The sequence below is a fragment of the Streptomyces sp. NPDC012510 genome, from assembly GCF_042955065.1.
Taxonomy (GTDB): domain Bacteria; phylum Actinomycetota; class Actinomycetes; order Streptomycetales; family Streptomycetaceae; genus Streptomyces.
The window spans coordinates 107032-160523 of the sequence record NZ_JBIBEN010000021.1; the positions used below are offsets into that span (position 1 = coordinate 107032).

Below are 53492 nucleotides of genomic sequence, written 5' to 3' on the forward strand. Positions count from 1 at the left end.
TGTGGCTTGGGGCTCCGCAGGCTTGCTCAGAGGTATTCGGGTGCGTCGATGCCGAGCAGGGACAGGCCGCCGGCCAGCACCGTCCCGGCGGCTTCGGCAAGCGCCAGCCGGGCCCGGTGGGCGGCCGAGGGTTTCTCGTCGCCGCGCGGCAGCACCGTGTGCTGGAAAGCGAGCAGGGCGTCGGCGACGACGACCAGGTGCCGGGCGAGACGATCGGGGGCGCGGTGGGTGGCCGCTCGGGCGAGGGTTGAGGGGTATTCGGTGAGCGCGGTGATCAGGGGTGTCGTGACGTCGGGGGTGGTGACGGCTGCGACGCGGGGGGCCGAGGTGCCGGCGGCCGGCCGGAAGTTCCGGGCGTCAGGGATGTCCAAGTTGCCCGGGGTACTGGTGAAGCCGAGGGCCGCCGCGTTGCGGGTGAGCGCGCGGGCTCGGGCGTGGGCGTACCGGACCCGGAAGAGCGGGTTCCCGGCGCGCTGCACGAGGAGGTCCGCGGTGATCCGGGGGCGGTCGTGGGCGGCCGGATGCAGAAGGGCCCAGCGGAGGGCGTCGGGGCCCAGGGGGGTGGGGTCTTCGGGGGCGGGGACGGGGCGGAGGTCGATGAGGGCGCTGGAGGTGCCAGCGTCAGCGACGGCGTCGGCGTGGGCGTCGGCGTGGGCGTCGGCGTGGGCGTCGGCTGGTAGGCCAGGATCGCCGGATCCATCAGGGCGTCCCGGATCGATAGAGGTGCTGCCGGGCTCGCTGGGCCGGTCAGGCTTGTCGGGGGCAGCGGGCGTACCGGGCCTGAAGTGGTCGTTTGGCCGACGGGGGGTGTCGGTGCCGGCCATGAGCGTTTCATCGAGGTCGGCGAGGACGTCCAGCTTGCCGTGCGTCTTCGGCCGAACGTGGTCCACCTCGACGCGGCCACCCTGGCTGGCGACGATCCGTACGAGCGCGTCGGCGACGACCTCCGCACGGATGTCGTACGGAATCCTCAGCCGGACGACCTGCCCGGCGAGGGCATCGCTGTGCCCGTAAGGAAGGAGGTCCGAACCTCCGCCGCCCCGACTGCCCCGACTGCCCCGGCCTTGGCGACCTCCGTGGCCCTCCTGGGCTTCCACGGGTTCCTCAGGTTCCTCCACTGCCTGGATTCGGCGCACGAGGGCGGTGACGGCGGCCCGGTCGAGGTGGATGTTGAGGAACCCGGGCCCGCTGATCTCTACGGCCGCGACGCCTTCGGTCCGACCGAGGTGGGGCCGCAGGATCTCGGCGACCTGCAGGGGCGGCTGGCCCGCGGGGCGGGCGAGCTGCAACGCGATGTTCGTAGCGTAGTCCCCGCTGCCTCCGGGACCCGGCGGAGTGACCACGGCACGTGCGGGCACCGCCACGCTGAGCTGTCCCTCGTCCACAGCACGACGCACCGCGCGCAGCACGGTGCGGGAGAGCTCGACGGGGGTCACGGGACAAGCGTATGGGAGGAGGGGGGTGGGTATGCGAACCGGTTTACCGCGAGGTCCGGGATGTGGACGGCGAGGAAACCGGGCCTGGGCATTCGCCGAGGCTCGGGTGGGCCGACTCCAGATCGGTAAGAGGGGGCCAAGCGGACAACAGCCCGGCGAGGGCCGGGCGCTCCCCAGAGCCTGGCTGAGCGATACCAGAACAGTGCGCTTCGGTCGAGGACTCACTCAGCCCCGGCCTGGGCCCCGGGTTTGGGTCAGGGTTCGGGTCCAGGTCTGGCTCCGGGTTTCAGGTCTGGGTCTGGATCGAGCCGGCCCCGTTGAAGCCCCGAGCCCGAAAACCCCAAGCCCGCAGCTCTGGGCGATGCCTCAGCTCGGTCGGGCCGGGTCAGCCCCCTGTGCGGCCGGCACGCTCAGGACGCTCACCGTGCTCGACATGCTCACCTCCACCACCGTTCCCACCGGCGGAGGCGCTAGCAGGGGCAGAGGCAGATACCCCGGCACTGGAACCGGCCCCGGCATTGACATTGGACCCGGAACTGGAACTGGCACCGGCACCGGCACCGGCACCGGCACCGGCATTGCTATCGGTACTGGTACCGAACGCCGCGGCCTCATCGATCCCGCTCCGTCCACGCTCCACCAACCGCCTTACAAGTGCGACGAGTTCGGCCGGCTCGAAGGGCTTCGCCAGGAATGCGTCGACGCCTACACCAAGCCCGATTTCGACCTCGTACTGGGAACAGGCACTGATGATGGCGAGCGGAAGGTGTCGTGTGCGGGGATCATCCCGGAGTCGGGCGGCCGTACGAAGCCCGTCCAGCCGAGGCATCACGACGTCGAGGGTGATGAGGTCGGGCCGCACCTGATGCACCACGTCCAGGCACTCGGCACCATCGGCCGCGGTCACCACCTCGAAGCCCTCCAGCTCGAGATTGACCCTGATCAGCTGCCGGATGACCTTGTTGTCGTCCACAACAAGCACCCGACCGGACGCGCCTGGCACAACTCGAGAGTAGGTCCGAGCCCCCCGCCGCGTCCGGGTTTTCCCCACTTCCGCCCCCTGCGGGCGGTCTCCCCCGCCACAACCCCACTCCTGACCCCTCAAAACCCGTTCATGATCTCCCGCAGAGAGCTGGTAGGGTTCTACCCGTCGCCGCCACACAAGGCGACACGCCCCCGTAGCTCAGGGGATAGAGCAACGGCCTCCGGAGCCGTGTGCGCAGGTTCGAATCCTGCCGGGGGCACTCCAGTCAGACCAGCGTGATCAGGCCGCTGACCTGCTGAAGTGCCAGACTTCAGAGCCGGACTCAGTCTCACTGAGTCCGGCTCTTTGTCGTTGTTACGCACTGGTTGCGATAGACCTGCGATAGAGACCCGGCGAAGGGCACGCTGAAACCGCCCCCGCAGTCTGCCCACCCCGCTAGCCTGACGCTCCCCGTCGGGAGGTAGGTCACCGTGGTCATCTTCGTCTATGTAGACAACTCCAACGTATGGATCGAGGGACAGAGGCTTAGCGCTGTCAAGAAGGGCATGGCTACCGACGTCGCTGATGCCATGAGTCGGAAGATCTGCGACATGACGTGGGCTTACGACTTCGGTCGGCTTTACGAGCTGGCATGCCCTTCGAACCACCAGGTGGGCAGATCCATCCTCTTTGGGTCCCGACCTCCAGCGAACGACTCGCTATGGGAGCGTGCCCGCCAGGACGGGTTTGAGGTCAAGGTCTATGACCGGAACGCCTCAAACAAGGAGAAGGAGGTCGACGTGAGCCTGTCAACAACCCTCATGGAGGACTCCTACGAGTACATGCGCGCCGAACGAAATGACATGGCTGTACTCCTCACCGGGGACCGCGATTACGTCCCTACGGTCCTCTCGCTCCAACGCCGCGGACTCAAGGTTCGCGTGGTCTTCTGGGAGCATGCGGTTGCCCGCGCACTGAAAGAAGCAGCAGACGAGTTCATTGCTCTCGATCCTGCTCTCGACTACATCGGCCACTTCAACGGCCTGACCCCACAACCGTGACCAGGAGTTGACCCTCTTCCGATTCAGCGGTGCCCACCAGAGCAACCGGTGGCACCGCCGAATCGGTAGATCAGCTACCCAGACTCGCCATCTGGCCAGTCGAGTTCTGCTTCAATCTTCCTGTTCATGGCCTCTTCCTGGCCGTAGATGCACCCCTCGTAGACGCGGTGGATCACCTCGGGTGAGTTGCCGACCCGACGGGCGACCTCAGCCACGGGCACGCCGGCGTTCAGCCACGTCGTAATGCACGTGTGCCGCAGGTCGTACGGCCTCCCCCCGAGGATGGACGCCTGAAGGTCCGGCGAGAGTGCGTACTCCCGAGCGTCCCGCCACACGCGCCAATAGGTGCTGCTGCCCACGAGTCCGCCCCGCTCGTTCGTGAAGAGCCGCCCATCCTTGGCCGTGCCGAACTCCTTCAAATGGGCGCGGAGCATGGCCACGAGTGGCGGGGGGATCGGGACCGGCCGGTCTTCCTTGGCCTCCCTCGACTTCAGACCGCGCTTGTCGTGGCGTTCTCCGCTGTCTGTCCACTGCTTTCCCGACACGGGGTGTGTGTCGTGAAGTGTCAAAACGCCCCATCCCTTCTCGGGGAGGAAGCAATCAGCTTTACTGAGGCCCACAGCCTCACTCGGGCGGAGCCCCGCGAAGTACATGACCGCGTAGAAGCCCACCAGGCGCCGACCCTTCTTACGGTCCCATGTCCCGACGTATGAGACCGAGGCGAGAAGTTGAGCAGCCTGCGTCTTGTTCACGAGAACACGGGGGTCCACGCGATCCGATGAACCACTCTTCACTTTCTTGATTGCGGTGAGCGGATTCCCTGTCAGAAGCTTGCGTTCGATGGCGTATTCAACCGCGGTGTTGAGCGCGCGCCGACGGCGACGGGAGGTCTCCCCCGCTGCGGGGGTGCCGTCCAGCTTGAAGGAGATCCGATACTGAACATCGCGAAGAATCTTCGGGTCTTCCAGCGAGGAGACGAGAAGCGATTTCTTTGATATCCACCGGTAGGCGTCCTCAAGTTCCTCCGGCGGGTCAAGTTCGGCGTTCTTGGGAATGACCGCCCACCGGAAGGCGAGACGTAGCTCTTCCGGTGACGGCATTTTCTGTTCCTGCTCCACCAGAGCCAGCGTCACCGCAGCGAGCCCGTCGGCGATGCCCTCACGGGTCTTGGCCGCGGCGGTTGGCCAGCGCATCGCCATGTACTCGCGACAGAACGCGAACCAGGACAGCTCCTCACGGGCTTGCTCCGCGCTGGCCTCGGCTCGTACCTCGGATTCAGGCAGACCGTCCCTGATGCGGAATGCCTCGCCACGGCGCATTGCCTGCCACAGTTCAGATCTACGGCTCTCTGCGAGCGCCACCGTGGCGAAGGTGGCACTACTTACCTTCCCTCCGACTTTCCAACGGAGTTGATAGGGGCGGGTATTGCTCTGCGCCTTGGACACCTTCCACAGGCGGACATCGAGTGAAAACCCCTCCGGGGCCGAGCGGTTGTTCTGCTCGGCCCCACTGTCGGTGTCGTTCGTCACGCGCTCTCCTCCAGCGTCTGGAGCCACCGACTTAGTTCGGACCGCCGGATTCGCACCGCGCCGTTCGGGAGCTTGATGGACTTCGGGCCCTTCTTGTACTGCCGCCAGCGGTAGAACGTCGCTCGTGGTACGCCTATCTCTTCGATCACTTCGGGGATGGTGAGCATCTCGTCGCGGGGCTTGGCCACGACTCCTCCTTGGGCGAGAGGGCAAGGGAAGGTGGTGGGACCAGCCGAGAGCCACCACAGAAACCACGAAATACACAGAATCCCTGAATTGCGGGTCCGACCTGCGGCGATGCCACCCGGTGCGGTTTGCCACAGAAATCACGGAAAGCTCCACAGAATTAAGCGGCCGGACCGGTGCGGCCGGTGCCCGGTTATTTCTGTGGCTTCTCGGTTCGTTTCTGTGGCAGCGCACCGCGGACCCCTGACAGGGCCGTCTGTACTGGTCAGGGGCTTGCCTGGGGGATTTCTGTGATTCTGTGGTTTCTGTGGCGGGGGTCAGGCGGTCGGGTCGGGCAGGCGGGGGTGGACCAGGTAGCGGGGGGAGGGCGGCCGGCCGCGTCCTCCGGTGCGCTGGGCGGCTTGGGCACGCACGTAGCCGTGGTCTTCCAATAGGGCCAACACGGGGTCCAAGTCGTTGGCGGTGCGGAACTCGGAGCGGGAGAGCTTGACCATCAGGTCCCGCTTGCTGACCTCACGCCACCCATGGGTGCGCAGGGCTTCCAGCACGGTGCGGGCCCGCTCGGCGATCCGGTCGGCGCCCATCGAGTCGAACGCGGCGAGGCTGTGACTGATGAAGTACTCAGCCAGCGCGATCGCGTCGCACATGGTCGCTTCCGCCACGGGCACCGTGTGCCCCTTGGTGAGGTGTTCGGCGAGGTGGAGCAGGGCGGCCATGCGGGCGGTGGCGCCGACCAGCTTGCCGCCCCAGTCTCCGATCTGGCCCATGATGCCGCCGCGGGCTTCCAGCATGGGTTCCACTCGTGCCTGAAAGGCAGTGAGGGTGGCAACTGCTTCGGGGGTGAGCTGGATGACGGCGGGGTCGGTCCACTCGGCGAGGAAGAGTGTCAGGTCCAGGATGTGGCGCCGGTAGGTCTCCATCACCTGCTCGGGGATGGGGTCGGGTTCAATCTTGCGGCGGCCGACCAGAGACTCAGGCACCGAGTAGAGGAACCTGCCTAGCAGGCCGCGGCCCTTGAACCCGTCTTGGCGTCCGATGTCGTCCAAGACCTGCGGCTGGACGCACAACCCCATGGTGAGGGCGGGATGTTCGATGTATTCCTCGCGGGTCTGCCGGTCGACCTTGAGGCGGTCGCCAGCGTGGCCTTTGAGGAAGACGCCCATGTTCGGCTTGCCGGAGTAGCGTCCGGCGATGATGTCGAAGATGTCGCCCTCGGCGGACATGACGGCGATCCGTCCGCCCTGCTCCGCCATCCGTGAGGTGACCGTCTCGGCTGTGGTGTCGTCGGCGAGCAACTGCGGTTTGACCGGCACGGTGACGCTGTCCGCAGTCTGCGCCAGCGCGATCGCGGTGGCCACCATCTCGTCCCGCTCGTCCACGCTCGCGGATGCCGCCTTGGCGGTGGCCTTGTCGGCTGCCTCCTTGGCGAGGCGTGCGGTCATCTCGGCTTCCACGATGGCCGGTTGGATCAGCGTGCGCAGTTGCTGTTCCGCCTCATACAGCGGGTCCGTGAGCAGGCCGAACACGGCGGACTTCCGGTTGGCGGGCGGCAGGGAGACGACGACGTAGAGGTTGGTGGGCTCGCGCCAGTGCCCGCGCACCTGCACCACCGACCGGCCGCCGGCCGCCGTGGCGAGCACGGACAGGGCGATGCATCCGGCGAGGTCGACGGGGGTCTGTGTCTCCTCGGCGACGGCGGCCACGAACTCCCGCAGCCAGCCCGGCAGCGAGCCAATGGGGAAGGCGGTGAGCTTGCGGGGTCCGGCGAGGGGTACGGGCTCCTCCCACACGGGCGCGGGGGGCTCTTCCAGAGTGGGCAGTCCGGCCCACAGGTCGGTGCTGTCCACAGGGTGTGTGGTCATGAGGCTGCCCTCCCTTCGAGGGGGTTCAACAGCGGGCGTCGGCCGTCGTCCCTGTGCGGGTCAGGACCAACGGCAGTGCGGACGCCTTCGGCGACGCTCATTCGGTCGCCTACGGCCGCCCGTGATAGGCGCTGTACGGCGTTCTGCAGCTCTTTGTGGGGAGTTCGGGGCTTAATGGTCACGCCGCGCCCCTCTCGGCCGCCTGGAGACCGTTGGCGACCGCGCGGTGGGCGTAGTCCTCGGGCACTCCGACAAAGACGGCCGCAGCGACGATCTGCGAGCCGATGGCGTCCAGTCCGCACGGTCCGGGGCACTGTGCGTGCTGCGCTCCCAGGAACCGGGCGACTCCGAACGCCTGTGAGGCGGCCCCGGATTCGGTGCGGGCGCGCACCATGGCGAGACCTCGTTCGAGGCCGGTGCGGATGTACTGCTCGGTGTGGCGGCAGCCGGTGGCCACCGTCCGTTCCCACGTGGCGCGCTCGGGGAGGGAAGAGACCACCTCCCCCGGGGCGGGGGTGGTCTCTTCCTTCACGACCAGGGCGAGGACGGCAGGCGGCAGAGTGGCCATGGTGCCGGTGCCTGGTCCGAGCCAACGGGCGTAGGACATGAGCGACTTGATGTCCACGCCCGACCGGACCGCGTTGTGCGACGGCATGACGCCCCGGTAGATCCAGTGCTCGCCGCGCGTCGTCGCCACCGTGCGCGTGACCGGCAGCGTCTCGTGTGCCCACGCCACGGCCGCCGCGTTGTCGAGGTCCACCACGGTCAGCCCTGCCCCGCCGGGGTGGTAGCCGACGCATACGGCCTGACGCCATGCCGCCACCCACGCGCGGGAGGTGATGACCTCGGGGTCGGTGGTGGCGGCGGCCCACGCGTGGCAGAAGCCGGGGCAGTGGCAGGGGCCCGCGCTCTTCATGTTCGGCCGCCCGCCACAGGCGTTCTTGGCACACGTCCGGCAGTTCCCGAACGGCACCTTGCCCTCCCGCAGGGGCAGCACTGGCACGCCGGCCGCAGCCAACTCCAACGCGGTGCGCAGGTGGTCACCGTCCTGGGGGTTCGTCGCACGCGGGCGCGGGGTCTTGCGGTCAGGTGTCATGCTGGAGTTCTCCTGTTTCTGTCGAAGGGACGGAGAACCGGGGCGGTCGCGGTCTTTGGCGAGAGGCGACCGCCCCAGCCACGTCTAGGCGATGTCCAGGGCGAGCTGGGCCGGTGCGGGGACCGAGGCTTCGGGCGCGTCGGCGGCGAGCAGGGCGCGGTAGGCGAGTGCGGCTTGGTGGATGACCACGCCGTTGCCGAGGATCTTGAGCTGGTCGGAGCGGGACAGGCCCAGGTCCGTGCCGGTGACCCAGCCGGGAGCGGCGCCCATCATCCATTCCACGAATGCCGGGGACAGCCGGCGGTTGCCCTTGGTTCCGGGTTCGGTCGGCTCGGGTGCGGGACGTCCCAGGACGGCCTCCCAACGCCGGATGGCAGGCCCGTAGTCGGTGCCGTTGGTGGCCACCCACCGCCCGTCCAGGCGCACGGCCTGGCCGGGCCGGTAGTACCGGCCCGACGTGTCGCGCTGGTTGGATCCGCCATGCGGCCCGTCGGAAGCCTTGGGGGTGGGCAGCAGGTTGACCACCACCTCATTCAGCGGGCGGGAGTTGGTCCCGAGCAGGTTGGAGGCGCCGGACTTCCAGTCGCGGGCCGCCGGGGTGGGCAGCAGGGTCACGGCGGTGCGCAGGTTCATGCCGCCCTGCCGCTTGGGGGAGGTTCCGGGGCCGCCGGTGCCGTCGGCGGCGGCCGGGGTGGGCAGCAGCCTCAGGTGTCCGTCGGGGGCAGCAAGAAGACCACTTCGTCCTCCAGCATGGGCCCGTGCCCGCCCGCCTTGCGCTTGTCCGGATGCTGGGGTCCCCCGTTGCGCCCCAACTGTGAGGTGGGGGTCTTCAGCAGCGGGATACGCGACGGCGAACCAGCGGTCGCGCCGGTGGCAAGCTCCGACTTCGGGATCTCCAGCGCGTAGGCACATCCACCGCGCGTCGTACCCGCACGCGGCCAGGTCGGCGGCGACGACGTCGAGTCCCCGGCTGCGGAGGGCGGCGACGTTCTCCAGGAACACGAGGCGGGGTCGTAGATGGCGAATGGCGCGGACGACGGTTTTCCAGAGTCCGGAGCGGTCACCGGCGATCCCTCCCCGAGGTCCGGCGTTGGAGATGTCCTGGCAGGGAAACCCGGCGGTCAGCGCCGCCGGACGCTCCAACGTGGCAGACAGAGCCGCGAAGTCCACGGCCGTGATGTCCCCGAGGTTGCGGGCGTGGGGCAGACGGGCGGCCAACAGCCGGGACGCGGCCGGGTCCTTCTCGCCGACCAGGACCGTGGGCAGGCCGGTGACGGCTTCCACGGCCTGGTCCAGCGCGCCGGAGCCGGTGCACAGGCTGACGTTGCCGCCTTCCAGCGGCGGGACGGGGTGGTGGGTCATGCTGGTGACCTCCAACAGGTCTGTTGCGGACTGGTTGGCCGGGGCGACCGCGTGTCTTTGGCGAGAGGTGCGGTCGCCCCGGGCGTAGTTAGCCGTTGAAGGTGTTGCGTTTGATCACGGCCTTGCGGATGTTGAAGGTGTTGCCGCCGCTGTGGCCGCTCGCGCTGAAGACCTGCACGGCGACCCATCCGCCGAAGATGACGGCGGCGAGGGTGATGAGCTGGGTGATGAGCGCGGTTAACGCGGTGATGAACGCGGTCAGCAGGAACAGCCCGCCGCAGACCGCACCGAAACCGATGCCACCGAGGGCGATGTTCACCGCCGCGCGGGAGGCGGGCGGCTTGGACGCGACGGGTTCGGGCTTGGCGGGTTCGAGGGTGTAGCCGGTGACGACGCGGCCGTCCGGCAGGACCACGCTCGTCACGGCCGGGATCATGCCCGGGTGCACCGGTATGACCGGCGCCGACGGCACCGGGGCGAGCGGAGTGGGCCGGTGGACTGCCATGGCCGCCTCACGGCTGCCGGGCGCGAGGGGCTTGACGGGTTCGTTCACGAGGGAGCCTCCCTATTCAGCCGAGGTCGTTGAGAGCGTCGGCGCCCGCCTGCACGAGGTTGTGGATGGGCTCGTACGCGCCGGTCCCGGCGGCGAAGAACCCGAAGAGGAACAGCACGATGGCCGCGCCCCCGCCGGCGGACTTGGTCTTGACGGCGAAGGCGGACGCGGCGCCGAACAGCAGCACGGCGGAGATGTTGAGGATCACGGCAGGGGAACTCGCTTTCGTGCGAGGTGAATGGGTGGATACGCTCTGCGGACCCCGGGTGCTGGCAAGTTCGGGGCGTTGACCGGCGACCGCGCCCACCTAGCGTCTGCTCGATGCGGGGTCCGTCTCATGACGGGCGGTCGCCGGTCGCCTGTCTCAGGAAGCGCCGGTGCGGTAGATGCGGGCCCAGCGGTTGTAGAGCCAACGGCCGACGCGTATGCGCTTGCCGGTGGCCTTGCAGCGGCGGCAGTCCTTGCCGCGCTTCTGGCGGCCCTTGCGGTCGGTCTTCATGGCGAAGCCCCATCCGTTGCACTTACGGCAGTTGCCGAACGGCGAGGCAGCACACACAGCGACGTAACACAGCGTTACGCCGAGCAGGAGCGTGATAGCGAGCAGGGCAGGGGTCATGACGGGCCCTCCCAGGCGGGTTTCAGGGGTTTCCGCAGGTGGGCCGCTATTCGCTAGCGACCTGATCAGAGCTGGTTTGGCGCGCTAAGCGAGCCGCTAACGCTAGCGGGGTGTGCCGCTAGCGCTAGCGGCCCGCGATGGTCAGCCCGCGTCCCGCTTTCCGTCACGCTCCGCAATCGCGGCCGTAATGTGGGAGCGGTCGACACCGCGCCGGTTGACGACCTTGCCGTCCACCCGGCGGCCCACCTGGATCGTGGACAGACCCTGCGGCTTCAGGGCCGCGGCGAGTGTCTCGGGCTCCCAGCCGTCGTAGACCTCGGGGCGCAGTTCGGCGAGCCGCGCGACGACGGTTTCCGACCACACCTTGGTCTCCTTGACGGGGATCACGGCGAGGATGTCGGCGAGCAGGTCGTACGCGCTCGCCACGGTTTCCGGCTCCTCCCCCAGCGCGTGACCGGACAGGGTGCCCGCGGCTTCGCGCGCCTTGCGGGCCCGGGCGGCGATGCTGTCGGCTCCGGGTCCGTCCACGTACACGGAACCCACGATCCGGGCGTCGGAGCCTTCACCCACGAAGTAGTGGATGCCCTTGTCACCCCAGGCGAACATGGTGGCGCGTACGCCACGCTTGTAGGCGGACGTGCCGAGCACCATGTCGTTCTCCAACTGCCCCATGACCTTCAGGCACCAACGCGCCGAAGCGTTCGCGGAAATCCCGGTCGGGAGCGCCTTGGCGTCCGGTCGCTGTGTGGCGAGCAGCAGCACGATGCCGGTGGCGGGACCGCGCTTGACCAGGTCGGTTGCGATCTCCTCGAACTCGTCCTTGTGCTTGGGGTGCTCGAAGAGCACCTGGCACTCGTCCACCCCGATCACGATGGGGTGCAGGCCAAGGGAGCGCTTGTCGGCGAGTTCGCTGGTCACCTTCGACTCCGGGCAGATGTCCCGCGGAAGCGAGCGGATCACCTTGGTGCGGCGGCGCAGTTCCTCGCGCAGGGCCCGGAAGTCGTTCAGCGCGTACTCGATGGCGTCGTCATCGTCGCCCGCGGCGTGCCGGTGCGAGACGGCGTTGCCGACCGGGTCCAGGTCGCCGGTGCCCTTCATGTCGTAGGTGTGCAGCTCCGCCCGCGGGTCCAGCGCGGCAATGAGCAGGAGCAGGCGGAGCAGGAACGTCTTGCCCATACGCGGGATGGCGCCGATGATGCCCGCGATGTACATCAGGGTGACCTCTACCCAGCGTCCACGCTGGTCGGTGCCGTAGGCGACGGGCTTGAACAGGTTGACGCTGCCGCTGGTCAGCAGCGGCCACTTGGGCTTGCGGGACGTCGACATGTCCTGATCGCCGACCCACAGCACGAGATGACCGGTGTGCTCGTTCGGTACCGCCTCAGGCCACACGCACCCGAGCGGCCGGCGCAGACCGGACGCGAGCCGGTCACGCCGCTCGATGACGTCCGTGACCGTCACGCCGTACGGGAGGTTGCCCTCCGCACGCCACCCAGGACCGTCCCGCGTGATCGGGGCGGTGAACTCGAAGCCGTCGCGGCCCTTGCCCTGCGCCTGGTTGATGGCGGGGATACCGAGCGAGCCGAGCGCCCGCAGCACGATGTCACTCGTGAGCTTGACCGCCTTGGGCAACTCCACCGCGCGGTGGATGACCGGAGCATCCGCCCTGCGGCCGGCGAACCCGAGCGCCATCACGACCGCGCCGACCGAGACGGCCTGAAGCCAGGCAGGGGCGAGCACGTAGATGGCGAGCGCGGAGCCGAGCCCGATGAACATCGCGAGCACGGTCACGAGGGTGCGCAGTCGGACCCGTCCGTCGCGCTGCCGTGACAGCTTCAGGTACTCGGCCGCATCCTCGCGCCGGACCGCAGCGAGTCGGACCGGCTCGCCCTCGCGGTCGGCCATCCACCGCAGCGTGCCTCCCACGAACTTGGCGGCACCGGACGGCGCCTGAAGCGTGAGCCGTGCGGCATAGACCGGCGAGCGCAGCGCGTGATAGCCGACCGAGTGGGCGTAGTGGCGTGCCACCCACGCTGCGGCGGTCTTCAGCTCCGCCACGGACTTCAGCCACGCCGGAACGACCGGACGGCGCTGCGCGGCGAGCAGTCGACCGAGGTAGCCCGGACCGGTCGCCTTGGCGGTCGGCAGGTCGACCATCACGCGTGCGGTCGGGTCGCCCGACTCGGTGCCCGACCGGTCCGGCGCGGAGTCGGCCGACGGGTCGGAGTCGGGTCGGGTAGTCGGGTCGGCCGACTGGTCGCGGGCCGACCGTGCCTTGTCGAGGTCGACTACCTCGCCCCCGGAGTCGGCCGCCATGTCGGCTTCGAGTCGGTTGAAGAGTTCGTTGTCGTCGTCGGGGTGCTTCACTGAAGGTCCCTTCCAAGGGGAGGAAAGGCGGGGTCCGGCCGTCGCTGTAGGAGGTGGGCGGACGGACCCCGCGGGGCGCCGCTACGGTGTGCGGCATGGGGGAATCTCAGGTCAGGACACGGCCGTGCAGGTGGTGTGGCAGGCCGGTGCAACAGCCGCGAAGTCGCTGGCGCAGACGACGTTTTTGCAGCAAGTCACACCGGCGTAGAAACCGGATCCTGGAAGCTGTCCTGAACTTCTTCGACAGCCTGTAGGTCAGGCGGCGCGCTGTTCCTCGGGGTAGGCGCAGGGCACGCACATGCCGAGCGAGGTGGGGATGACGTATCCCGCGTCGGTGCGGCACTGCGGGCAGGTGCGGCGGGCGCACATCGCCTTGGCGAGCGCGGCCCGCTTGCCGGGCGTCATCGGCCGGACGGGCTTGGCGCGGTCGACGCGGTAGAGGTAGGCGACCAGCGGTCCGCGCCGGTAGCGCGGGCGCAGCACCTGAGCCGCGATCGGCTGACCGCCCGGACGTAAGCCGCGGGCGCGCAGTTGGCGGCGCGTGGCAAGCCCGTCGGGGGCGTAGCGCCACGGGTAGGTGGGGATGCCGAACTGGCTGCCGGTCGGGTCGTAGCACTTGCCGTAGGACGGGGACATCAGGCGGCCACCCCGACGATCGGGGCATCCTTGCGGGCGCCAGTTCGGCCGGCACGGCGTCCGGCGACCGTGGCGAACAGCCAGCCGAGCCCGGCGCGACGAGTTCCGGCACGGGCCTGTTTGGCCGCGTACATCGCCTCATCCGCCCGACGCAGCAGCCCGGACAGGTCATCGGCGGGGAAGTCGGCGGCGCGGACCCAGCCGAGCGAGACCGTAGTGCGTACGGCCGGGTCCTGGCCGTCGACCGGCCGGGCGAGCACGGCGAGCAGATCCCCGGCGGTGCCGTGGTCGTCGATGACCACGGCGGCGAACTCGTCGCCCCCGAGCCGTCCGGCGACCCCGGCCGGGCCGACGTGGTGGGCGAGACGGTCGGCGGTCGCCTTCAACAGGGCGTCCCCGGCCGAGTGCCCGTAGGTGTCGTTGATGTGCTTGAACTTGTCGACGTCGGCGAGCACCACGACCGCGCGCGGGTCCCTGAGCAGGGCCGTGGCGCGGTGGGTGAAGCCGTCGCGGGTGCGTAACCCGGTGAGCGGGTCACGCCGGGCGGTGTTGAGGCAGCCTCGCAGCCACCACACATGCACCGCCCAACCAGAGGCCAGAGGCAGCGCGGACAGCAGGACCGTGGCCAGGGTGTTCACGCGGCCACCCCCTCGACGCTGTCGCCGGACGATGTGGCGTCGGGAGTGGTGACGGGGTGCAGCGCGCGCCCGTCAGCCCGCTCGGCGAGCAGGGCGTCACGCACCTGCCGGGCGTGACGGGAGCCGCAGTGCAGTTCCTTGCGCAGCACCTCGGCGTTGATCGCGGCGTCGTTCCAGTCGGCCGTGACCCTGCGTGCTTCGGCGAGCAGTTCGGCGAACGTGCGCTGCACCGTCTTGGTCTTGCTCGTCGGCTGCCGCTTGCGCGACGGCTTCGGCGCCGTGCGCTGCGGCTTCTCGGGTACCTGCTCCGGCTTCGGCTCCGGCTCCGGTTTGCCCGGCACGTCGTCGCCGGCGGGGGCCAACTCGCCCATGCGCAGCATCACGCGGTCGCGCCGTGGTGTCTTCCACCGCCACTTCCAGCCGTACCGCTCGTGCAGGTCCGCACGGGACAGCAGCCGCTCCCGCTCGCAGGCCAGCGCCACACCATAGGAGGTGACCTCCCACAGCGTCATGCGCCGCCACAACGCGAACGTCGACACCGGCGCCAGCAGCCAGCGAGAGAACCTGATCTTCTCCATGCGGCGGCCCGTTGCGGCACCGATCCGGACGGCGTAGATGTGCGCGCCGATCTCGGAAAACACCACCCACAGCAGCGGCATCGTGCCGTGAGCCACCTTCGCCCACACGTCCTGTCCGGCGGCGACGTTGAGCCCGCAGGTCACCAGGGTGAGCACCCAGGGCACGAACCGCACCCACGCCAGCGCCATGTCCATCCGGATCAACAACAAGTTGGCCACGGTGAACACCGGAATGGCCACGTCGATACCGACCGGCAGCATCCACGGCTCACCGAACCCCCAGCGAGCAGCGGCGGCCGACACCGCGTCGAAGGAAGCGATCAGACCGAGCGCGCCGACTCCGGCCGCGGCCAGCGCGCCGACTCCGGCGAGCCCCATCTCCGGCTTCGTCAGCGGCGGCACCGCCGGACGTTCGACGGTCTGTGTCGTCTCAGTGCTGGTCATGCCGCACCCCCGTCCAGCGGCCGGATCTGAGCCGCGGCCATCAGCACCACACGCACCGGGTGCGGGTGGTACTCCGGGGTGGTGTCCTCGCACCATTCCCATGCGGCGTCCTCGGCGAGCGTGAAGCCGAGCGAGGCGAGCGCCGCCGCGCGCTCTTCGAACGTCGGGGCCTGCAGCGACGTCGGCCACGTGAAGACGGGCCAGTCACTGACCAGGCCGGTCATCGCGACGAAGAGCTGCCAGCACGGCCCGGCGGTCGGCTCGGGGGCCGTCGTGCCGCAGCACCGCATCGTGATCTGCGCCCGCAGCACCCGCCCGTTCATCGCGCACCCCCGACCGCGAGCAGGGAAGCCAGGATGAGCAGGGCGCCGCCTGCACAGGTCACGTCGACCGCGCGACGCAGGCAGGTGAACTTGACGACCGCGAGGCGGGACAGACCCGCAATGTCGGCAGCCAGATCACGGGAGACGGCATCGCTGATCTGCTCGGGGGTCAAGGTGGCCCACAGCGGGAAGCCGTGCCGCCCCTTGATGTTCGGCCGCACCGACCGCAGCAGCAGACCGGCCGCCGCGACCAGGACCGCCATGCCGAGCCCGCCCGCCACGTAGGCAGGCACGTTCATCGGCAGGTCACGGGCAACAGTCCAGGCGCCGGCGAACACCGCGCCGACGAACGCCAGCAGCAGACCGGTCTTGGTGTCGGTCCGTGTGATCTCCGCCTTCACCTCCGCATGCGCGGCGGCGAGCAGGGCGTTGGTGTCCGGGCCGCTCATGCCGCCGCTCCCTTCCGGGAGGGCCGACGGCGGCCGGCCGGGCGGATCAGCGGGACGACGTTGAACAGCTCCGGGGCGTGCGCCTCGATCACCTCGGCGGCGATGCGGGCCACGTCGTCCGGCAGACCGGGGTTCTCGGCGAGGATGTCGCGCGCCGCGTCCTGGCGGGCCGCGCGCTCTTCGTCCGTCTCGCCCTCGACCCCGAGCCACAGCTCAACCGGGGTGCCGAGCGCGAGTTCCGCGAAGTCGTCGGCAGAAACGGCCTGTTGACGGCCGATGTACGTACGCATGGCGGTTCTCCTGACATCGAAGGGATGCCGGGGCAGTCGCGGTCTTTGGCGAGAGGCGACCGCCCCGGAGAAGCCCCGGGGCGCGATGGCGGCGGGGTGGAGCTCTGAAAGAGCTGTTCCGGCTCCCCTCAGCTCCGCTCGTACGAGACGAGCGGAGGAGGCAACCGGCCGCAGACAACTGCGGTGGATGAGTGGTCTCGTTCGGGGACGCGGCTGCCGGATCAAGGAACAGCTCGCTAGGGCCCCGTTGTAGGCAGAGACCTGACCTTTCGGTCTGCCATCCGGACTGCCAAGGGATCGCCTGAAACAGACGACTGTCCGGTGCCCTCCCCCCGTCCAACGCGGGGCTCCTGGTCGTGCGCTCGCTCGGTTCGCTGACTCAACCAAGCAAGAGGAACATGTATTACGTGTTCCTCATCTTGCAGAGAGAGGTTCGCTCCGTCAAGCCCTTCGGCGTTTGATGTCTGCGAGCCCCTCGCGCTCGATGTACCTACAGCCTGGCGTCGGCGCCGCCGACGTTCGACTTCGCGGATGTACGGCTCGGGTCGTCCTTGGCTACCGTGAAGTCGTACCAAGTCGTCCCATCAAGGCGGAGGTTGGACGTGGCGAACGAGCGACTGCGCGGCGCGATAGTGGACTTGGGCCTGACGCTCGATGAGGTCGCCCAGCGGCTCGGGGTCGCGGCCAAGACGGTCGAGCGATGGATCAACGAGCCTGAGCGCAAGCCATACCGCCGCTTTCAGTACGCGACAGCTTCGCTTCTGAAGTGCGAAGTGTCGTACCTCTGGCCGGACGAACGCACATCAGCCGAGGTCACCGCGTCCGGCAACGCGGAGTTGGTCAGGCTTTATCCCCACCGGTCCGTCGTGATGCAAACCCTCTGGACGAACCTCTACTCCAAGTCGACCCGTCAGTTTGACCTGTTGGTGTACTCCGGGTTCTGGCTCACGGAAGACGCGACGTTCCACCGGATCGTGAAGGAGAAGTCAGCCGACGGAGTGCCCATCCGCTTCATGCTGGGTGAGCCAACGTCGCCGGCCGTGGCGGTGCGGGGCGAGGACGAAGGGATCGGCGCGGCGATGGCAGGCAAGATCCGGAACGCCCTCATCAACTACGGTCCGCTCTTCGGCCTCCCCGGGGTGGAGTTCCGCCTGCACGGTACGACCCTCTACAACTCGATCTACCGGGCCGATGACGAGATGCTGACGAACGGGCACCTCTACGGCGTCGGCGCCTACATGGCCCCCGTGCTGCACCTGCGGCGCGTGCCCGGCGGTGAACTCTTCGACGCCTACGCTGAGAGCGTTGAGAAGACCTGGGAATCAGCCCGCCCGATCTCTTCACCTGCCGATTGGGAAGGCATTGCCTGATGAGCCGCATCGACTACTTCCGCGACCCGAACGCCCCTCAGGCCAACTCCGTGGTGCCCTCGGTCACCGCGGTCGTCCGAGACGACGCGGGGCTGTTGCTGCTCATCCACAAGACAGACAACGATCTGTGGGCACTGCCCGGTGGTGGCCACGACATCGGCGAGCACATAGGTGACACCGTCGTCCGGGAGGTCGCGGAAGAGACCGGCATTGACGTTGAGGTAGACAGCATCGTGGGGCTCTACACCGACCCTGAACACGTGCTGGCGTACGACGACGGAGAGGTCCGGCAACAGTTCTCCATCTGCTTCCGAGCCCACCCCATCGGCGGTTCCCTGCGTACGAGCAGCGAGTCAAAAGAGGTCCGCTGGGTTGACCCAGCGGACCTTGACGGACTGGACATCCACCCGTCGATGATGCTGCGCATCCGCCACGGTCTCGACGACTCGCGGCGAGAGCCCTACATCGGCTGACTGTCGGCAGAGACCTGCGCCAACCGGTCCTCAACACGCTTCGACGCTGCATGGATCTCGGGGGCCGCGCGCTTAATGAACCGCCCGACGATCGTGTCTGGACCGTACCGCTGCACGATCTCGTCCAGCCGCTCGGCCGGCGTTGTCTGCGTCCCGTCGGGCGTCGTCGTCATGTCGCAGAACAGCAGGGCGTCGACCAGGTCCCGACGCTCTAGCTCGAACTCCCCCTCAAGCTCCTGCCTCAGTCCGCGCTCCTCGGCTTCCAGCAGGGCACAGGAGTGGTGAGCCACGAGACGAACGACCCGCCCGTCTGCCTTTTCCTGGTCTCGGAGGAACCGCGCACCGTCCAGCGGGTGAAAGCCGGTGGTGGCGATGGCCGGCGAGTACCCGATGTCATGCAGCACTGCGGCGGCTTCCAGCAACTCAGCATCGTCGCCCATGACCGGGCCCAAGGAGCGAGCGCGCTTGGCGACCCCCAGCGAATGCTCCCATCGACGCGGGAGCGGATCGGACAGCAGCGATTCGGAGAGCGAGTACGCCCACTCAGTCAGTCCCATGGCGGCCAAGACTACGGCCGGATGGTCGTCGCCGGGAGAGCGCGCACGGTTCGCCCCTTGCCATGAACCGTGGCAAGCAGGCCACTCCCCTCCATCTGGGCAAGGACGCGACGCACGGCGGTGCGGGAGGAGCCGAACCGCTCACAGAGTTTCGCTTCGGAGGGGTAAACGTCGCCCACGGATAGCGAATCTTCCGTGATCACGTCGGTCATTCGTTGAGCGAGGGTGCGACGGTCGCCGCCCTGGACGACACGCCATCCAACACCCGGGGCAGACGCAATCACACCGTCGGCCTCAAGCACCTTGAGAGCACGGCGAACGGTGTTGCGCGAGACGCTGTAAGTGCGCATAAGGGCAGCCTCCGACGGCAACGCATCGCCGCCGTCTCCCCTCTGAATCTGATGACGCAGCGACTCAGAGACCTGCAAGTACGTTCCCCGCGGACTGGCCTGCGGCACACGTCCTCCTCTACACCACTCACTTGCTTGGGTACTCCAGCATCCCACTTGGACGCCCGCTCACGACAGCGGAGCGTCCCCTCAAGGCGGCGCAGGCATCTAGCCTAGAATCCGGCCTCGAAGTGCTTCGCCACGATTGATCCTACTGATTCGATCGTTAATTCCCGACCTCACCCGGCGATAATACTCGGCAGCATCGGCTGCAGGATCGGGAATTCGTGTCACATTTTCCACTTCCTCGTAGAACGCCTGGATCCTACGAGATACCGCATAAGTATCGAGCTTTGCCGATTCAACGATTAGAATCTGATACAACTCGACGAGCAGCGTTAGCAAATCGGACTTCTGCCAGACTCGCGATTTATGCGGAAAGTCACACTCTTCCACGAAGCGGATGACGGAATCAATTCCTGCACTCACCTCGCCTTCGTACTCAAATTCATCATTGAAGCGCTCCAAGAATTCCTCGTGACTGTCATCCCGGTTAAAGTAGCCCGAGATGCACGAAATCACGAGGGTGAGCGCGAACCGCACGTCGTTCATGCGACGACCGTCCAACGAGGAGAAAACCCTGTGTTCGTAGAAGAAATTTTTCTCCGCCACACTTTGGGCGAACCTTTTCAGGGCACCATCGAAGCGAGAGTTGTTCACCTCCATAGCATTCAGTGAATAGTTCGTGGAATTGATCCTATGGAAAATTTCCATGGTCTCTGCCTCGGTGAGAGGACCTAGGTCTCGAACAACCACCTCATACTCCAAGAAAGAGACCTTCTGCGCGTTCTCCAGCTCCTTGTACGGCGCGACACCTCCCTGGCCGGTCCGAATAAGCGGTGAACCAGTGAAATACTCGTAAAGCGTGGTAATCCTTTGCTGCCCATCAACGATTAGTTCAGTGCCATCACCCGTCTCCGGGTCGACCTCTCCCGCCGAAATGAAGATCTCAGGAAATGGCAATCCGTCCAGAACGGTACGCAGAAAAGCAACCTTGTGGGCATTTGACCAGACGAGGCGCCTCTGGAAATGCGGATTAGGGACCAATGTGCCGTCCCTGATGCCCGTCAAGAGCATACGGAGGCGCTTATTTGTGGCCGACGTTTGCATTCTATTCTTTCCCCTTCTCGTCGCCCCGACAGGCCGCTACCGCGCCCATCTGATACTTAGCAAGAAACGACATGTCATGATAGACGGCCGCCGCAATCTTATACGGCCCGTATCGGCGGCTTTGCTGGAGAGACCTAAAGAAGTTCCACCAGGTATCGGTGAATTTAAAGGTCGGACCACCAGGCAGCTTATCCGGACGGATCCAACCCCAGGCTAGATACTTCTCAAAATCTCGCCTACTATGCCAGTAAGCACCGGACTCCATATACTCGTGAGTTTCATGCCAGACTCGCTCGTAAAGGTCGTGGCTGACAATCGCAATATCGATGTCCGATGTGTCGCCGAACAACCTGTACCGCTTTTTTGGAGATATACTAAATCCGAGCTTCGCCGACCCTACGACGAAAATATCCTGGTGCACTTTCAACGAGAATTCAGTTGCAATCTCCTCTTTTAGGGAGTAGTGCACATCATCCTGGATAGCGAAGCAGCTTCCGTGCAAAATATTTGCGTCAACCACTCGTCTGTCGCTGGACTCGGAAGATAGTTTCTCCTTGAATTGCTCAACGCGAAGTAGCGCCTCTTCTTCCCCCACAGGCCCCCTGCCCCTCTCGAAAGAACGCCCGCACCCTCGTACGCTACCGGGTCGGCAAGTTCTTCGTAATGATGATGGCCGAGTCGCCGATCGGTGGTGAGCTCGAGGCAAACCGATGATGTCATGACCATGCTCTACCTTGGGGGCCGCAGCGATCAGAGCAGCCCGCGGTAGACCTTCGGGCTGGTCGGGTTCTCAGCGAACCATCTGCCCGAACCCGCCGTCACAGCTCTGGCACCCGCCTACCTCCAGCCGGCCCAGACCCTCCGCGCATGGTATGCGATAGAAAGCACTCAGATTTAGATCTTCGCCCGATGAATGCCCAGGTCAGAGCCATATGCGGCTCCTCCTTGACATGCTCTCCGGAGCCGTGTGCGCAGGTTCGAATCCTGCCGGGGGCACCTTGTATGAGGTGCCCAAAGACCCCGCCATCAGCGCTTTAGCTGAGAACGGGGTCTTCGCGTATGTGCAGCCGTATGCCGCTCGGAGCGGCCGCATGTCGGGTGCTGTGGACTATGTGTGGACTGGCCGCAGAGCACGAATCCGCAGGTCAGCCCCGGAAAATGCCGAGGCCCCTGGACCTGAGTCCAGGGGCCATCATGCCGCAGGTGTGCGTGAGGAGCGCGTGGATCAGGGCCCGGTGCCGGGCCCGTCCTCCTGGTCGTCGTCCTCGCCGAGGAGTTCGGCGATCCGCCGATTGGCGACGTCCTGTCGACCGTCGAGGCACTTGGCGTACCGGCTCAGGAGCACTTCGACGCTGTTGCCCGCGCGCTCCGCTACCTCGGTGGGGTCCACACCAGCGTTGAGCCAGGAGGAGAGCGCGGCGTGCCGCAGGTCGTACGGTCGAGCGGCCAACGGCGAGGCCACCTGCTCGGGCGTGAGCGCCAGGTGTCGAGCCTCGTCCCAGACGCGCCAGTAGGTGGTGGAGGCGACCACTCCCCCGCGTTCGTTGGCGAACATCCGCCCGTCCTTGGCGGTGCCGAACTCCTTGATGTGAGTGAGGAGTATGCGGACGAGGCGAGGCGGGATCGGGACGATGCGGGTTTCGTTCGCGGGGCGGTTCTTGAGGCCACGGTTGTCGTGAACTTCCCCGGTTCCGGTCCAGCGCTTTCCAACGGTGGGGCGGGTCTTCTCCAGGATCAGCGAACCCCAACCCGCCTCCGGCAAGGTGCAGTCCGGGCGTCGCAGACCCACGGCTTCCGCCGGCCGCAGCCCACCGAAGTACATACAGGCGAAGAGGGCGACGAGGCGGCGTCCACGTGCCCGGCGGTAGCCGCCCACGTACGAGACGGCAGCGAGGAGGTCCCGGGCTTGCTGAGGGTTCACCACAACCCGGCGGTCCACCTCCTTGGTGACCTTGGGCAGCTTCCACTTCACGAGGGTCACGGGGTTCTCAGGCAGCTCCCCCAGTTCGACCGCGTAGGTGAGAGCGTTGAAGAGGACCGCTCGCTTTCGCCGCACCGTCTCGGCAGCCGCCGGATCCCCGGAAAGCCTGAGCTTGAGCGAGTCGAGGACACGGCGGATGTCCGCCGGATTCTTGAGCGTGACCAGCGGCAGCGAGGCTTTGGCCACCCAGCGAAGAGCGTTCGCGATGTCCACCGGGGGCTCGCCCTCGTCCCCGGCCTGGACGACGAAGGCCCAGCCACGCAGAGCACGCCGCAAGATGTCGTCGGCCGGGCGCCCAGGCCGATCAGCCAGGAGTTCAGTCGTGACGAGGGTCATCGTCTCGTTCAGACTGTCGCGGGAGTTCGGAGCGGCGTGCGGCCACTTCATGGCCACGTACGCCCGCGCGAAGTCGTACCAGGTGCGGGACTCTTTGGCAGGCGCCATGGAGTCTGGCAGCCCGGTTTCCGTGTCGAACGCCTCGCCCTTCTGAGCAGCCCGGAGAAGCTGCGCGCGGAAGTTGTCGGCGAGCGCCTTCGTCCGGAAGGTCTCGGAGAACGGCGGGGCATCGCCGACCTTCCATCGCACGTCGTAGGACGGCGTCTTGTACGGCCGCTTACGGATGCTCCACACCTTCACGTCATGCGACTTCACGCCGCCTCCCCGAGTCCGTGAAGCCACGCAGTGAAGTCACTGCGCCAGAAGCGAAGTTCACCGTTCGGAAGCTTGATCGCTTCCGGAGCCTGCCCCAGCTCGCGCCAGCGGTAGAAGGTGCGGCGGGAGACTCCGCCCAGCTCGGCGAGGATCTGCGGGACAGTCATCAGTTCGTCTCGTCGGCGGTCCACGCCGAGTCTCCTTCCGTGTCAGAGGCGTCGTCGGGCCGACGTGAGGTGGCGAACCAGGTCTCTGCAGCGGTCAGGCCGGTCCCAGCGAATCGCCAGTGGGAGAGGACGAGGACGCTGTTCGGGTCAGGCAGTGGGTGACCCGCTTCGGCCGCGCGTTCGCGGGTGAGGGCTTCGTTGTGGTCGGCGCGTTCCTGGCGGAGGGCGCCGAGGGTGACGGAGTAGGCGCGGGACTTGGTGGAGAAGTGGCCGCGGAAGCCGAGCATGTGGGCCCACTTGCGCAGGCGGAGGGCTTCGAGTTCGGGGCGGGCGCCGAGGTGCCAGCAGGTGAGGATCAGTTGTCGGGCGTGGTCGGTGACGCCGGAGCCGATCAGGTCCGTGATCGGGTTGCGGATGGGGCGGTCGAGAGTGCCGGCGGTCTCGGCGCCCTTGGTGGCGTACTTCGCGATGTACGCGGCGACGGCGCGGCTGGATAGCTCCGAGGTGCCAGCGAAGTCCGCCGAGCGGATGGGACGGATATCGAGCTGTTTGCCGAAGCGGAAGGTGTACGGGCGTGCATCGAGGACGGGGCCGGGGGTCTCGGCGAGGCGGGCCGCCGTGCGGATGGTGTCGGTGAGGAGTTCGGTCGTGGCCCAGGGCGGTGGGGTGTCCTCGGCGCCTTCCGAGCCATCGAGGCGGATCACGGCGTGGAAGTGGACGGCGCCGCGCCGCTGGTACTCGGCGACCTTGGCGTAGGAGACCTTGAGGCTGTGGCGGAGCTCCGAGCGGGTGAGACCTGCGCGCGAGGCGAGTTGTTGGCGCAGGTAGGTGGTGAAGCGGGCCCAGAGCGCTCCGGCGTGCGCGTTCCACAGAACGGCCGCGCGGTAGTCGTACCGGTCGGGGTCGAGTGGGGTGCCCAACGCGGGGTCGTCCTCCGAATGGGCCTGGCCGCAGCGGCACCGGTCGCTGGTAGGGCGGTTGTGGACGGGGCCGAAGGAGGGCGCGGTGAAGGTGGCGAAGATGCGGGGGTGTTGGGCGACGGTGGGGCCGATGCCCTTGCCGCCGCTGAGGCCGGCCGTGACGAGGTGGAAGGTGTCTTTGCGGTAGATCTCGGCGCAGGCCGCGCAGCGGGTGGCCCTGCGGTTGTTGCAGCGGATGAGGAGCTGTCCGGCCGGAAGGTCCGTGTCGGCGACCTCCCGGACGATCTCACCCGTGGCGGCGTGGACGTCGAGCCGGTGACCCTCCATCCGTACGGGCCGCTCGCAGCCGCCGAGGCGCTGGATCTGCCGGGCGTAGGCGCCGAGGTCGCCGTGTCGGGCGAGGGTGGACAGATGGCGGATGGCTCCGAGGGGAGCCGGGGGGTGCATGTTCGGGTTCCTCCTGCCAGGGGTCGGGGTCGTATGCGCCTGCCGCCGCTCCGTACCGTCCAGGGGGCTAGACAGTGCGAGCAGGCTGGACATGGCTGGAGCCGTTGAGTCAGCGGCGGGTGAGGAGTGAGCGGATGACGACGGCGCAGACGGCGGTCGAGGTGGCCGTGACGGCGACGGCGAGAAGCATGGAGACGAGGACGGCGCCGACGATCAGGACCACTGCGGTACCGCCGCCGACGAGGGCGAGCGCGGTGCCGGGGGTGAGCTGAACCGCCGGGCGGAACGGCGCCGAAGTGGCAGCGAGAGCCATCTGCGGAGCCTGAGCGGCCGGGGTGACGGTGGTCGACTCGACGAGTGCGGGCGGGGTGACCAGGCCGGTCGGCTGAGGCATGGTCGGGATTTTCGGCCGGAACATGAGCGGGTCCCCTTTCGCGGTTACTTGACGAGGGAGTTGATGACGGGGGCCAGGAGGCTGGCGGCGATGAGGTAGCCGCCGAGGAGCAGCACGGCGATGAGCCACCAGGGCGGGCGGATGAGCTTGACGCCGAGGACCCCGACGCAGAGCAGGGCGAGCCAGAGCGGAACGTCCATGGGGGTTGGTCTCCTGTCAGGGCGAGCAGCGGTGGGTGCGGGCGGCGAGTTCGGCGGCGGCGCGGGAGTCGTACTCGGCGGAGAAGTCGCAGCGCGGTGCGGTGCAGGCGGCCAGGTGACGGTGCTTGCCGCGTTCGATGTAGGAGGCGACGTTCACGGGGCCGATACGGCGGACGTTGCGGAAGCGGCGGTGCATGGCGGGACTCCTTTTCAGAGGTGGGCGGCGACTGACGCGGTCATGGACGGGGGCAGGCCGAGCCGGGTGCGTACGGCGTCGGGGTCGGCGGGGTGGCCGGTGGCCGTGTGGTGTTCGGCGGCCAGGGCCCGGACGCGTTCGACGAGGGCCGGAGGGAGCGCAACGGCGGGAACGGGCGTCGGGGCCGGAGCGACAGGAGCGGTGACCGGATCGGCAGTGGTGTCTTCTGAGGCGGGGCCGGAGTCCGGGCCCGTGGACGGCGCCGAGATCATGTTCCGGTCGGGCATCTCGACAGCGCCCGAGGCGGAGTGCGGTTCCTCGTCCGGGCCCTTCGTCGACGAGGCCGGGACCGGCGTCTCTTGTGGGTGCGGTGCGTGGGCGAGGAGCGTGCCGCCGAAGAAGGCGACGGCCGGCCAGCCCGCGACCACGACGCGAAGCCACGCGGGTACGTGGTCCAGGTCGAGGAGTCCGGCGGTGGCGACGTTGGCGCCGAGGGATGCGGCGAGGGCGACGAGGAACCACAGGCGTGGGCCCCCGGACGGCTGTCCGGCCCGCTGTTGTTCCCGCATCCGGCGCCAGGCGGCGACCAGGAGGAGGTCAACGCTGATCGGGTAGGCCCACGCCTTCCAGCCGCCTTGCCTGGCCGCTTCGGCGAGGTCGTGGAGGTGGGAGAAGGACAGGGCGCCCGCGATGACGGCTTGGATGATGACTGCGTCCAGGCGGGCCAGTTGGGCGCGCATCGGCTCGTCTCCTTCCGGATTCAGGCATGGGAGGGGTAGGGACCTTGGCGTGAGGAGGTCACGCCGACCGAGGAGGGGGCGGTGCGGCTACTCAGTGACCGGCCGGGCGGCGGGTGCGGTAACGGCGGGCGGCGTCGACTCGATGGGCGTCACCGCGACGGCGGGCCGGAAGGCGGCGAGCCGGGGCAGGTCCGGAACGAGGCCAGAAGTGTCGCGGCAGATGGCCGCCGCATCGTCGAGGGTGAGGTGAGGCGAGCGGACGCGGGACCAGCCGCCGGAGGAGTCGCCGACGATCGCGACGCCGGGTCGCTCGGCCGGGATGGACGTGGCGGCCAATGCCGCTTCGGCGGCGATGTCGGCAAGGGCCATGTTCGCCGAGGTCTCGTCGTTGACGCGGTGGCAGACACGGCCGGTGAGCTGAGCGCGCAGCATGGTTGCGCCCTTACCGAGTTCGGAGCCGAAGCGCTGTCCGCAGACTTCCAGGTAGATGCCGGCCGCGCGGCCGAGCTGGGCGAGACGGATGAGCTTGGTGACCATGGCGTCACGTCGCTTCTCGTCGTCGCGGCTCGCGGCGAGGAAGAGTTCCGCGACCTCGTCGACGACGACCACGACCGGCACCGGCCGCACTTCGTCCGGCAGTCCCCACACGTCGGAGGTGAGCACGGCGTCCGGACCGGCCACGCTCGACAGGCCGATGAGCCGGAACCGTGCCTCCATTTCCTCCAGCAGAGCGTCAAGGACGTCGTTCGCCCGGTCCGAGGTGTCGGCGAGGGCCGACAGGCGGGGTGCGAACGGTGCCAGTTCGACGCCCCATTTGCAGTCGATGCCGACGAGGGCGACGGGTTGCCGGGCGAGCCCGCACAGCAGGTTGCGCAGGTATACGGACTTGCCGGACTGCGTTGCGCCGAGGATCAGTTCGTGCGGCACGGTGCGGAAGTCCCGTACGTGCCAGTGACCGTCTTCTCGCAGGGCCAGCGGGAGGGTGAGCGGTCCATTTCCTCGCCAACGGCGGGCGGGGCGTACGTCGGCGAGCACGTCCCAGCCGATCAGGCGCAGTTCGAGCCGTCCCGGCTTGGTAGGGCGGATGTGCACGGCATGGGCGCCCCAGGCATGCCGTAGCCGGTCGGCCGAGGCGGTGAAGTCCTCGGGCGCCTGCCCAGCCGCCATGCGCAACTGCATCACGAGACCGGACCCGGTCGGGCGCGGCAGGGACCGGCGAGGCGGTACCGGGGCCGCTTCCCTCCCCATCATCCGGGCCGTGGCCCGACGGACGGCCGAAGCCGGAACCGTCAGGCCGCAGGCATCCATGGTCGCCCGGTACGAGACGAGGACGCGCAGGGTGACGGCCGGGTACCCGACGAGCCACCAGAACAGGACCGGCGTCCGCCGACGCATTACGAGCAGCGCGGCCAGCGCCAGCAGCACCAGGGCCAGTGTCCAGACGGAATCGGTCATGGCGCTCAGCCCTGGACCGGTGCCGGGGTGCCGACCATGACGGCGTCGGCCCGGTAGGCGATGCCGTGGCGGGCTCGGCCGCCGAACTCGCTCTCCCAGGGTCGGGCCACCAGGCCCGACAGGAAGACCGGAGTACCCATGGCCAGACCGTCACCGATGCCGGGCTCCGGCACCGTCACCTTGATCATGTCGGAGCCGCCCGCCGCGATGAACACCAGCTCCAGCACCATGAGCCGGGCGTTGGTCACCGGGTCCACGGCGACCTCACCGGTCTGCCGGTCCTTGACCTTGGTCTCAGGCAGCTTGGTGACCAGCAGCGTCGCGGCGGAAGTGTCTACGGGGATGACACGCATTCTTTGAACCTCACTTGTTTATGGCACCTCTCGGCGCCGACCCGAACTGGATACCCCCCTAGACAGCAAGGGAGGGCCCCACCCGAACTGTCTAGGGGGGTTGACGGCGACAGTAGCCCGACGCTCCATCAACTGTCTAGGGGGGTATACGAGTAGGGCTACAGCCAGACCCGGACGGCCCTACGGCAGCACCCAGTGGATGGCCGTCGCGTCGTCCTGGGCTTTGCCGCGCGGCCAGCGCCGACCGTGCGGGTCACCGGTCTCGACATCCCGGACCAGCCGGATCAGCTCATCCGGCCCGGACGTGTTGAGGATGCCCAACACCGTTGCCCAGTCGGCAAGTTCGAAGCGGTCCACGAGTCGCGTGGCCCCGTCACTCAGCAGACTCACGGAGTCCACGGAGTCGAGCGACACGGATCCGGTCAGTGCATGCTCAGCCGCCCGCGGGTCGGGGCCGGCGATCCAGAAGCCGCCCGGCCGGTTACGCAGACCGGTCAGCGCGTCGCGGTACTCGGCCAGCGCGGCAGCATGTTCGGGTGAGCCTGTAGGAAACGTGTCGACCGGGCCCCGAAGGGACTTGCCGACCTCGTCCAGGCGCCGGTCAGTGATGACCGCGCAACCCCCTTGCCGCTCGTCGAGCAGAAGGGAGGAATCACCTAGGACGAGGTATTCCAGCTTCTGGTCACCGGCCCGAACCACCACGACCGTACTGGTCGGACTCGCCCGATAGGTCAGGTCGCAACTGTCACTGTGCATCGCTCGCACCGAGGCGATGGAGTCGGCCAAGCAGTCGGCGAGCGGTCGGCGGGGATGAGCCGTGACTGCACGCAGCAACAACGCCCCCAGGGTCCCGGAGAACCACGCGATGCTGTGTACACATCCGGTCTCAGCGCCCGCTACCCCGGCGCCGTCGAGGAGGACGGCAGCACCGGGCGCGATAGCCGCGAAGTCCTCGTTCTCCCGGCCGGGTTCGGAGGGAAGGGAGCCGAGGGCGACTCTCACGCCTCGGTCTCCTCGTCGTGCAGGTACAGCGGGCAGATCAGCTCAACAGACTGCGGCTCACTGGTCTCCGGGTCGTACTCGACGCCGACGAGCGTGGAGAACCGACGCTCCCCCACCTGCCCCCATAGAGCATTGAGGTCCGAAGCCAGCAACTGAACGGCGCCGAGGGATCCTTGGGTGTGGATTCCGGCAATCGCGAGTACCGAACCCTTGCCGTCCGGGCGGGGCAGTCGGCCGAGGTACCCCACATCGTGCGGGCGAGCCGGATCGGCGTCCTGGCCTGAGCGGTGAACGGTGCCGGTACGCCGGTCCAGCAGCGTCCAGGGTTCGCCGTCCTCGTGCTGCCAGCTGAGAACCGGGTCCTGGGCGTACAGCTCGCGCATGTCCTCGGACATGCCCGGACCACAGACGACGATCAGGCCGTCTCGGTTGAGGTCGACTTCACCGCTCACGAGCACGTTGCCGGTGGCGACATCGAAGCTGTACGACTTCGCCAGGTCTTCAAGGCGCTTGCCCGAGTTCATGTCGTCCATGGCGACGACCGTGCGCTTCTTCACGTCGTCCGCCCGAAGCGGAGTGACCACCGTGACGACGCCCGCACCGAAGAAGGCACCTTCGGGGGCTGGTCCAGTGTGGCGGATCTGGTGAATCCGACCACGGCTCAGACCGGCTTTCTCGGCGATCTGCGCGTAGGAGAGCCCTTGGGCGTGGAGGTCCTGAACCACGCGCCGGCGAAGCCGCGCCAGCTCTGTCACCTCCTGCTGAGCGTCGGCCAACCGGGTCGTGACCTCACGCAGGAGCAGGTACGGATCGTCAATGGACATGATCCGCTGCAACTCGTTCGACATGCCTTCACCTCCTAGGACTCCCCCGAAGTCTAGGCCCCTAGACAGAAAAGGCGGAAGCAGGAGGCCTGAGCGCACGCCGATCACGTAGAAGCCCGATCTGCGCCGAGGCACACCCCGAGGGCTCACCCGCCACCACCGGCGCGGTCGTGGGCAGCAGGAGCCGCGCCGACTGCCATCACTCAATCCCGGACCAAGTCGGCCCACACAGCGCGCCCGTTCGGCAGATCTTTCACGCCCCAGTCCTTCGCACAGGCCGAGACGAGGACCAAGCCACGACCGCCGAGGTCCTGGCTGGCCGCATCGCGCATCAGGGGAGCGCGGTCGCCGCCCTGGTCGACCACTTCGAGCCGCACACAGTCCTCCCGGAAGGCGACAACCACGAGGAACCAGCCGCCCGCCGAGCCGCTGAGCGTGTGCCGGACGGCATTGGTCGCGAGTTCGCTGACGATCAGGACCGCGTCATCGGCAACGCTCCGCTCCTGGAGAAGGGCGGCGACGAAGTGACGGGCTTCGGCTACCTGATCCGGCAGCCCAGGGAAGGCGCGGCACCACTTGGTGAACATGGGAAGACTCCTTGTCTAGAGGGCTAGACAGCACGGAGAGCAGAGTATTCCCCGAGTCGACCGCACACCAAGGCATCTAGAGGAATTATTCCTCTATGGAGTGACGGTGTCCGCCAGGTCGCGAAACTCCTTCATCACCCGCAACAGCAGTTCCCGCACCTCACCACCGAAGACAGCCGAGCCCTCGAAGGAGCCGAACGCCTCCTCGTACGAGGCAACTTCATCCCCGTCGTCCGAGACCCGCTCGTCCCGGAACGCCTCCACGACGACTGCGCTCCGATCGCACAGGGTGAAGCCGTGCCGAGGCATGACCGGCACCGGCCGATCCCACGGAATCACTCCGAGCCGCACGGTGGTCAGACTCTCGACAGCGAGCAGACGGTCAAGCTGGGCGAGCATGAGCGACGGGGTGCCGGGCCAGGTCCTCAACACACCCTCGGTGACGACGAACACGGACTCACGTCCCGGCTCGTACAAGACACTCTGGCGCTCCACGCGAGCAGCGACGGCACGACCAACGGACTCGGGGTCAGCATCGGGAGCACTCGCGAAGACGTGACGGGCGTACTCCGCGCTCTGAAGCATGGCCGGCAGAACTACACACTGAAACGACCGCACGAGCCGGGCTCCGCGGATCGCATCGTCCAGGACGACACCAGGCAGCGCACTCACTTCGGTCTGCGGAGCCGCATCAACTGCCGCCTCCACAGCAGCCAGGAGCTCCCGCACCTCACCTGAGGTCGCCGCATCGAGGCCCAGGGCCCGAGAGAGCCGGTCAAGGACATCGGAGCTGGGGACCATCCGCCCGGTCTCGACCTTGGACACGGTTGGTTGCCCAACACCGGCTCGCTGCGCCAGAACAGCACCCGTCAGACCGGCATCCGCCCGCAGAGCACGAAGTCGCGCCCCAAGCGCAGTCATCCGCTCTCGCCGCTCACTCCCCATACCAAGGGTTCTACACCACGAGGCTCGGCATCCAGCGCAGGAGCAACGACCAAGATCAACAAGCCACCATTGGCGCGTGATTCAAACTTTCTCTACTGGTTCAAGGCGGCTCGCTCCGCTCACCGCGCGCGGCCCGGCCCCCGGCCGGGCCTGCGCTCCTGTCTCCGCCCCGCTCCAGCCCGGCCGGCGCCCGGGCCGCGCACATGTCCTAGTGCTGAGTTCATGAGTCGATCAGCGCAGAGCATGGCAGTTGACGAAGCAGCCTCCGGCGGGGGCGCTCAGGCTCCGAGATGGAGGGGCGCCGTTCGCGACTGCCAGCCGGTTGGTGGCGTGCATCGGGAGCTTCCTTCCCGTCTGCCATCGACCCAGGCAGAGCCGAGCAGACGCGGCCCCTGGCGTCCAGGTCGTTCGTACAGTGGCGCGCTCCACCTGGACGCCAGGAACCACGCCCGCTCCACGATGTGTGGGTCGACGGCAGACGGGAGGGAAGCTGGGGTAGCTAGTGGGTTGAGGTGGGAGCACGGGCATAGGAGGGTGAGACTGCACGGCTGTAGGTAAACGCTGGAGGCTTGATCGTCGTCTTGAGCCTGGAGCGACAGAGGGCGAGACTGAAGCCCTACACAAGGAGCAGGGAACACGACTCCTACCTATCAGTTGCGCATCCCCAGCTCAGCGTGGTATCAGACCTGCCTGCGCTACTATCCTGATCACAGGTGTCCCAGCCCAGCGAGGAAAGAGAAGAAGATCGTTACCCCAACACGGCAGCGCGCGACGCAACCGGAGCTGCCGGCCGCGTCGCCCTTGGACCGTAGGCGAGGGCGATCTGCTCTGTCTCCCAAACGGCCCTCGGAAGACACGGCTGGCTTCGCTGACGTCTTCCCTTACTACGCAGGGTTTGCCTACGACTGGGCCCGCGCGCTCCTCGCCTCTCAGGACATCGCTGACACAGCCGTTGTACTGGATCCTTGGAACGGCAGCGGCACCACCACACTGGCAGCTCAGCACGAGGGCTTTCGGGCTGTCGGGATCGACAGGAACCCTGTAGCCAACATCGTTGCGCGCCTGAGGGTAGATGCCTACCTGACGGATCCGGTACTAATTACGGCCGCAGCGGTCAAGGAGGAAGAGCAAGAGGGCCTAGATGATCCCTTGTGCGCATGGTTTACCCCTGAATCAGTTAAGCGCATCCGCGAGTGGTCGAATCACCTATCCCGCCTACCCTCAGGCAAGTCGGGATTGGCCTACGTTGCTCTTTTTCGCTCGATAAGATCACTCACGTCATCCTTCGAAGGCAGCAACCCGACCTGGGTAAAGAGAGCCAAGTCAAGTGATGATCTTGTTACTGTTTCAGCGGCAGATTTCGATGCCTTGGTGATGCAGCAGCAGGAATTCATCGCTTCTCGCATCGGTGCATCAGACGAGACACCCAGCGCCCCAGTGCAACTAGCAACTGCTCTCAGCAGTGCCCTTCCTGTGTCGGAGAGTTCGGTAGACGTTGTCCTGACATCTCCGCCGTACTTGACCCGCATTGACTACGCGGTTGCCTATACGAGGGAACTCGCCATCCTAGGGCATGACATTACGAAGGACCGCACACTCAGGTCGGCCCTGATGGGGACAACTCTGATCAGAAGCACGCCCAGTTCAACCTTGCAGGTAGGGGAAATTGCTCGCACGCTGATCGAGGATGTCACAAGTCACTCCAGCAAGGCGTCCGCCGGGTACTACCGGAAGCAGGTGTTGCAGTATCTCTACGACCTGTCTGCCGGCCTGGATGAAGTAACGCGTGTTACTAAGAATGGCGGAATGCTGCACCTGGTAGTTCAGGATTCCTACTACAAGGATGTCCCAGTGAAACTGGCGGACATTTGCGTAGAGGAGTCCATATTGCGTGGGTGGGGCCTGACTAGCCGTGAGCCTTACATTGTGAAACGCACGCTGACATCCGTTAACAAGGCGGCGCGGAACTATAAGAAGTCTGAAGTATTCGAGACTGTAATTTCGCTCCGAAAGAATAGTTAGCACCACCTGCGGGGGAGGAAAAGCATGGCCGAAGACCTGTCCGAAGAGTTCATGCATCAGCTCTTGACAGAGCGCCAAAAGGTTGATGTTGCCACTCACGACTTCTCGGTGCGTGAGCTGGTACGCATGATGGAGGAGGACGAGCTTAATGTCGCTCCTGCCTACCAGCGAATGTTTCGTTGGAATGCAAAGGCCTCGTCACTCTTCATCGAGTCGGTTTTTCTCGGGCTGCCTGTACCGCCGATCTTCGTCGCAACAAATGTCGGCTTCCAGTGGGAAGTGGTGGACGGCCTTCAGCGGCTTTCATCTCTGGCGCATTTCCTTTCCTCCGATGCGGACGAGGCTGGCAAAGTAAACCGTAAGTCGCCACTCGTCCTCACAGGACTCGAGAAGCTCGACCGCTTGAACGGGCGAACTTACGACTCCCTACCAAAAAATCTGAAGGTGCATTTCGGGCGTCAGCCCCTGCAAGTGGTTTCACTGACGGATAAAAGTAATCTTGAAGTACGGTTCGATGTTTTTGAGCGCCTAAATCGAGGTGGATTGCGCCTCACAGCTCAGGAAGTACGCGCCGTGGTCTATCGCGGAGATTTCAACCACTTCATTGAAGAGTTGGCACTCAATGAAGATTTCGGTGCGTTGCTGAAGTTGAAGGAAGGAAGCAAGGAGGACGGCACGCTCGTAGAGCAGGTGCTGAAGTTTTTCGCATACAAGAACCACAGTGACATCTTCGATGGCAAGGTCGAGCGCTTCCTAAACACTGCCATGGGTCTTTCGCAGCAAGGTTTCGACTACACCCGTGAACGAAACCTCTTCGAGAAGTCCTGTGCTTTTCTGCGGCAAGTATGCGATGGGGCCTACCTCAGGTCGGGTACGACAACGACGCCGTTGGTGCAGTTCGAAGCATGCCTGGTGGCAATTGCTCAGCTGTATCAAGAGGGCGGAGAGCCTGCCGTTCCTCATGCTGGCTGGATTGAAGATGAAGAGTTGCGAGCTTCGAGTGGCGGAGGCAGCAACAGTCGTAGAATGCTCGAGCGCAGGTTGACGCGGGCGAAGGAAATCTTCATTGGGCAAGCATGATGCTCTGAGGCAAGAGAATATTGACCACCTTACCCGCTTGCTGAAACGCACAGGTGAGCTAAAGGTGTTTCTGGCTTTTACGCAGACAAACAAAACGGACACAACTGGGTGGACATCTGCCAGTAGAGACGCCCGCGCCCTAGCGATCGTATGCACGATGGCCGAGCTTGAATCCTTGGTGAAGACGTGCTTGCAGCGCACGCACGAGGAACTCAATTCCGCCGGCATTCGGACGATGTCCCTTATTCCCAGTGTTCGGCAAGTCATTGCTCACACCGCATTCGAGAGTCTGCGCACGCTTCAAGATCACTCGAAGATGTGGGATCGGCGTTCATTTACGACTACCCTAGACGCCAACGGAGAGGTGGCCACCTTCCCAATTGAAAAGAGTCATCCCCAGCCCCCACTTGATGGGAAGACCCTAAAGCCAGAGCACTTTTTCCGTCTATGGCAGATATATCAACTGCCGGACAACCCATTCCCTAATCCCCGGTGGCCCGGCGCGCTGCAGAAGCTCGCACTGGCTCGCAACGACTTGGCGCACGGAAATCTCCCTTATCACGAGATTTTCCAGCAGGCGGGTAGGTCAGTTCCTGATATTGAATCATATGTGACCAATGTCAGTGATTTCGCGTCGCACTTCGTGCTTTCGTGGAACGCCTATTTGGACGCCGAGTCCTACATAGTGCAGCCCGCAAACTGACTCCAGACAGCAGTGCTGGAGGCTAAGGGCTTGCAGATCATTAACATGTCGTCTTGATCTTGTTGCTGGGTGTGCTCGTTTGGGCGTGGACCCCAACCTGGGCGACCGATGGCGTCGTCGTGGGCAGAATGACGATGCCGCACCTTGATGATCTGCAAGCCCTTAGGTTGAAGGCTGACCACCGAGGTAGTTCCACCAGGCCAATACCAGACTGCGGACGAAAGCCTCGCCCTCGGCCAGGTTCATCGTCCGTTTCGGAAGTCCGGTCCCGGTAGCTCTTGCATGACGCGCCTCGCTGCCACTCACATCAGGTCGATTAGCTGATGCCGTAAACGCAGACAGATCACCACTGGACACCCACTGCGTCGCCTTGAGCTGCTTATCGCCCCCCACGTTGCCACGCACAATCTCATAGACTTTGTAGAGATCGACCCAGGTTAGTGAAACGCTTGACCTGCCCAGGATGTCCAGAGTCTCGGCCACATCGACGTGGCTCGACGCCAACTGCATGTACGGCGGTCCTTCTGGCGGTGGTGGGGGCGGGGGGTGACATGGTGGCGACTGTCCATCACCCACCGACAGAACTACGCCGTACGCCTTCGACCGAACCATAGCGGTGTCAGCCTGCACAATATGGTGACGCCGCCCGTTACCCGTGCCGTCATCCTCCACGAAGGTGCCGGGCAGACTGACGGGCCGAAAGCTGCTGTCCAGGACACGTGCCACACCTGTCACTCGCTGGAGAAGGTGAGTAGCCGCCTCGACCAACCGCCCACCGTCGTCCATGAGGCCGTCCAACTCAGCCGAGTTCAGGTAGTAGCCGTCCTCCTCCTTGCTAACTCTCGGGTCGCCCTCGCGGAAGAGTTCCACTAAGGCATCCAGATCGAAGGTATGGCCCTCTAGCTTTGCCTTTACTGCCATGCCGCCTCCTCCCACAATCCATTTTGCGCTGGCCACTACAGCTTGTCGATGCACTCCCGTAGCAGGGCGTTGAGGTAAGCCCCGAAGGGCAACAGGTCGTGCATGGCGATGACATCCTTGCTAGGGCGGATCCGCCGGTGAAGTACATCATCCGCCTGGTTCTTGAATTCCAGCAACCGGGCCATGTACTTCTTGTCGGTCCGGGTCCACTTGTAGTTGCTGACCGCCGACTCAAAGGAGGTGGCACCAAGAATCGGCGGGACATGGTCGATGACTGCCCTTACTAGTGCGTGGCAGGCATAGACGTGATCTCCCGCGTAACAGTCGTTCAGCTCGCGCAGCAACTGCAACAGCTTGTCGAGACTCCAGGTTGTCTGCCCCTGCTTCTGCTCCAGTTCTTCAATGAGGCCAGCGTTGACGTATACCGGAACTGTGACGGCAGGAGTAGCCGTTGGTACCAGGTCCTCGGACGCGCCGATGATGATGTTCTGTGCGTATTGAGCCCCGGAATGGGTTGCCTCGAATAGAAGTTGCTCCTCAAGCAGGATTTCAGTGACCTGTGAAACATATTCACTGAGGTTACTGACATTCCGATACTTGGCGAGTTCTCGGTTCAGCTCAAACCGCCAGCCGTTGCTGGTGCCCCACGTCGAGTAGCCGCTCCGCAATACTGGTTCGTGGCGGAAGATACCAGGCAGCGCCCCCAGGAACTCAGGCGTCACGGCGGAGAAGTCCCTTCGGATGTCGTCCGACGTTACATATGCCTTCTCTACCTTGTCCGGTGACGGAGTCATGGCCTGCTGATGCTTAATCAGGTACTGCAAGATAGTGATGAAATGAACGCCGAAGACGCGCTCAAGTTGGGGAACATGGAGGCCAGCGGCGACCGTAAGAACCGGGCGGCTATCGTCTGCAAGCTGGTTCCGGTCGTACCACGCCAGTCCGTATGAACGCTGCCCGATGAGCGGAGACCCCACGCTCGGCAACGACTTGAGAACCGACGCAGCATCCAGACCCTGGCGGTCGAGCTGAGCCTCGACGTAGTGCCAGACCGGCCACTGCCCCTTCTTGAGGTAGGGCTCAGCCATAGTGGTCATCAGGGCAAGCTGGCCGTCATCAAGCTGAGCCGTCAACGCTGACATGGTTCGTCCGATCTTGGAATCATCCGCCTGGATGGCCCCGTATCGTACGCGCCCTGAGCGGTCATCAGCCATGGCTTTCACGCTGGTCAGGCAGGCCGGATCGCCCTGGTCGCCGAACCCCTCGCCGCCATCCGCACCGCCATCGCCCGCTCCTGAAGAACAGGCGGTTGCTCAAGGCACACGCATCGTCATTCTGCCCGCGACGACCCCATCGGTCGCCCTCTCGGTCGTCCAGGCTCGGGTCCACGCCCAAACGAGCACACCGAGCAACAAGATCAAGACGGCAGGTTAATGATCTGCAAGCCCTTACTGTTTCTAACAAAACCTGTTGATCATGTGACTGTTGGCATCAAGCGTGGCCGTGGCCCGGCGCCCTTTCCGTGGCATGAGCCGGTGTTGGCTCGACGCGATGTCCTAGAGCGTGTCGGGTATGGCGGCGATCCAAGATTCGGGCCGGGTCGGCGTGGCTGAAATGGACGCGAAGCAGGTCGTTGGCTCTCCTCGCTGAGCGCGGCCGGCGGGGACATCGCAGCGCGAGGGATCAGGAGGTGATGACCGTGTCCTCAATGCGTGCGTACGGGGACCGGCCAGGGGCGGTGGGCAGGTGCCCCCGGCCGGAGCGAGAGCGCGATGGTTCGCTTCGGGCAGGGAACCGGAGCGGAGACGGTCAGTTGCAGGCGTGGCCCCAGCCCATTTCGGGGCGCCAGGTCTTGGTGCTCGCGGTCCCGCCCTGCTTCTTCCAGGTGAACTTCGCCTGTACCTGGAAACTGTTCGTCGGCCACCTGCACGGGTTGACCGACGAGGTGCCTGCCAGGTCTTGGGTGCGGTGCCAGCCGTCGTCGTCCTTGGCGGACTTCACCGTCAGCGTCCTGGTGCCGTTGAAGCGCAGGAGCTTCACGTCGTTGACCTTGACCGTGTAGTTGCCACCGCCGGCGACGTCGGTGATCTTCGCCCGTGCCCGGTATGTGTCGGCCTCGTCGTCCCACCATACGGTCGCACAGCGCTTGACCTGCTTGCCGTAGCACTCCCAGGTGCTGTCCGCGGACGCCATGGACGGTGTGAAGACGATCGATGCGCCCACCGCTGCGACGGTGAGCCCACCAGCCGTACCGATCCGGCCGAGTTGCTTGAGCCTCATGAGGTTCCCTTCCAATGTCCCGCGGCCGTTGGACGGCCGCCGGGTCTCCAGCGTTGGCGACGGGAACGCTAGCCGGGAATCCGGGGTGAACCGTGAGGCGTGCGGTGCTGTTGCGCAGCCGTGACAACGTCCGGATTCGGCTGCCGCCGCCAGCCGACCGAGCCCCAGATCTTCCAGGACGCGAGCGACGGTCGGCCAGGAGGTGACGTCTGGGCAGTACCCGGTGCGGTGGTTGGTGACCTCACTCTCAGCCCACCGGTCTGCCTTGCGAACGAAGCTGAGGTCAGCGGCGCGGTCTGCGCGCCCCGCGTTTGGGTTCGGGCCCGGGGACGCAGCCTTCTGGGATGGCGCGTAGAAGGAGAAGGCCCGCAGCGTTGCCCGGACACCTTGTGCGCCAACGAGCGAAGATGCCCACAGTCACATGATCAACAGGTTTTGTTAGAAACAGTTAGTGTCATCACTGCCGAGCAAGGCTGTACGGGTCGACCGCTTGCAGGGCTGACACGCCGCAGCCCGCCGCCATGAGGCCTTGCTCACCCTCCCTACGACAATCGCGCACCAAGATGACACCGTCGGTGTGTCATCCGGTACCTGATCACGCACCTAGGAGTCGCGGCCTATGTGTGGACGGCGATGGGGTGAGCGAGGGAATTGAAGTGGCCTGACCAGCAGAGTCGCGTGATACGCACAGGGCCTCCGGAGCCGTGTGCGCAGGTTCGAATCCTGCCGGGGGCACCGGAAATGTAGGCCCTGACCAGCGGAAACGCCGGTCAGGGCCTTTCTTGTACATGCCAAAACGCGGTCACCTTGGCCCGTGACCACTCAGTCCAGCAAGCCTTCGACCTGCGACTTGATGGCGCTAGGCGGACGAAATCCCAAATATCGAGCCCACACAATGGCTTCGCGTGGGACATTCGTGGGACGGGAAAGCCGCAAGGCGGAGCAGCCGCCGGAGGACATCTGCTGTGACCTGCGCGTTTGCCGACGAGGGCGATCCGAAAGCGTACGGACGAGCAGGCCGTTTGACTTTCCGGGTCAGTGCTGGAGACGGCTGTGATCAGGCGTTGTCGAACGTCACGCTCACAGCTCACGCGGATGCTGATGTCTGCACACGACGCGGCCGGTTACGGCATGCTGGGCGTATGAGCAGGTACGCAGCCGCGAGAATCTACGCCCTCCCGGAGTCGCTCGACGAGCTGGTCGGGCCGACATCCGGCACTCTGATCCTGCCCCGGCATATCGACTGGGGCCCGCACTACGAGTACGACCTCGCCGATGAGGCCGACCTGCTCCTTATGTACGAGCGGGTCATCCGGGAAGCCCAGACCGCAGCCGACCTGCGGGCATACCTGAGCGCCGTTCTGTTGCGCCGGCACTGGACGGACCTGTTCCTGCCCGCCCCGGTCCGTGCGTCCTGGCAGGCCCGCTTCCCCGAGCTCTCACCTGCGGCGGCCGCAGCGTAGTGGACGAGCTGCACCGCCGACTGATCCGCATCGGGCTCGACGCTCTCGCTGACGACTTCGGCTATGCCCTGGCAGGCGGCTACGCCGTCCAAGCCCACTAGATCGTCGACCGAGTCAGTGACGACGTCGACCTCTTTGCTCCGATCAACCGGGCTACCACCGAGATGCCTGCCGCTACCGAACGCGTCATCGCCGCCTACGAAGCCGCAGGCTTCACTGTGGAGCTGGCCCACCAGAACCTCGAGCACACCTACACCCGGCTGAACGTCACCGACCCCGCCAGCGGCGTCCATAACAAGGTGGAACTCGTCGCCGAGTTCCTCAACCACCCGCCCGTGCCCTCCGAGCTCGGCCCGGTCCTACACCCCGACGATGTCGCCGCCGGGAAGACCACCGCTCTGGACGGCCGGGCCGAGGTCCGCGACGCCATCGACGTCGACGGACTCCTCAAGGCCGGATACACCCGCGAACGCCTGATGGAGCTCGCCAAGCAGAACGACGACGGCTTCGATCCGCGGATGTTCGCCGACTCACTCGCCCGCGTCCAGCGCTACACGGACAAGTAATTCGCCGCCTACGGCCTCACTGCCACGGAGGCCGGGGCCTTGCGCGAGCGGTTCGCGGGCTGGCAACGCGAACTCGTCGCTCCGTAGAACGAGAATCCCGCGGAGTAGCGAGCCACAGCAGCAGCGACCGTTTCGTCGTCCTGCCAGCAGCCATGCGACAGAACCCGACCGCCAATGCGAACCCTCTGTAGCCTGGCCGTATTTCTCTCGAACGATCACAACTGCGTGGTGGTTGCAGGAGCTGGTCCCCGTCCGGGGCTACGACACAGCGACCAGCCGCTGTTCCTGCTGTAAAGGACGCTCTGAATCGCCCCGGGTTTGATGGAGACATCGAAGCCCCGGAAGGATGCCGATCATGGCTGCTCCCCGTAAGTACCCCGACGAACTGCGCGAGCGTGCGACGCGGTTGGCGATCGAGGCCCGCAAGGATCCAGTCGGCCCGCCCGGTGCGATCAAGCGCATCGCCGACCAACTGGACGTGCACCCCGAGGCCCTGCGCGGCTGGGTCAAGCGCGCCGAGACCGACGAGGGCATCGTGCCCGGCACCACCAGCACGGATGCCGCACGGATCGCGGAGCTGGAGCGGGAGGTGAAGGAACTACGGCGGGCGAACGCGATATTGAAGTCCGCCCTCGGCTTTCTTCGCCGGGAGCTGGACCGTCCACTGCGACCTTCCGGGCGCCTGCTGCCGGACCGGCCCGAGAAAGAAGCTCAGTCACCCGTTGCCCTGTCGGTCCGCTCCCGCAGGAAGTCGGCGTGGCCGTTGTGGCGGGCGTACTCCTGGATCATCAACACGTAGACCCAGCGCAGGCTGAGGGAAACTCCGCGAGAGGACGTGAAGGTCTCGTCGAGGTCGTGCCCGGCCGCTGCCGCGTCGCACGCTTTGACCTCGGTCTGAAACAATCCGAAGTCTCTCTCCGCATCGGCTGCGTGAATTCCGTCGAGTCCCTCATTGCCATCTGACGGGCCGGTGAAGACATCGCCGATAGCCTCACCGGCGAAGCTTCGCCGGAACCAGAATCGCTCCACCTCCGCCATGTGCCGGACCAGGCCAAGGAGGGTGAGGGGCGACGGCTCTACGGTCGTCCGCGTCAATTGGGCCGGCTCAAGCCCGGCGCACTTGGCCAGCAACGTTCCCGATGCCAGCTCAGCCAACCCTCCAACATCTGCCGCTCAGTTACGGTACCCAGGCCGCCTAGCTGTCTGGTGCGCTCGACCGGTGGTGCTGTCCATGTCATGAATCCACCCTGTCCCGCCAGCTGGGAGAGTTCAAGCAGGCAAAATGGCAGCGCAGCCAGGCCGTCCTTTGTGATTACTGAGCGTCGTTGAACTTCATGATCACGTGGACCCGTTGCCGTTCTGATGACCCCGCCACCTCCCGGGCGCCTATTGCCGGTCGGTCCAAGCAATCCAGGCAGAGCGCAAGTATGGGGCATTTCTAACCTGTGGGCCATTTGCGGGACGGCGAGCCTGACGGCGTGTCAGCCACAACGCTGAACTGGGAAATCGCTCGGAAGACCACACCCTCCGAAGCCGTGTGCGCAGGTTCGAATCCTGCCGGGGGCACCGGAAATTTAGGTCCTGAACTGCAGAAACGCAGTTCAGGGCCTTTCTTGTGCATGCCAAAACGCACACCCTGCTCTGCGAAGACCGGTGCAGCAGCGTCTCGTTCGGCCGCCGCGACACCGGGTACGGCTTCACGCGGCGAACGCGGCGGACGCCTCGCTCCGCTCACGCCGGGTCGGGGCGAACCGACCGACCCAGTGCGTCTGCGCAGAGTTCACGACGAGGGCGTACCGGCTGATTCACCTGCTTCCGGGACCCGCAGCGAGATCAACACCCCGGATCGGGATGATCCGGGCCGCCCGCACACCCGCACCGCCGCCTACTCGCCGTCCCGCGGCCCGCCGGTCTGCCTGCTCTCCGGCCCTCCAATCCTTCGGCCCGCTGGTCCGTCCGTCGGTCACAGGGCCGGGCCGACAATCCGCGCGGCCTCGCCGCGGAGGTCCTCGATTGCCGTCAGCGCCGCCTCACGCTCGGCGTTGATCCGAGCACCCCGCTCCGTGAGACCGCCGAGCGACTGCTCCACCAGGGCGATCCACGCGCTCAGGTACCGCGTGCCGGCGTCGGTGAGGGCCTCCCGCTGTGTGCGTGCCTGCTCGGCGAAGTGGTCCCTGATCTCCTGCCGCCGCTTGTTGACCGCCATCCACTCGCCCTGCTCCTGCGCGACGCCCGCCAGGTCCGTCAGCGGCCCCATGACCGCCAGCGCCCACTGCACCTTGCCCGCCGCACCCGCCACCCTTCCGGCCGCCTTGGTCTTGCCCCACGGCTTGAACTTCCCCGCCCCGTCGGTGACTTTGCCACCGGCGTCGAGGATCTTCCGTCCCACCCCATGCTTGCTGAGCTTGTCCACGATGGCGGCGGCCGCGCTTCCCGGCCCGTGGCCGCCGTCCTTGACCTTCCCGAGCCACTCCCCCGCCTTCGCGGCGCCCGCCTTCGCTCCCTTCTTGGCCGCCTCCTTGACCCCCTGAGCCAGCGGGGACGCTTCCTTCGGCGCCGCGACGGGCGTCGTCCCGAGAGCTTCGAGGTCGTTCGCCCAGAGATCCGGCTCCGGCACATGGGTTCCGTACTCGGCGACCAGCGCGTCGAACGCCGTCCGCACCGACGAGGAGAACCTCGCGTCGAAATCTCCTCCCGTGTCCTCCAGTTCGTCCCGCACGGCACGGGCGACGCGGTCGGGGACGGCGCCGTCCTTGTCCGAGACCCCGGCGGCGGCCCTGTCTCCGGCCGCCGTGATCCTGTCGGCGACGACGCCGCTCTCCCTGTCCAGGGCGCTCAGCACGAGCTCCCTGGCGGCGGTGACCGCTTCCCCGGCCCTCCGCGCGGTCCGCGCGGCACCGAGATCCTCACCGTCCAGCTCCCACCGCCGCTCGGCGTCCGCCAGCACACGGAGGAGTTCGAACGCCTGGGCCCGGGGGCGGACACCGCCGACGCCGGGCGCGACGACGCGCCTCAGTTCGGCCGCGAGGGCGTCGATGCCGCTTTCGGCGACGAGTGCCGCACGGTCGGCCGCCGACAGGGACGGGTCGTTGACGGCGTCGACGTAGTCGCGTGCGTCGGTCGGGACGATCGGGACACGGTCGGCGAAGGGCCCGAGCCGTGCCCGGATCTCGTCGAGGACAACGGCGCGATCGCTGTTCTCCGCGTTCATCTTGTTGACGACGACGACACTCCGGTCGGCGAACCCGTCGGGGCCGAGCGCCTCCAGCACTGCCCCGGTCTCCGCCTCGCCGGGCAGTTCGCTCGTCGTCACGATCATGAGCGCGTCCGCGCCGCGTACGCCGCGCCGGGCCGCATCGGAGTGTTCTTCGTCGCCCGACAGGGTCCCGGGCAGGTCGACGAGGGTCGCTCCGTCCCACTCGTACGGCGTCGCCTCGTGCGTCTTGGGAGCCGCATCGACGAGTGCGCCGACGTCGGCCGCGGGAAGCCGGAGGAGCGCCGCGACGAGCGTGGACTTCCCCGCGCTGTACGGGCCCAGCAGGGCGATGCGCAGCGGGCTCGCGTCCGCACGGGGCAGATCCGCGGCCAGCGGGCGGGTGCGCGGGTGGGCGTCCAGGACGTCCTCCGCTCGGGCACACAGCGCGAGCACCCGCGCGCTCGGGCAGTCCTCGCTCCCGGAGGTGTCGACCAGTGCCGTGTCAGTCCTCATGTGGTTCCTCGTCCCTCTCGTCCATGGAGTCCGGGCGGATCTCGATCCGCTCGGTGAGTACGTCCACGCAGCGGTCGCGCAGGCGCGCCCGTACGTCGTCGGTGCGGGACGGGTCGGTCCAGAGCCGAAGTTCGGCCCCAGGCGTCCGGCGTGCCCGGCGGACGGCCGCCGGGGCACCGCCCGCGAGGGCGAGGAGCCGGCGTGCCAGGACGAAGTCGATCCCGTCGAGGGCGGACCGCAGAGCCGGCCGCAGTCGGTCGAGCCGTTCGCACCTCTCCCGCGCGGCGGCGATGTCCGCGGACCGCGCTTCGAACCGGGCCTCGGCCTGGTCCGTCACCGCCTCCGTGAACCGATCCGACCACGCCGTCAGCTCGTCGAACAGCTCGTCGAGGCGGGCCGCGGTCTCGGTCGTGCTCGCGCCCGCCCACCGGTCCTGCGCCCGCCGTACCCGGAGGATCTCGCCGCTCACCGCCTTCGCCGCTCCGGCCAGGGCCCCCGCCGCGTGAACCACCGCCGTCGCGGGAGGGGGAAGGGCGAACTTGGGGACTCCCTTGGCGACCACGGACCCCAGGAGGGCCATCGCCGCCCCCTTGGCAGCCGTCGTGCCGAGAGTCGCGGCCTGCGTCTTGAGGTCGGGACGCGGCCGTACCTGCGGTCGCGCGGCGTCTGCGTGATCCGGGACGTCCGCCGCCGTGCGCAGGAGGACGCCCCGTTTCAGCGCCTCCCGCTCACACGCGTCGGCGAGGCCGGAGAGGAGTTCCTCCAGTTCCAGGCCGGTGAGGAAGTCGCTCCACGTGCGCGCGGCGTCCGCGCCGCCCAGGCCCCCGACCACGTCCGGCAACCGCTCCCTGGCTCGGTACCGCGCGGCTTCGAGCCGGTCGCGCGTGTCCCGGCCAGCCGTCCGGAAGACCGTGAGCACCGCGGTCCGGTCGTCGTCCGTCGAGCGTTCGAGCGCGTCGAGCGCGAGACCGATCCCCCGGAGTTCACGGGCGAGCCGGTCGTGGAGAGCGGCGACCGGTGCACGGACCGCGTCGGCCAGCCGGACGGCGCGCAGCGGAAGCGCCCGCTCGGCCAGCAGCCGGGTGAGGGACTGCTCCAGCTCGGGCAGCCGGCTGGCCCGAAGAGCCCGGTCGCCCAGCTCACGGTCCGGCGTGGACAGTGCTTCGTGCGCGGCGCCGGAGTGGACCGGGAGAACGGCGGGCGGGGCGGACCCGGCGGCACGGCAGACCTGCTCGATCCGGGCGGTGTGCCCCGCGACCTGCTCGAACTCCCTGGCAGGGTCGTCGGCGAAACGCCTCAGGCGGTGCGGTTCGACGACCCGGCTCTTCACGTTGACGACGACGAGCAGCGGTTTCCCCGAGCGGAGCAGCCGCAGGAGTTCGGCGGACTCCTCGTCGCGCAGGGTGTCGGCGTAGTTCCATATGACCGCGTCGGCGTCGTCGCAGGCGGCCCGGGCGCGCGTGGCGTCGTGGTCGTCGTCCTTGGCCGCGACACCGGGCGTGTCGAGGTACGTGACGCAACCGACCCGGAACACGGCGGTCTCCCGCGTGGTGCGGTGTGCTCCTCGCCCGATGCCGTCCCGGTCCGCGTCGCGGATCAGGGCCTTGCGGAGCGTGGTCTTGCCGGACTTGGTCCGTCCGGCGACGGCGACCCGCAGCCTGCCTCCGGCGGCGGGCATGACCCGTACGGCGTCTCGCAGTGCGCGTTCGAGTGCTCCGACGCGGCGCATCACCTCCACGAGTCTCTTGCTCTCGACGGCGTGCGGGGAGTACGGCGTCGGCGGCGAAGCACCCCCGGCCTCGGCCCCTGCCCCGGCCCGCAGGGCGGCCTGGATGTCGCGGTAGGCCGGCCGGCTCGGGTCCACCGCGCCGGACGACGACGCGAGCCGGGCGACCAGGGGCGCGAGAGCCTCGCGGAGAGCCGGTTCGGTCCGCCACAGGTCCATGGCCGCGGCGACACGGTCGAAGGACGCGAGGTTCTTCGTGTACCAGGACTCGAAGGCGCGCAGCTCGTCGATGCCGGTCCGGGAGGCGGATGCCAGGAGCCCTTCCGTGATCCGCGCGGTCGAAGCCGAGCCGGGCGCGGCCGAACCCGAGGCAGGGGCGGTCGGATCGGCGGCCCGGCTCACCGACGCCGCGGCGGGCCCGCGCCCGAGCACCGCCCGCACGTCGGCGTCCGCGAGCATGTCCAGCGCGCTCGCGGAGACGGCGCCGGTGTCCCGGGCCTCGATGGCCCAGCGCAGGGCGTCACACCGATCCGTGTCGAATCCGGTGCGCGCGTCCGGCGCGAGCCAGCGCCACCACCGCGGCCGTCCCGACAGGAGCGTCTCGTACGCCTCCTCCGCCACGACCAGGTCGCGCACCTTCTCCAGGAGCGGCACCAGTTCCCGGTTGCGCAGCTCCCGGAGTGTGGCGGCACCGTGCCCCAGGACCAGCTCGCGTGCCCTGGCCGCCCGTCGGCTGCCCCGTGGCAGGCTCAGCTCGGCCGTCGCGGACTCGACGTCGATCTCACGGATCGAGGGCCAGACCTCCTCTGGCCACTCCCGCTTCGCGCGACGGCACGGCTCCAGTGCTCCGGGCAGTTCCCGTTCCGCGACCGCCGGCGCCGCGACGTCCGCCCGGAGTGCCTCCACCGGCACGCCCTCCAGGGCCGGTAGACGGCTCCGCAGTCCGTCGAGCCGTCTCAGCTCCCCGAGGTGTCCGTCGCAGTCCGGCGCCGGGATCCGTCCCCGGGCCGTCGTCAGGCGGATCAGTTCGTGTGCCTCGGCGCAGGTCGCCACCGCGTCGGACACCGGTGGGAGAGTGCTCCCGGACGCCGGCAGGTCCGGGCACCCCCGCGCCCGGGCAACCGCGGCGACGTCCTCGGCGAAGCGCTGGAGTGCGGCCGGGCCCGCCACGGCGTCCACCCCCAGCGGTTCGAGCAGGAGGGCCAGCGTCCCGGCTCTGAGACCCGTTCCGTCGTGCACTGTCCTGCCGTTCGCCGCACCGTCGTTCAGCACGTCGTCTTTCAGCATGCCGCTGTTCACTGTCCCGTCGTTCCCCTTCCGCGCTTCCCCGCGCTCGCCCGCGCCTCGTGCGGTCCCTCATCCTTCGTGGGAGCCGTAGGCGCACGCCACCGGGCGGATGCCGGCAGCGCGGTCACGGCCTCTTCCGCCGGGCGGCGGTCTTCTTGGCCCTTCTGGCCGACCCGGTCGCGGTCGCGGACCCGGAGTCCGTCGGCTCCGCGTCCAGGACCTGGGAGGCGAGCGCGAGCCAGGCCCGGGCGTCCGCGCCGTCGAGGTCGTCGGTCCACATCAGGGTGCCGTTGCGACCGCCGCCCTTGTCCCATGGCTCGATGCCGTTCCTCGCGTACCACTCCTTCTTGCGCTCCCACTTGCGCGCGTAGTCGGGGAGGTCGAGCATGCCGGCGTGTTCCCAGAAGACCGTGCGGCCGTCCTCGGCGGTGACGGTGAAGTCGGGGCGGACGACGCGGCCGTCGGCGCCCGTAAGCGGCTCCTCGTAGAGCCATCGTCCCGGCGCCAGGCGATCGAGGAGACCCGCGATGATGACCTCGTTCTTCGAGGCCATCGGCGTCCCGTCAGCGGACACGTGCATCAGCTTGCGGTCGAAGCGGCGGGTCTGCCCCCGTACATCGAGGGCGAACGGCTGCGGTGCCTCGAAGAGGTCGGTCAGCCTGCGGGCGGTCTCGGAGTTACTCGGGTGGGCGAAGGCGCGCAGGTCCGCCAGGGTGCCCTCGTGGAGGATGACGACTCTGTCCTTCTGCCGGGTCAGCGCCGTGTACAGGAGTTCCCTGGGCAGGTTGGCCCTGGCGGGCAGGACCAGGAACGTCGTGCCGAACTCGGAGCCCTGCGCCTTGTGCACGGTGACGGCCCAGGCCAGCTCCAGTGGGGCGTCGTCCCTGTCAGACGGCTGGTAGCTGTACTCGTGGCCGGGCTGGGAGGAGAACTCCACACCGAGCTTCAAGGTGTGCTTCTTCCGCTTGGCGGAGGGCGTGGGCCAGGCGAGGGCGACACCGATCTCACCGTTGGCGACGTAGTCCATCGCGTTCTCGCGCGGCCACGCCTTCATGCGTTTGTTGGTCGTCTGCATGACCTTGTCGCCGCGCACAATCTCCTCGGGCCCGATCGGGAAGGGGATGTTCGCACCCCGGTACCGTTTCGCCCACTCGGTGTCGGCGGCCCGATACACGCGTTTGATGTGGCGGTTCAGCTCGACCGTCCCGAAGGCACGGGACCGGGTGGGCGAGAGGATCTGCCACGCCTCCGCGCGGATACCGGCGCCGCGCTGCCAGTTGAGGTAGTCGCCGTTGACACTGCCGCCGTAGGTGAGGGCGAACGCCCGCACGGGATCCTCCGCATCACCGAGACCGAGGACCTGGCCGAGGGCGTCCGTGAGGGACTGCACGGCGGTGCGCCCGCCCCAGGGGACGTACTGGAGCGTGGGAAGGTCGGGGTTGGTCGCCAGTTCGTCCCAGATGGCCTCGTCGCCGGCGCCGCGCGTGCCCCCGCCGAACCAGGCGGCGAGTTCGAGGTCGTGGCGGGTGCCGTGGCTGCCGTCCGGCAACTGGCGCCGGGGCACCTGCAACTCGACGTATCCGGCTGCGACCCGCACCGCGGTCGGAAAGTCGTCCGGGCGCAGTTTGTCCACCAGGTCGACGAACGGCCGTCCGGCTCCGATCGGGGGCAGTTGGCGGGGGTCGCCCACCAGAATCAGCCGTTTGACGCCGGTGAACGAGTCCAGCGTCGCGGCGAGCATCTCCTCCGTCAGCATGGACGCCTCGTCGATCACGACGAGGCCGTAGCCGCGCCGGGGGCGGTCGGCGCCCCGCACCAGGTACCGGCCGCTCTCGGCGTCGTAGCGGCCGGTGGCGCTCAGGTGGGAGGCGAGGGTCTTCGCCGGGCGGCCGACCTTGGTCTCCAGCTGCACCTTCGCCTTGCCCGTGGGAGCGAGGAGCAGGACGTCCCCCGCGGCCACGCCGGGGTAGTCGACGAGGGCCCGCAGCAGCGTCGTCTTGCCGGTGCCCGCCGGACCGACCAGGACGGACAGGCGTGCGTCGTGCAGGGCGGCGAGCCCCGCGGCCTTCTCCGCGCGGGCCCGCTCCTCCAACTCGGCGGCGTGCACGGCGTCCCCGGCGCCGTCCCGGTCCCGGTCACTGTCCTGGTCCCGGTCGAGTACGGCGTCGAGTACGGCGCGGGCGTCACCGATCCCGCCCAGCGGCGGGCGCGCCTGCTGCGCCGCCACCCAGTCCCGGACGACGTTCGCCGTCTCCTCCAGCCTGTCGAGTTTGTAGGCGGGCGCGCCGTCGGCGAGTCGGACGGTGGTCAGCGGCGACCAGTCCGGGCAGTCGACGACCCCGTCGTGGTCCAGGCCGAGCCCTGTGAGGATGTCGTGGTTCAGGGCCGGGAGTCCCGTGGGTGTCATGAGCCGGATGTACTCCAGGGCCTCGCCGACGGGGATCAGGGTGTCTCCCTGGTCGCACTGCCGCTCCAGCACCTCGGTGAGGAGTGCCTCGACCCGCCGGCGGTCCAGGGGGTCGCCGAGGCCCACCTCGTCCGGGACCGGCGGTCGCCAGGTGACGTGCGCCGGGGGGAACACCGCGCGGTCGACGGCGGTGAACGGGACGTGGAGGGGTTGGCCGTACGTGCAGGTCGCGGCGTAGTACGGGTTCTCCAGGAGTTCCTCGGCGGTCATCTCGACCTCGGTGTCGCCGTCGAGCAGCATGCGCACCTGGTCCGGGCCGATGTCGAACCCGGACAGCAGGCGCAGAACCGCCCGGCGCTCGGCCGGGATCCTGTTCCAGACCCGTGCCTGGATGGGGCCGACATGCGCCCGCAGTGCCCGCGGGGCGCGCGCGGGATCGGCGAAGACGCCGTGCAGCAGGTCCCACGGGTCGGTGGCCTCACCGGCCTCCGTGAGCACCGCTCGCGCGGCCACGTGGGGCTGCTGGACCCCGATGAGGGCGAGGACGCCGGGCAGGCCGGGGACCGGACCGCGCAGCTGCCAGAGCCGTTCGGTCTGCTCGGTCAGCCAGGTCGTGGCGGACTCGGGGACGTCGAGGCCCAGTTCACGCATGCCCTCGGCGGCCGACATCAGTGAGGCCAGGGACTCGATGGCGGCGTCGTCGGAGAGGTGTTCCGTGACGTAGGAGAACTCGACGTCACGGCCCTCGGGCGCCCAGGCCAGTGCCCTGTCGATGTCGGTGCCCCCGTCCAGGAGCGGCACGAGCTCCTGGTAGGGCAGCAGCACGCCCTCGGTCATGCCGGGGCGCAGGGAGTGCTGCACGATCGTCTCCCACATGGAGGAGTCGAACGGCGGTTTCCCGGCCTGTTTCCACATCGGCGGCCGGGTCAGGCCCGTGACGTGTGCGGCGCCCACCAGGAGGCGGTCGGTGCGCTGCTCCTGGAGCGGGGAGTGCTTGAGGTAGACGAACACCAGGCTGTCGCGTGGCGCGACCGGCTCGAAGAAGGCATCGATGACCGCCTGTTGGTTGCCGCCGTCCATCACCCAGGCGGCACGGGAGTTCAGGACGCGGTCGGTGCGGTCCTCGGCGAGCTGTTCGAAGGCGGGCACCCTTGAGTGACCGATCTCATCGTTCAGGGAGGCCCGGTTCAGCCAGCGGAAGGGGATGGCCTCGAACGCGTACCCGGGAACGCTGAGGGACGTGGGGAGCAGACTGCCGCGCAGCGCCTGGTTGTGGCTGTAGGGGTGCTCCTTGACGACGGTGTATCCGACGGGTGACATGAAGGTGGCCCGCTCGCTCAGGCAGGGGAGCCGGTCAGGGTCCAGGCTGCCGACGGGGGCGCCCGCATGTTCCGCCTCGAACTCGTCGTCGCGGCCCTTGCCGATTGCCGCGAGCAGGGTGCACGACGAGTTGCCCTTCGGGTCGTCGCAGAGGAACTGGTCCCAGGGGCGGTCCCGCCACGGGATCCTCATCGACAGATGCTTCACGCCGCTCATACTGATGTCCTGTCAGCCGGATATGTACGGTTTCGGGTCGCGGAGCTCTCCGCGTGCGGTCGTGCCGGGGGACCGCCGCCGGTCCGAGGCGCCGTCACGTGTCGCCCGTCCAGCCGGTCTGCCTCAGCGTCGGCATGAGGCGCGTGAGCACGTAGACGACGACGGGTGTCTTCCGGTCCTCGTCCTCGAACACGATCGCGTGCTGGAAGCACTCGGTGTCCTGCGGGTCAGCAGGATCGAAGGACGGGCTGAGTGACACGCCGGGGCGGGCCACCAGCCGGCACAGGAGCGGCGCCCCGCAGCCCTGTGCCAGCTGCGCCGTGGTCAGGGCTCGCTTCTGCTTCGGCCGTCCGTCCGGCTGGGGCAGGGAGAGGAAGGCCATGATCCGTCGGCGCTCCTCGGACACCTCGGTGATCCCGGCCCGGTGCCGGCCATGCAGGTTGGCCAGTCCGACCGGCATCTCCGGTGACAGCGCGCCCTGTTGCAGGACCACATCCCGTTCGCCGCCGTCCCACCGCGTGTCGTGGATCGTCAGCCGCGGACGGCCGGCGGCCTCCAGGTGCCATTCGGTGGCGAACCCCGTGTCCTGGGCGCCGGAGGTCGTGGTGCCCTGCTTGGGGACGTAGTCGCGGGCGTGTTTCAGGGTGAGGATGGAGCCGAGTGCGGTCAAAGCGCCTTCTCCTGTGCGGAACCGAGGACTTGAGGACATCGCGGACCTGAGGACGTTCAAGGGCTGCGACGCTCGGAGTCTGTGATGCGCAGTGCCTGGGCCCCCGCCTTCGGGACGGAGCGACCGGTGACCACATCCGTTCGTCCTGCATCGGATATAGCACCTGATGCACGGAGTTGGCGGGGGAAGTGATGATCCCGTCGACGAAGCGTGACACGGTGACGAAGCGTGACACGGTCAGGGTGGTGTGCCGTCGACGTGTGCGGCTCGACGAGGTTCGGCGCGGGGCCGGCCGTACGGTGCAGGGACGAAGGTATGGCGACTCGCCATAACCGTTACGGAACGCCCTACGCGGCGATGGCGGTCGGTGTCCCGTCGCGGGACACCGACAGGCAGTTGGCCGTCACCCTGGCGGATGAGCAGTACGGCATCCACGCCTGCGAGATCGGTCGGGACATCCCGGAAAGGGTTGACGCCGTACGCATCGGCACGCTGCACGGCTTCAAGGGTCTGGAGTTCCAACGGGTTTTCCTCGCCGGGGTGAGCGAGCGCCTAATTCCGCATCAGCGGCTCGAAACCTACCGGCACGAACAAGTGGAACGCTACCGGCAGGAAGAACAGCGGTCCCGTTCGCTGCTCTTCGTGGCGGCCACGCGGGCCCGCGACGAACTGGTGATCACGTGGAACGGGAAGGCTGGCCGTTACCTCCCGGAACACGCCACGAGGAGCGCCGGGCACGCCACGGAAATTCTGGTGGACGACGGCCCGCCATCCGGATCGGCAGCGGCATAGTCGCACAGGACAAGCGGCTCGCACGGCCCGACCGAGTGCTCTTCGGAAACCACTTGGCTTGGCTGCGCTCTGAGCCGAGTGGGACGCTCGCCTCCAGACCAAAGTCACCCAGTAGGTCCTCCGCAGTGGAGCGCGTGCACCAGCACCTTGCGCTTGCGGCGCATCGTCTCCACCGCCGCCTCACCACCGTCCAGCTTGCGGCGCAGCGACTCCAGCACATCCCGCGCCAGGACCGGATCATGCAGATCCACCAAGGGCCGGGACGCCCCGCCGAGCGCTGGTGCGGGACGCGGGCCGCTGCCCCCCTCGCCACCCACTGCAGCACCAGCCGGCCCTCCGTCGGCATCTCCCCCCTGCCCCGGCCCGGGCACGACGAACGCCCAGTGCCGCAGGGCACGGCGCAGCAGCTTGCCGTTCGGCCGACCCGGAAGACCCCACAGCATCGCCACCGTGACAGTAGTCAGCGCCTCGCTGGCCTCGTCCCGCCTCTTCGCCGTCCACCCGAGCCAGTTCGCCCGCGCGTACCCGGCCGCGAAGGCCTACCAGCTCAGCTTCGACGACCCCCGCGCCCCGTGACCGGAGCTGCTCCCCTCGGCCAGGCCCATGCGAATGGCCCGCACCAGCTCCGCACCGAACTCGCCCGCCAAGCCCGCGAGCGCGCTGCCGCCGCCGTCCGTCCGCCCATCACCATGCGGCTGCGCCGGGGATCAGTCCGCAGGCTGCTCGGGCTCCGGTGCGGCGCCGTGATGCTCGTTCGGGTCAATACCCGCCTCCTTCTGATCGGCGGGAGCATGACTGCCCGGCGCATCCACTCCAACATCCCCGCGCAACAGGGCACTCGCGCGGCGCCCGGTTGACGAGCGCGGATTGTCGGATGTCCGGCCCGGCCTCTATCGCCACTGGTCATACCCGGTCCCGGTGCGGCCAGTTGTAGTCCTTGGTGCACCATGCGCACTTGCACGCGCCTTCGTCGGCTGAGGTTCAGACGGGGCGCATCGAGGGAGCCGGCCGTCAAGTGGGTGTGGTGAAGTTTCCCCGTGATCTTGGACACTCGTTCGTTACGCCGCGAGGGCGTGTTGATGCCGCTGTCTGGTCTCGGCCGGCGTGAGGTAGCCGAAG

53 protein-coding genes, 2 tRNA genes and 1 pseudogene are annotated in these 53492 nt (G+C 67.4%); 13 read left to right on the plus strand and 43 right to left on the minus strand.

From position 1 onward, the window contains the following. Positions 1–26: 26 nt before the first annotated feature. Positions 27–1436: an ArgS-related anticodon-binding protein NrtL gene (gene nrtL, locus ACFY9I_RS32255; protein WP_391007981.1), complete on the minus strand. Its 1410-nt coding sequence runs from the start codon at positions 1434–1436 to the stop codon at positions 27–29. 553 nt (positions 1437–1989) lie between these two features. Beyond that, positions 1990–2439, minus strand: a pseudogene (locus ACFY9I_RS32260) (response regulator); the annotation flags it as partial. Between the two features lie 169 nt (positions 2440–2608). Here ACFY9I_RS32260 and ACFY9I_RS32265 point away from each other — a divergent pair. Next, positions 2609–2680: transfer RNA gene (locus ACFY9I_RS32265), tRNA-Arg, on the plus strand. Between the two features lie 211 nt (positions 2681–2891). After that, the gene (locus ACFY9I_RS32270; protein WP_391007983.1) at positions 2892–3461 is read left to right on the plus strand and encodes an NYN domain-containing protein; all 570 of its coding nucleotides are present in this window, start codon (positions 2892–2894) and stop codon (positions 3459–3461) included. A gap of 74 nt (positions 3462–3535) precedes the next feature. On the opposite strand, the gene ACFY9I_RS32275 is transcribed toward ACFY9I_RS32270, so the two are convergent. The 15 genes from ACFY9I_RS32275 to ACFY9I_RS32345 form a co-directional block, all read right to left on the minus strand. Continuing rightward, the gene (locus ACFY9I_RS32275; protein ID WP_391007985.1) at positions 3536–4990 is read right to left on the minus strand and encodes a tyrosine-type recombinase/integrase; all 1455 of its coding nucleotides are present in this window, start codon (positions 4988–4990) and stop codon (positions 3536–3538) included. Then, on the minus strand, positions 4987–5178 hold the full coding sequence (locus ACFY9I_RS32280) for an AlpA family transcriptional regulator (RefSeq protein ID WP_101400676.1): 192 nt from the start codon (positions 5176–5178) through the stop codon (positions 4987–4989). Before ACFY9I_RS32280 ends, ACFY9I_RS32275 begins: the two co-directional genes overlap by 4 nt. A gap of 315 nt (positions 5179–5493) precedes the next feature. Next, the gene (locus ACFY9I_RS32285) at positions 5494–7038 is read right to left on the minus strand and encodes a DUF3987 domain-containing protein (RefSeq protein ID WP_391007987.1); all 1545 of its coding nucleotides are present in this window, start codon (positions 7036–7038) and stop codon (positions 5494–5496) included. A 178-nt stretch (positions 7039–7216) separates the two neighbouring features. Continuing rightward, entirely contained in the window at positions 7217–8134 is a 918-nt protein-coding gene (locus ACFY9I_RS32290) for a bifunctional DNA primase/polymerase (RefSeq protein WP_391007989.1), read from the minus strand. A gap of 84 nt (positions 8135–8218) precedes the next feature. After that, on the minus strand, positions 8219–9496 hold the full coding sequence (locus ACFY9I_RS32295) for a DNA cytosine methyltransferase (RefSeq protein WP_391007991.1): 1278 nt from the start codon (positions 9494–9496) through the stop codon (positions 8219–8221). Between the two features lie 88 nt (positions 9497–9584). Further along, positions 9585–10001 carry a hypothetical protein gene (locus ACFY9I_RS32300; RefSeq protein ID WP_391008084.1) on the minus strand — a complete coding sequence of 139 codons (417 nt, stop codon included), beginning with the start codon at positions 9999–10001 and terminating at the stop codon, positions 9585–9587. Positions 10002–10065: 64 nt separating this feature from the next. Further along, positions 10066–10257, minus strand: coding sequence for a hypothetical protein (locus tag ACFY9I_RS32305; RefSeq protein WP_391007993.1), 192 nt, complete (start codon positions 10255–10257; stop codon positions 10066–10068). A gap of 156 nt (positions 10258–10413) precedes the next feature. Then, positions 10414–10665 carry a hypothetical protein gene (locus ACFY9I_RS32310; protein ID WP_391007995.1) on the minus strand — a complete coding sequence of 84 codons (252 nt, stop codon included), beginning with the start codon at positions 10663–10665 and terminating at the stop codon, positions 10414–10416. 141 nt (positions 10666–10806) lie between these two features. Further along, entirely contained in the window at positions 10807–13032 is a 2226-nt protein-coding gene (locus tag ACFY9I_RS32315; RefSeq protein WP_391007997.1) for a cell division protein FtsK, read from the minus strand. Positions 13033–13287: 255 nt separating this feature from the next. Continuing rightward, positions 13288–13668 carry an RRQRL motif-containing zinc-binding protein gene (locus ACFY9I_RS32320; RefSeq protein WP_391007999.1) on the minus strand — a complete coding sequence of 127 codons (381 nt, stop codon included), beginning with the start codon at positions 13666–13668 and terminating at the stop codon, positions 13288–13290. Further along, the gene (locus ACFY9I_RS32325) at positions 13668–14306 is read right to left on the minus strand and encodes a diguanylate cyclase domain-containing protein (protein WP_391008001.1); all 639 of its coding nucleotides are present in this window, start codon (positions 14304–14306) and stop codon (positions 13668–13670) included. The genes ACFY9I_RS32320 and ACFY9I_RS32325 overlap by 1 nt, the downstream gene beginning before the upstream one ends. Then, positions 14303–15328 carry a DUF2637 domain-containing protein gene (locus ACFY9I_RS32330; protein WP_391008003.1) on the minus strand — a complete coding sequence of 342 codons (1026 nt, stop codon included), beginning with the start codon at positions 15326–15328 and terminating at the stop codon, positions 14303–14305. Before ACFY9I_RS32330 ends, ACFY9I_RS32325 begins: the two co-directional genes overlap by 4 nt. Continuing rightward, positions 15325–15651 carry a DUF6303 family protein gene (locus tag ACFY9I_RS32335; protein ID WP_391008005.1) on the minus strand — a complete coding sequence of 109 codons (327 nt, stop codon included), beginning with the start codon at positions 15649–15651 and terminating at the stop codon, positions 15325–15327. Before ACFY9I_RS32335 ends, ACFY9I_RS32330 begins: the two co-directional genes overlap by 4 nt. Further along, complete coding sequence (locus ACFY9I_RS32340; protein WP_391008006.1) at positions 15648–16100, minus strand: Pycsar system effector family protein; 453 nt, start codon at positions 16098–16100, stop codon at positions 15648–15650. Before ACFY9I_RS32340 ends, ACFY9I_RS32335 begins: the two co-directional genes overlap by 4 nt. Then, positions 16097–16390, minus strand: a complete 294-nt coding sequence (locus ACFY9I_RS32345; RefSeq protein WP_391008008.1) for a hypothetical protein — start codon at positions 16388–16390, stop codon at positions 16097–16099. The genes ACFY9I_RS32340 and ACFY9I_RS32345 overlap by 4 nt, the downstream gene beginning before the upstream one ends. Before the next feature lie 602 nt (positions 16391–16992). Between ACFY9I_RS32345 and ACFY9I_RS32350 the strand changes: the two genes are divergently transcribed. Next, a complete protein-coding gene (locus ACFY9I_RS32350; RefSeq protein WP_391008010.1) occupies positions 16993–17760 on the plus strand; it encodes a helix-turn-helix domain-containing protein in 768 nt (255 codons plus the stop codon). Next, positions 17760–18233: an NUDIX domain-containing protein gene (locus tag ACFY9I_RS32355; RefSeq protein WP_391008012.1), complete on the plus strand. Its 474-nt coding sequence runs from the start codon at positions 17760–17762 to the stop codon at positions 18231–18233. Before ACFY9I_RS32350 ends, ACFY9I_RS32355 begins: the two co-directional genes overlap by 1 nt. On the opposite strand, the gene ACFY9I_RS32360 is transcribed toward ACFY9I_RS32355, so the two are convergent. The 17 genes from ACFY9I_RS32360 to ACFY9I_RS32440 form a co-directional block, all read right to left on the minus strand. Further along, the gene (locus ACFY9I_RS32360) at positions 18221–18790 is read right to left on the minus strand and encodes an HD domain-containing protein (protein ID WP_391008014.1); all 570 of its coding nucleotides are present in this window, start codon (positions 18788–18790) and stop codon (positions 18221–18223) included. The genes ACFY9I_RS32355 and ACFY9I_RS32360 overlap by 13 nt on opposite strands. An 11-nt stretch (positions 18791–18801) precedes the next feature. Next, on the minus strand, positions 18802–19248 hold the full coding sequence (locus ACFY9I_RS32365) for a GntR family transcriptional regulator (RefSeq protein WP_391008016.1): 447 nt from the start codon (positions 19246–19248) through the stop codon (positions 18802–18804). A 99-nt stretch (positions 19249–19347) separates the two neighbouring features. Beyond that, positions 19348–20310 (minus strand): DUF262 domain-containing protein, encoded by a 963-nt coding sequence (locus ACFY9I_RS32370; RefSeq protein ID WP_391008018.1) that lies wholly within the window; start codon positions 20308–20310, stop codon positions 19348–19350. A gap of 40 nt (positions 20311–20350) precedes the next feature. Then, entirely contained in the window at positions 20351–20944 is a 594-nt protein-coding gene (locus ACFY9I_RS32375) for a hypothetical protein (protein ID WP_391008019.1), read from the minus strand. Positions 20945–21574: 630 nt separating this feature from the next. After that, positions 21575–22981: a tyrosine-type recombinase/integrase gene (locus ACFY9I_RS32380; protein ID WP_391008021.1), complete on the minus strand. Its 1407-nt coding sequence runs from the start codon at positions 22979–22981 to the stop codon at positions 21575–21577. Further along, positions 22978–23148 (minus strand): helix-turn-helix domain-containing protein, encoded by a 171-nt coding sequence (locus ACFY9I_RS32385; RefSeq protein WP_391008086.1) that lies wholly within the window; start codon positions 23146–23148, stop codon positions 22978–22980. The genes ACFY9I_RS32380 and ACFY9I_RS32385 overlap by 4 nt, the downstream gene beginning before the upstream one ends. Further along, entirely contained in the window at positions 23148–24515 is a 1368-nt protein-coding gene (locus ACFY9I_RS32390; RefSeq protein WP_391008023.1) for a replication initiator, read from the minus strand. Before ACFY9I_RS32390 ends, ACFY9I_RS32385 begins: the two co-directional genes overlap by 1 nt. Before the next feature lie 109 nt (positions 24516–24624). Continuing rightward, positions 24625–24933 carry a SpdD-like protein gene (locus ACFY9I_RS32395; protein ID WP_391008025.1) on the minus strand — a complete coding sequence of 103 codons (309 nt, stop codon included), beginning with the start codon at positions 24931–24933 and terminating at the stop codon, positions 24625–24627. Between the two features lie 20 nt (positions 24934–24953). Continuing rightward, positions 24954–25109 (minus strand): hypothetical protein, encoded by a 156-nt coding sequence (locus ACFY9I_RS32400; RefSeq protein WP_391008027.1) that lies wholly within the window; start codon positions 25107–25109, stop codon positions 24954–24956. Between the two features lie 16 nt (positions 25110–25125). After that, complete coding sequence (locus tag ACFY9I_RS32405) at positions 25126–25305, minus strand: mobile element transfer protein (protein WP_013000710.1); 180 nt, start codon at positions 25303–25305, stop codon at positions 25126–25128. A 14-nt stretch (positions 25306–25319) separates the two neighbouring features. After that, positions 25320–26045: a DUF2637 domain-containing protein gene (locus ACFY9I_RS32410; protein ID WP_391008029.1), complete on the minus strand. Its 726-nt coding sequence runs from the start codon at positions 26043–26045 to the stop codon at positions 25320–25322. An 87-nt stretch (positions 26046–26132) separates the two neighbouring features. Next, entirely contained in the window at positions 26133–27500 is a 1368-nt protein-coding gene (locus ACFY9I_RS32415) for an FtsK/SpoIIIE domain-containing protein (protein ID WP_391008031.1), read from the minus strand. 5 nt (positions 27501–27505) lie between these two features. After that, positions 27506–27853 (minus strand): hypothetical protein, encoded by a 348-nt coding sequence (locus tag ACFY9I_RS32420; protein ID WP_391008033.1) that lies wholly within the window; start codon positions 27851–27853, stop codon positions 27506–27508. 180 nt (positions 27854–28033) lie between these two features. Beyond that, on the minus strand, positions 28034–28855 hold the full coding sequence (locus tag ACFY9I_RS32425; RefSeq protein ID WP_391008034.1) for an integrase: 822 nt from the start codon (positions 28853–28855) through the stop codon (positions 28034–28036). Next, positions 28852–29703 carry a sigma factor-like helix-turn-helix DNA-binding protein gene (locus ACFY9I_RS32430; protein ID WP_391008036.1) on the minus strand — a complete coding sequence of 284 codons (852 nt, stop codon included), beginning with the start codon at positions 29701–29703 and terminating at the stop codon, positions 28852–28854. Before ACFY9I_RS32430 ends, ACFY9I_RS32425 begins: the two co-directional genes overlap by 4 nt. A gap of 179 nt (positions 29704–29882) precedes the next feature. Continuing rightward, positions 29883–30266 (minus strand): ATP-binding protein, encoded by a 384-nt coding sequence (locus ACFY9I_RS32435; RefSeq protein ID WP_391008038.1) that lies wholly within the window; start codon positions 30264–30266, stop codon positions 29883–29885. 93 nt (positions 30267–30359) lie between these two features. Then, positions 30360–31211 (minus strand): Scr1 family TA system antitoxin-like transcriptional regulator, encoded by an 852-nt coding sequence (locus ACFY9I_RS32440; RefSeq protein ID WP_391008040.1) that lies wholly within the window; start codon positions 31209–31211, stop codon positions 30360–30362. A gap of 654 nt (positions 31212–31865) precedes the next feature. Between ACFY9I_RS32440 and ACFY9I_RS32445 the strand changes: the two genes are divergently transcribed. The 3 genes from ACFY9I_RS32445 to ACFY9I_RS32455 all read left to right on the plus strand — a co-directional run bounded on the left by ACFY9I_RS32445 (position 31866) and on the right by ACFY9I_RS32455 (position 35016). Beyond that, positions 31866–33233: a hypothetical protein gene (locus tag ACFY9I_RS32445; protein WP_391008042.1), complete on the plus strand. Its 1368-nt coding sequence runs from the start codon at positions 31866–31868 to the stop codon at positions 33231–33233. Between the two features lie 24 nt (positions 33234–33257). Further along, the gene (locus tag ACFY9I_RS32450) at positions 33258–34313 is read left to right on the plus strand and encodes a DUF262 domain-containing protein (protein ID WP_391008044.1); all 1056 of its coding nucleotides are present in this window, start codon (positions 33258–33260) and stop codon (positions 34311–34313) included. A gap of 64 nt (positions 34314–34377) precedes the next feature. Then, positions 34378–35016: a HEPN domain-containing protein gene (locus tag ACFY9I_RS32455; RefSeq protein ID WP_391008088.1), complete on the plus strand. Its 639-nt coding sequence runs from the start codon at positions 34378–34380 to the stop codon at positions 35014–35016. A gap of 162 nt (positions 35017–35178) precedes the next feature. Here ACFY9I_RS32455 and ACFY9I_RS32460 read toward each other — a convergent pair whose 3' ends face one another. The 3 genes from ACFY9I_RS32460 to ACFY9I_RS32470 form a co-directional block, all read right to left on the minus strand. Further along, positions 35179–35937, minus strand: a complete 759-nt coding sequence (locus ACFY9I_RS32460) for a hypothetical protein (protein WP_391008046.1) — start codon at positions 35935–35937, stop codon at positions 35179–35181. A 35-nt stretch (positions 35938–35972) separates the two neighbouring features. After that, a complete protein-coding gene (locus ACFY9I_RS32465; protein WP_391008048.1) occupies positions 35973–37151 on the minus strand; it encodes a hypothetical protein in 1179 nt (392 codons plus the stop codon). 595 nt (positions 37152–37746) lie between these two features. Then, a complete protein-coding gene (locus ACFY9I_RS32470) occupies positions 37747–38217 on the minus strand; it encodes a hypothetical protein (RefSeq protein ID WP_391008050.1) in 471 nt (156 codons plus the stop codon). Between the two features lie 641 nt (positions 38218–38858). Here ACFY9I_RS32470 and ACFY9I_RS32475 point away from each other — a divergent pair. The 4 genes from ACFY9I_RS32475 to ACFY9I_RS32490 all read left to right on the plus strand — a co-directional run bounded on the left by ACFY9I_RS32475 (position 38859) and on the right by ACFY9I_RS32490 (position 41045). Next, a tRNA-Arg gene (locus ACFY9I_RS32475) sits at positions 38859–38949 on the plus strand. A 410-nt stretch (positions 38950–39359) separates the two neighbouring features. Then, positions 39360–39680: a hypothetical protein gene (locus ACFY9I_RS32480; protein WP_391008051.1), complete on the plus strand. Its 321-nt coding sequence runs from the start codon at positions 39360–39362 to the stop codon at positions 39678–39680. Between the two features lie 101 nt (positions 39681–39781). Beyond that, positions 39782–40246, plus strand: a complete 465-nt coding sequence (locus ACFY9I_RS32485) for a nucleotidyl transferase AbiEii/AbiGii toxin family protein (protein ID WP_391008090.1) — start codon at positions 39782–39784, stop codon at positions 40244–40246. Positions 40247–40601: 355 nt separating this feature from the next. Next, the gene (locus tag ACFY9I_RS32490) at positions 40602–41045 is read left to right on the plus strand and encodes a transposase (protein WP_391008053.1); all 444 of its coding nucleotides are present in this window, start codon (positions 40602–40604) and stop codon (positions 41043–41045) included. On the opposite strand, the gene ACFY9I_RS32495 is transcribed toward ACFY9I_RS32490, so the two are convergent. From ACFY9I_RS32495 to ACFY9I_RS32515, 5 genes are all read right to left on the minus strand, one after another. Further along, positions 40958–41401, minus strand: a complete 444-nt coding sequence (locus ACFY9I_RS32495; protein WP_391008055.1) for a DUF664 domain-containing protein — start codon at positions 41399–41401, stop codon at positions 40958–40960. The genes ACFY9I_RS32490 and ACFY9I_RS32495 overlap by 88 nt on opposite strands. A gap of 808 nt (positions 41402–42209) precedes the next feature. Next, positions 42210–43955, minus strand: coding sequence for a GTPase (locus tag ACFY9I_RS32500; RefSeq protein ID WP_391008057.1), 1746 nt, complete (start codon positions 43953–43955; stop codon positions 42210–42212). After that, a complete protein-coding gene (locus ACFY9I_RS32505) occupies positions 43945–46968 on the minus strand; it encodes a GTPase (protein WP_391008059.1) in 3024 nt (1007 codons plus the stop codon). The genes ACFY9I_RS32500 and ACFY9I_RS32505 overlap by 11 nt, the downstream gene beginning before the upstream one ends. 124 nt (positions 46969–47092) lie before the next feature. Next, complete coding sequence (locus ACFY9I_RS32510) at positions 47093–50911, minus strand: AAA family ATPase (protein ID WP_391008061.1); 3819 nt, start codon at positions 50909–50911, stop codon at positions 47093–47095. A 94-nt stretch (positions 50912–51005) separates the two neighbouring features. Then, positions 51006–51581, minus strand: coding sequence for a hypothetical protein (locus tag ACFY9I_RS32515; protein WP_391008062.1), 576 nt, complete (start codon positions 51579–51581; stop codon positions 51006–51008). 315 nt (positions 51582–51896) lie between these two features. Between ACFY9I_RS32515 and ACFY9I_RS32520 the strand changes: the two genes are divergently transcribed. Then, a complete protein-coding gene (locus tag ACFY9I_RS32520; protein ID WP_391008064.1) occupies positions 51897–52373 on the plus strand; it encodes a 3'-5' exonuclease in 477 nt (158 codons plus the stop codon). A gap of 104 nt (positions 52374–52477) precedes the next feature. On the opposite strand, the gene ACFY9I_RS32525 is transcribed toward ACFY9I_RS32520, so the two are convergent. Next, positions 52478–52816, minus strand: a complete 339-nt coding sequence (locus tag ACFY9I_RS32525) for a hypothetical protein (protein WP_391008066.1) — start codon at positions 52814–52816, stop codon at positions 52478–52480. Between the two features lie 7 nt (positions 52817–52823). On the opposite strand from ACFY9I_RS32525, the gene ACFY9I_RS32530 reads away from it, so the two are divergent. Next, positions 52824–52949, plus strand: coding sequence for a hypothetical protein (locus ACFY9I_RS32530; RefSeq protein ID WP_391008068.1), 126 nt, complete (start codon positions 52824–52826; stop codon positions 52947–52949). Positions 52950–53492 lie beyond the last annotated feature (543 nt).

Bases quoted from the DNA above. Each gene is read 5' to 3' on its own strand.
- ACFY9I_RS32480 (WP_391008051.1), top strand. From the start codon at position 39,360: ATGAGCAGGTACGCAGCCGCGAGAATCTACGCCCTCCCGGAGTCGCTC.
- ACFY9I_RS32330 (WP_391008003.1), bottom strand. From the start codon at position 15,328: ATGACCAGCACTGAGACGACACAGACCGTCGAACGTCCGGCGGTGCCG.
- ACFY9I_RS32500 (WP_391008057.1), bottom strand. From the start codon at position 43,955: ATGAGGACTGACACGGCACTGGTCGACACCTCCGGGAGCGAGGACTGC.
- ACFY9I_RS32435 (WP_391008038.1), bottom strand. From the start codon at position 30,266: ATGTTCACCAAGTGGTGCCGCGCCTTCCCTGGGCTGCCGGATCAGGTA.
- ACFY9I_RS32400 (WP_391008027.1), bottom strand. From the start codon at position 25,109: ATGGACGTTCCGCTCTGGCTCGCCCTGCTCTGCGTCGGGGTCCTCGGC.
- ACFY9I_RS32390 (WP_391008023.1), bottom strand. From the start codon at position 24,515: ATGCACCCCCCGGCTCCCCTCGGAGCCATCCGCCATCTGTCCACCCTC.
- ACFY9I_RS32415 (WP_391008031.1), bottom strand. From the start codon at position 27,500: ATGACCGATTCCGTCTGGACACTGGCCCTGGTGCTGCTGGCGCTGGCC.
- ACFY9I_RS32295 (WP_391007991.1), bottom strand. From the start codon at position 9,496: ATGACCCACCACCCCGTCCCGCCGCTGGAAGGCGGCAACGTCAGCCTG.
- ACFY9I_RS32430 (WP_391008036.1), bottom strand. From the start codon at position 29,703: ATGTCGAACGAGTTGCAGCGGATCATGTCCATTGACGATCCGTACCTG.
- ACFY9I_RS32490 (WP_391008053.1), top strand. From the start codon at position 40,602: ATGGCTGCTCCCCGTAAGTACCCCGACGAACTGCGCGAGCGTGCGACG.
- ACFY9I_RS32385 (WP_391008086.1), bottom strand. From the start codon at position 23,148: ATGACTGTCCCGCAGATCCTCGCCGAGCTGGGCGGAGTCTCCCGCCGC.
- ACFY9I_RS32505 (WP_391008059.1), bottom strand. From the start codon at position 46,968: ATGCTGAAAGACGACGTGCTGAACGACGGTGCGGCGAACGGCAGGACA.
- ACFY9I_RS32510 (WP_391008061.1), bottom strand. From the start codon at position 50,911: ATGAGCGGCGTGAAGCATCTGTCGATGAGGATCCCGTGGCGGGACCGC.
- ACFY9I_RS32420 (WP_391008033.1), bottom strand. From the start codon at position 27,853: ATGCGTGTCATCCCCGTAGACACTTCCGCCGCGACGCTGCTGGTCACC.
- ACFY9I_RS32520 (WP_391008064.1), top strand. From the start codon at position 51,897: ATGGCGACTCGCCATAACCGTTACGGAACGCCCTACGCGGCGATGGCG.
- ACFY9I_RS32410 (WP_391008029.1), bottom strand. From the start codon at position 26,045: ATGCGCGCCCAACTGGCCCGCCTGGACGCAGTCATCATCCAAGCCGTC.
- ACFY9I_RS32405 (WP_013000710.1), bottom strand. From the start codon at position 25,305: ATGCACCGCCGCTTCCGCAACGTCCGCCGTATCGGCCCCGTGAACGTC.
- ACFY9I_RS32450 (WP_391008044.1), top strand. From the start codon at position 33,258: ATGGCCGAAGACCTGTCCGAAGAGTTCATGCATCAGCTCTTGACAGAG.
- ACFY9I_RS32345 (WP_391008008.1), bottom strand. From the start codon at position 16,390: ATGCGTACGTACATCGGCCGTCAACAGGCCGTTTCTGCCGACGACTTC.
- ACFY9I_RS32440 (WP_391008040.1), bottom strand. From the start codon at position 31,211: ATGGGGAGTGAGCGGCGAGAGCGGATGACTGCGCTTGGGGCGCGACTT.
- ACFY9I_RS32525 (WP_391008066.1), bottom strand. From the start codon at position 52,816: ATGCTGTGGGGTCTTCCGGGTCGGCCGAACGGCAAGCTGCTGCGCCGT.
- ACFY9I_RS32300 (WP_391008084.1), bottom strand. From the start codon at position 10,001: ATGGCAGTCCACCGGCCCACTCCGCTCGCCCCGGTGCCGTCGGCGCCG.
- ACFY9I_RS32290 (WP_391007989.1), bottom strand. From the start codon at position 8,134: ATGACACCTGACCGCAAGACCCCGCGCCCGCGTGCGACGAACCCCCAG.
- ACFY9I_RS32355 (WP_391008012.1), top strand. From the start codon at position 17,760: ATGAGCCGCATCGACTACTTCCGCGACCCGAACGCCCCTCAGGCCAAC.
- ACFY9I_RS32465 (WP_391008048.1), bottom strand. From the start codon at position 37,151: ATGGCTGATGACCGCTCAGGGCGCGTACGATACGGGGCCATCCAGGCG.
- ACFY9I_RS32335 (WP_391008005.1), bottom strand. From the start codon at position 15,651: ATGAACGGGCGGGTGCTGCGGGCGCAGATCACGATGCGGTGCTGCGGC.
- ACFY9I_RS32340 (WP_391008006.1), bottom strand. From the start codon at position 16,100: ATGAGCGGCCCGGACACCAACGCCCTGCTCGCCGCCGCGCATGCGGAG.
- ACFY9I_RS32310 (WP_391007995.1), bottom strand. From the start codon at position 10,665: ATGACCCCTGCCCTGCTCGCTATCACGCTCCTGCTCGGCGTAACGCTG.
- ACFY9I_RS32360 (WP_391008014.1), bottom strand. From the start codon at position 18,790: ATGGGACTGACTGAGTGGGCGTACTCGCTCTCCGAATCGCTGCTGTCC.
- ACFY9I_RS32460 (WP_391008046.1), bottom strand. From the start codon at position 35,937: ATGGCAGTAAAGGCAAAGCTAGAGGGCCATACCTTCGATCTGGATGCC.
- ACFY9I_RS32320 (WP_391007999.1), bottom strand. From the start codon at position 13,668: ATGTCCCCGTCCTACGGCAAGTGCTACGACCCGACCGGCAGCCAGTTC.
- ACFY9I_RS32395 (WP_391008025.1), bottom strand. From the start codon at position 24,933: ATGTTCCGGCCGAAAATCCCGACCATGCCTCAGCCGACCGGCCTGGTC.
- ACFY9I_RS32285 (WP_391007987.1), bottom strand. From the start codon at position 7,038: ATGACCACACACCCTGTGGACAGCACCGACCTGTGGGCCGGACTGCCC.
- ACFY9I_RS32470 (WP_391008050.1), bottom strand. From the start codon at position 38,217: ATGAGGCTCAAGCAACTCGGCCGGATCGGTACGGCTGGTGGGCTCACC.